The sequence below is a fragment of the Streptomyces sp. NBC_01525 genome (assembly GCF_045040405.1).
Classification (GTDB): Bacteria; Actinomycetota; Actinomycetes; order Streptomycetales; family Streptomycetaceae; genus Streptomyces; species Streptomyces benahoarensis.
The window spans coordinates 342073-396378 of the sequence record NZ_CP109397.1 but is presented as its reverse complement, the minus strand read 5'-3'; the positions used below and the strand labels follow the sequence as shown (position 1 = coordinate 396378).

Sequence of the window (54306 nt, the reverse complement as noted above, 5' to 3'; positions counted from 1 at the left end):
GGCGGTGTCGACCAGGGCGGGGTCGACCGCATCCATGAGACGGCGGAAGACCTCCCGGACCGCGCCCTTGAGGACGGCCAGGATCGCGACGGTGATGAGCAGGCCGACGATCGGGTCGGCCAGGCGCCAGCCGAGTGCGGCGCCGCCGGCGCCGAGCAGGACGGCGAGGGAGGTGAAGCCGTCGGTGCGGGCGTGCAGGCCGTCGGCGACCAGGGCCGCCGAGCCGATCCGCTTGCCGGCGGTGATGCGGTAGCGGGCCACCCACTCGTTGCCGATGAAGCCGATCAGTGCGGCGGCGGCGACCGCGGGCAGGTAGCTGATCTCCTGCGGGTTCAGCAGCCGGTCGATCGTGGTCCAGGCGGCCAGCGCGGAGGAGGCGGCGATGGTGAGCACGATGAAGATGCCGGCCAGGTCTTCGGCGCGGCCGAAGCCGTAGGTGAACCGGCGGGTCGCCGCCCTGCGTCCGAGGATGAAGGCGACGCCGAGCGGGAGCGCGGTGAGCGCGTCGGCGGCGTTGTGGATGGTGTCGCCCAGCAGTGCGACCGATCCGGACAGCACCACCACGACGGCCTGCAAAGCGGCGGTGAGGCCCAGGACGCCGAGGGATATCCACAGCGTCCTCATACCCTCGGCGGACGTTTCCATCGCCGAGTCGACCTTGTCCGCGGCCTCATGGCTGTGTGGCTTGACCAGGTGCCTGACCTGGTGCCTGAACTGCGACCACCGGCCCGAACCGTCACTGTGCTCGTGATCGTCGTGCCCGTGGTCGTGCCGGTGGGCACGCTGTGCATGACCGTGGTCACCGTGGTCGTGGCGGTGCGGCTTGTGGGGAGTGCTCTGCTCGCTCACAACGGCTCACGCCTTCCGGATCAGAGGTCGGCAAGGCAGACCGGTTGGACACCGGACGCTCACCCCATCATTATGTGCGTATGAGCGCACGCATGCACCTATCAGGTGCGCAAGGCCCGCAACAGCGAGACGAAGGCAGGCAGGCCGAGCGGTACGCCGTGGCCGCGGAGGTCCTGGGGCTGCTGGCCGACCGCACCCGCCTGACCCTCCTGGAACATCTCGCCGAGGGCGAGGCGGACGTGACGACCCTCACCGAAGCATGCGGAGTCGCCCGGCCCGCGGTCAGCCAGCACCTGGCCCGCCTCCGCCTGGCTGGCCTGGTCACCACCCGCAAGGAAGGCCGCCGGGTGATCTACGCCCTGCGGCACGGACACATCAAGCGCCTGGTCAACGAGGCCCTCCGGTCCGCCGACCACCAACTCGGCGGCCTCCCGCCCCACGACTGACAGTGTTGTTCGCTCGTAGCGCCCGGGTCAGACGGCCACCGGCACGGGTGCCGGAGCGCCGATGCGGCCGGTGCGGGCCAGCGCGAACACCGCGCCGGCACAGCCCAGCCCGGTCACCGTCAGGGCCGCCCAGGTCAGCCACAGCGCGTGGCGAGCGGCGGCGAAGTCCCACAGTGCTCCAGTGGCCAGGTTCCCCAGCGTGATGCCGAGGCCGGAGACGGTGTTGTAGAGGCCGTAGTGCGTGGCCACGAGCCGGTTGCCCGCCAAGGCCACGACCGTGTCCATCTCCAGCGGGTAGACCACCGCGCTGCCCGCCGCCAGCAGGGCCACGGCCGCCGCCAGCGCCGTCAGCTCGATGGCGGTCTGCCACGCCCCCGGGCCCGTGGGGGCGATCGCGAGCGGGGTGAAGGCCAGGCCCATCGCGGCCAGCCCGCGCACCATTGCCTGCGGACGGCTCCACCGCTCCTTCGCCCAGGCGGTCAGCCTCAGTTGCCCGGTCACCGCCACCGCGGCCGAGAGCACGAACAGGCCGCTGGTGACCTTCGTGCCGTCGGAGCCGAGCGCGGCGTCGGCGGCCATGGGCAGGGCCAGGTAGACCTGGAAGGTCAGCACGTAGGAGCCGATCATCGCGAGCGAGAACAGCAGGAACGGCCGGTTGGCCACCACCTGACGCCACTGCGCCAGCACTCCGCCCGCGCCGTCGCTGTCCTTGGCGGCCGTGGCACGCCGGGCGGGCAGAGCACGGGCCTGGAGCAGGGTGAGGGCGGCGAAGATGGCGGCCGCGACGGTGCACACCAGGCGGAAGTCGGCGGCCAGCAGGGCAAGGCCGACCAGCGGGCCCAGCAGCATCCCGGCCTGGTAATAGACGTTGAACGCGGCGAACGCGTCCACCCGCCGCTCTCCGGCTTCGACGGCGAGGTAGGCGCGTACGGCCGGGTTGAACAGGGCGCCCGCGAAGCCGGTGGCCGCTGATGCGGCAATGAGGGCCGGCAGATTGTCGACCCATCCGAGCAGGGCGAACCCGCCGGTGCGCAGGAGGCAGCCGGCCAGGATGGGGGCTTTGTAGCCGAAGCGGTCGGCGATGGTGCCGCCGATGAGGAACATGCCCTGCTGGGAGAAGTTGCGGACCCCCAGTACGAGGCCGACGGCCCAGGCGGCCAGTCCCAGCTCGCCGGCCAGGTGGGCGGCGAGGTAGGGCATGAGCATGTAGAAGGCGAGGTTGATGGCGAACTGGTTCACCATCAGCAGCCGCACCGCCGGGGTGAAGCTCCGCGTCGTGGCCAGCAGCGTCTTCACCGGGCCACCCCCATCAGCCCGCGCTCACCCGTGGTCTCCCGGTCGGCCCCTGCGAGGGGATCGAGGACCGTCGTGCAGCGGCTCCAGTGGGCAACGGCCTGCTCGCCCGGGTGTGCCAGCTCGTCGGGGGCGTCGGCCGGTTTCTGGCCGAGCAGCTGGTGGGTGCGGCACCAGTCGTCGTCGAAGACGGTGCCGACGTACCGTTGCGGGCCGTCGGGGAAGACCGCAGCGATCTTCGTCTCCGCGGGGGAGGTGGCGGCGAGGTGGCGGGCGACCAGCGCGACCGCGCCCACGCTCCACCCGCCCGTCGCGTACCGGGATTTCGCCAGGGCGCGGGCGGCCCAGACAGCCTCGCCCGCCGCGACCCAGTGGACCTCGTCGAACAGGGCGTAGTCGACGTTGTGCGGGTAGATGCTGGAGCCCAGCCCCCGCATCAGCCGTGGTGCGGCGGGTTGCCCGAAGATCGTGGAGCCGCAGGTGTCCACTCCCACGATTCGCACGGCAGGGAAGAAGCCGCGCAGCACCCGGCCGATCCCGGCCGAGTGCCCGCCGGTGCCCACGCTCACCACCAGGATGTCGATCCGCCCGAGCTGCGCGACCAGCTCGTGCGCCAGGGGCGCGTAGGCGGCCACGTTGTCGGGGTTGCGGTACTGATCCGGGCACCATGCATCCGGACGGTCGATCAGCAACTGGTCGACCCTGTCCCGGCGGGCCTGTTGCCAGCCCCCGATCGTGTGCGGCTCACTCACCAGATGCAGCTCGGCGCCGTACGCGGTCAGCAGGCCGCGCATCAGCGGCTCCATGCCGGGGTCGGTGACCACCACCACCGGATGCCCGAACGTCACCCCGGCCAGCGCCAGTCCCAGGCCGAGAGTCCCGGAGGTGGATTCCACGATCGGTGCTCCGGGCAGCAGATCGCCGCGCTCGCGGGCCCGGGCCACCATGTACAGCGCGGTCCGGTCCTTGATCCCGCCCGGATTGTGGCCTTCGAGCTTGGCCCAGAAGCCGCGCCCGGCGGCGGTGAACGGCTCGCCGACCCACAGCATCGGGGTGTCGCCGACCAGTCCGGCAGGGGTGTACGCGGCCGGAGCCCCGGGCGCCAGCAGCTGGGCAGGCGAACAGGGGACAGTGGTGTGCAAAGGGTTCATCGCGTGAGGTCTCCCACGGCCCCACCCGTTCGGCGGGCCGCGTGCTCGTGACGACTGTTCAGGACCCACGAACACCGCCACGGCAAACCACGGGTACCAGCCCTCCGGCCCCTTATGCCGTGCGGTGCATCCTGATCAGGTCCGCCACACCCCCAGCACCGACCGCACCCGTTGCTGATCGTCGTGATCCCTCGGCGCGCCTCCTGCTGGGGCTGCGCGCCCGGCAACCGCACACGCCTCCCCGTCCACCGCACCCACGGGCGCCAACACCTCTGGCGCCGCCGGCGCCCCCGGGTCCCGGGACAGCACGCTGGGGTCATCCGCCCCCGTGCAGTCGGCGAACCGCAGCCCCTGCTCCCCGACGGCCAGCACGGACACCGCGCCCGGGGCGGGTTCGGCAGACGGGACCGTAGTCGTCGCCGCAACCGGCAGTGAGTCGGATCCGGCAGCGCGTCCGAGCTCGGGCCCGTGGGCGCAGGCCAGGACGTGCACGAGGACGGCCAGCACCACAGCGACGACCGCCGTGGCCGCTGACGACCGGAAGCGACACCGCATCACGAGCACGTCATATACCGTACTCGATCAGCCACGCGAAGTGAGCGAGCCGGTCAGGCCCCGCCGGTCCGACGCCACCGCGCGGAGCGCCTCAGCTACCGCAGGCGCAGCCCGCAGGTACTGCGGCTTCTACGGTCTCGCTCTGCGCAGCGCAGCAGCCTTCGCCCTCCAGGGTGGCGCTCTTGCCCATCTGGTCGGCCTCGGCCTTGACGACGTAGACCTCCCAGGGCTCCTTGCCGGGGCCGTGGACCCAGACCTTGTCCTGGAGGGCGTAGCAGCAGGAGGTGTCGTTCTCCTCGAACGTCGCGAGACCGGCGCCCTTGAGTCGGTTGGTGGCGGCGGCGACTTCCTCGGCGGTGTCGACCTCGACGCCGAGGTGGTCCAGGCGGGTTTCCTGACCCGGCTCGCCCTCGATGAGAACGAGTTTCAGCGGCGGGGCGGTGATCGCGAAGTTGGCGTAGCCGGGGCGTTGCTTGGCGGGCTCGACCCCGAACAGCTTGGAGTAGAAGGTCACCGACGCTTCGAGGTCGGCGACGTTGAGCGCGAGCTGGGCACGGGACATGACGGTCTCCCCGATCAGGTTGCATTGATGCCTGTCGATTCAAGCTTGCGCCCTGAATTGAAAAACGTCAACATAGAGACATGTCGAAACAAGAGATGGTGGTGCTCGGACAGGACGGCGTCGATGGATGCTGCCCCGCCCTGCTGACCGCACCGCTGGACGAGGACCAGGCCGCCGATCTGGCGAAGGTGTTCAAGGCGCTGGGCGACCCGGTGCGGCTGCGGCTGCTGTCGATGATCGCCTCCCGCGCGGGCGGGGAGGTCTGTGTCTGCGACCTCACCCCGGCCTTCGCCCTGTCGCAGCCGACGATCTCCCATCACCTCAAGCTGCTCAAGCAGGCCGGGCTCATCGACTCCGAGCGGCGCGGGACATGGGTGTACTACCGGCTGCTGCCGCAGATGACCGACCGCCTCGCCGCGATCCTCACCCGCCCCGCCGGGCAGCCGCCGACCGAGAAGACGCCCGCCGGAGCCGCCTCATGAACGCCGAAGCCGCCACCACGGCGGCGCCCGCGGGGCCGGTGGCCGGGCGGCTGTCGTTCCTGGACCGGTTCCTCGCCGTGTGGATTGTGCTCGCGATGGCCGCCGGCCTCGGCCTGGGCCGCCTGGTCCCCGGCCTGGGGGACACGCTCGCGAAGGTCACCGTCACCGGCGTCTCGCTGCCGATCGCGCTCGGCCTGCTCGTGATGATGTACCCGGTCCTCGCGAAGGTCCGCTACGACCGCCTGGACACCGTCACCCGCGACCGGCGCCTGCTCATCCCGTCCCTGGTCCTCAACTGGATCGTCGGCCCGGCCCTGATGTTCGCCCTCGCCTGGGTCTTCCTGCCGGACCTGCCCGAGTACCGCACCGGCCTGATCATCGTCGGCCTCGCCCGCTGCATCGCCATGGTCATCATCTGGAACGACCTCGCCTGCGGCGACCGCGAAGCCGCCGCCGTCCTCGTCGCCCTGAACTCCGTGTTCCAGGTGATCGCCTTCGCCGCACTGGGCTGGTTCTACCTGTCCGTGCTGCCCGGCTGGCTCGGCCTGGAACAGGCCACGCTGGACGTCTCCGTGTGGGAGATCGCCCGCTCCGTCCTCATCTTCCTCGGCATTCCGCTGCTCGCCGGGTTCCTCACCCGCCGCCTGGGCGAGAAGGCCAGGGGCCGCACCTGGTACGAGACGAAGCTGATCCCGCGCATCGGACCGTTCGCCCTGTGGGGCCTGCTGTTCACCATCGTCGTGCTCTTCGCCCTCCAGGGCGACGCCATCACCTCCAAGCCCCTCGACGTCGCCCGGATCGCGCTGCCCCTGCTGGTGTACTTCGCGCTGATGTGGGCCGGGTCGATGGCCGCCGGCCGCGCGGTCGGACTCGACTACCCGAGGGCGACGACGCTGGCGTTCACCGCCGCGGGCAACAACTTCGAACTCGCCATCGCCGTCGCCGTCGCCACCTTCGGCGCCACCTCCGGCCAGGCCCTCGCGGGAGTCGTCGGACCGCTCATCGAGGTGCCGGTCTTGATTGGCTTGGTCTACGTCGCCCTGGCCGCCCGCCGCTTCTTCCCTCAGCCCACACCGACGGCCGGACCTGCCGTCTCCCCGGAAGGTTCTGCCCGTGTCTGAGGCCAAGCCGTCCGTGCTGTTCGTGTGCGTCCACAATGCCGGCCGCTCGCAGATGGCAGCCGCCTTCCTCACCCACCTCTCCGAGGGTCGCGTCGAGGTCCGCTCCGCCGGGTCCACACCGGCCGACGCCGTGAACCCGGCCGCCGTACAAGCGATGGCGGAGGTCGGCATCGACATGTCCGCCGAGACGCCGAAGGTGCTGACGGTGGAGGCCGTGCAGGCGTCCGATGTGGTGATCACCATGGGATGCGGTGACACCTGCCCCGTCTTCCCCGGCAAGAGGTACCTCGACTGGAAGCTCGACGACCCCGCCGGGCAGGGCGTCGAAGCGGTCCGCCCGATTCGCGACGAGATCGAACAGCGCATCCGCGTGCTGCTCACCGAAGTCCGGCCCCACTGACACTTCCCGCGGCGGATGGACTGACGTTGCCGTGGCAGACGACAGTTACCGCTGGTGCCGGCGGTATCGGCCTTGAGTTCCTGGGCATGCAGCCTGAGGATGCTAGGCGCATGTCCTTGAACGCGAAGCGGGCCCCGGCGTGATGCCGGGGCCCGCTTCGCGTGGTGGGTGGTCAGCTACAGCAGTCACAGTCGGGGCGGCAGCCGCAGACGTCCGCTTCGGTATCGGTCGACGACGGAGCCAGAGCGGCAGGCGTGGGCACGCAGCAGCCCTTGCCCTGCCAGGCGTCGCGGCCTTCCTTGAGCGCGATGGCGGCGATGACGAGCGCGGCGATGGGGTCGGCCCAGGACCACCCCAGGGTGGCGTTGAGGACCAGGCCCACCAGGAGGACGGCGGACAGGTAGGTGCACAGCAGGGTCTGCTTGGAGTCGGCGACCGCGGAGGCGGAGCCGAGTTCGCGGCCCGCGCGGCGCTGGGCGGCGGACAGGAACGGCATGATCGCCAGGGAGAGGGCGGCGATGACGATGCCGGGGGCGGAGCGGTCGGCCTCGCCGGCGCCCATCAGGGCGCGGCCGGCGTCGAAGGCGACGTAGGCGGCGAGGGCCAAGAAGGAGACGGCGATGATCCGCAGGGTGCGCTGCTCGCGGGCTTCGCGTACGGCATGGTCGCGGGCGGAGAACTGCCAGGCGACCGCGGCGGCGGAGGAGACCTCGATGACGGAGTCGAGGGCGAAGCCGATCAGGGCGGTGGAGGAGGCGAGGGTGCCGGCGGTGATGGCGACGATCGCCTCGATGACGTTATAGGTGATCGTGGCCGCGACCAGCAGGCGTATCCGCCGGGTGATGGCGTCGCGGCGGGCCGGGGAGGGCCCGAGGGATATCGCGGTCATGGTCAGCAGCAGCCCTTCTCGTCGGCGTCGACACAGGTCCGGTCGGTCTCCAGGAAAACGTGGATCGTTGTGGCCCCCCCGGAACTGGCGTGGGACACCGCGCCCCATCTCTCTCGGATGCCTCTCTGTGTCCGTGGCCCCACAGCGCAGAGCGCGAGAGCATGGCGCTGAGGTCATCTGTGGGCAATCGGCCCACACCCCGCTCGACACGGGAGGTGCGGCTCCCGTGCGGGGCGCTCGCCGAGGTGAGGAGCACGGCATGGTCAAGGCGATTTCGCATCCACTGTTCGCCCGTATTTACCCGAAGATCAACGCCTATGCGGAGGCGCACGGTTCGGTCGAGCACCGCCAGGAGCTGCTGGCAGGCGTACGCGGCCGGGTGGTGGAGATCGGTGCGGGCACGGGGGCGAATTTCCGGCACTATCCGCCGGAGGTGGAGCGGGTCATCGCGGTGGAGCCGGAGCCTCGACTGCGTGCCCTCGCGGAACGGGCTGCCGCTGATGCGGCGGCGCCTGTGGAAGTGCTGGCTGGCCAGGCGGAGCGGTTGCCGGTCGAGGACGGCAGCGTCGACGTGGCCGTGGTGTCGCTGGTGCTGTGCACGATCGTCGATGTGCCCGGCGCGCTCGCGGAGGTATCGCGGGTGCTCCGGCCGACCGGCGAGCTGCGCTTTTACGAGCATGTGCGAGCGCAGAAGCCCCACGCCTTCCAGCGGCAGCGGCTGTTGAACCCGCTGTGGCGGATGCTGGGTGGGGGCTGCAACCTCACGAGGGACACCGAGCGCGCCATCGCGGAGGCGGGTTTCACCGTCGAGAGAGTGCGGCACTTCGCGTTCCTGCCGGGCGGGCGGCCCAATCCCGCTTCCCCGTCGATCATCGGGATCGCCCGCCCGTCGGCCGCCGGCGAGCGGTAGCGGCGGGCGGACGGGCCGACGATCTCCATGCCGTCGCAGCCGTTACGGCAGTCACTCTTCTTCATGTGGTGCTGGGGCATCTGCCACTGGAAGCGGATGCCATGGCGCCGTGGCGGTTGGTGCAACAAGGGGTCCGGCCAAGGTGCCTGCAAAACCCACATTGAGATGATCTTGAAGCCCTGATGCGCTGTCAGCCGGCCTGGAGGGCTGCGAAGTCGGCGTGGGCCTGGACAACGGCTTCGGGGTACGCCTGGCGCTTCTCGTGCTCGGCGAGCGCCCGGTAGATGCTGGCCAGGCCCGGGTTCTGGCCCTTGCGCTTGCCGGTGGGGATGATCAGGTCGGGGCGGATCTGCTCGACGGACTCGCCGGCTGCCCGGCGCCGCAGCACGGTGTGCAGCATGTCGTCGGTGATGACGGGGGGTCGGCCGCCGTACTTGCCCTTGCGGGCAGCGGCGTCGAGTCCTTCGAGGGTGGCTTCGCGGATGCTTTCGCGCTCGGTTTTGGCCATCGCGGCGAAGAACCCGAACAGTATCCGCCCGGGACCGCTGGGGTCGTAGATCCCGGGCAGCGGGCCAGCCAGCATCTCCAGGACCAGGCCGTGGGCGGTCAGGTGGTCGGCCAGCGTGGTGAGTTCGGCTGCGTCGCGGCCGAGCCGCTTCATCTCGTAGACGGTGAACAGCACGCGGCAGTGCGGGGCGTGGGCCCTAATCTCGCGGGCGAGGGTGAGCGCGGCCTCGAACTGGGGCCGGACGCGGATGCGGGTGCTGATCTTCTCGGAGAAGATCTTGTCGCGCGGGATGCCGTGCGCGCTGAGCGCGTCCAGCTGCGACTGCAGCTCCTGGGTGAGGTGGCTGCAGCGGGCGTACCCGATGCGGATGTCCGCGCCCGGGGTGTCCGTCTCGGGCGCGGCCGGCGGCGGGGTGCCGGGCCGCCAGGGCTGTCCGGGGCCGCGGTCGGCCGGGGCCGGCACTCGCAGCAGCTTGGCGAGCCGGGCCACCCTCTTGAACCGGCCGGTGTGGTAGATCCCGGCGACGGCGCCCGAGCGGGACCGGCAGGGCGAGCCGGGCTGGACGCCGCAGCGCGGGCAGTCGTGGCGCTCGACGTCGTCGGCATCGCTTCCGGAGGTGTTCTGAGGGTCCGTCACACCCGAAAACCTCTCGTAAACGTTTCCCGGAACAGGGGCCCGTCGCCACTTGAGTGAGAACGGGTTCCGGGAACCGATCGGGCCTCCGGGACGGCCTCTGCACCCCTTCCCGATCTTCCTCCCGGAAAGAGTCGTTTGCGAGAGCAGTCCTGGACACTTAGTCCAATGTGGACGTACAGTCCAGAGTGTGGAGACTCCCGAAGAAAGCACAGATCACCGGGTCCGGATGTGGGCGCCCGTGGGCCAGGCCGTCGCGCTGCTGCTCGGCCCGTATGCCGAGGTGGTGCTGCACGACCCTGACACCGACCGGATCCTGGCGATCTGGAATCCGATGGGCTCCCGCGGTCCAGGGGACCCTTCGCTGCTGGGCGAGCTGGACGCGCTGGACCCGTCCGCGCGGGACGTGTTCGGTCCGTACGAGAAGACGCTCGCGGACGGCCGGCGGCTGTCGTCGGTCAGCGCCGTCCTGCGCGAGCCGGACGGGAAGGCTGCCGCGGTGCTGTGCGTCAATCTCGACCGCACGCCGCTGGAGCAGGCCGCAGCTGTGCTGTCCGCGTTCGGAGCCCCGACGACGCCCCGGCCGGAGCCGCTGTTCGAGCAGGACTGGAACGAGAGCGTCCAGCACATCGTCGGCGCGTACGTGCGCGAGTGCGGCCGCCCCATCGAGCGGATGACCCGCGCCGACCGCCTGGCCGTCCTCGCCCGCCTGGACGAGGCCAAGGTCTTCGCCGTGCGCCGCGCCACCCCCGTCGTCGCCGCCGCCCTGCGCGTCTCCCGATCCACCCTCTACGGCCTGCTGGCCGAACTCCGAACCCCCAGCACCAAGGACAACACCCCATGACCCGCCTGCCCGACTTCCGCCTGGAAACCTACTTCTCCCGGTGGGAGTTCACCGCGCGCCACCACCTGACCGCCTCCGACGTCCAGACCATGACCCTCGGCGAGCTGCTCGCCCTGGCCGACGACCAGGATCGCGCCGCGTTCGAGAACCTGTCGCTGGGCTACACCGAGACCTACGGCGACCCGGCCCTGCGCGAGGCAATCTCCGGTATGTACGAGCGGGCGGACGCGGCCGACGTGATCTGCTTCGCCGGCGCCGAGGAAGCCCTCTACCTGGCGATGAACGTCCTGCTGGGCGCGGGCGACCACGCCGTGGTGGTGACCCCGAACTACCAGGCGGCCGAGACCGTGCCGCTCGCCCTGTGCGAGGTCACCGGCGTTGCCCTCGACCTCGACCGGGACTGGGCCCTGGACCTCGATGCGGTGAGGGCGGCGATCCGCCCGAACACCCGGGTCGTCTCGGTGAACTTCCCGAACAACCCCACCGGCAAGGTCATCAGCGCCGCCGACTTCACCGAGCTGGCGCGGCTGTGCGACGAGCGCGGCATCCACCTGTTCAGCGACGAGGTCTACCGCGGCCTGGAACGCGATGCGGCCCGCACCCTGCCGCAGGCCGCCGACCTGTCCGAGCGCGCCCTGTCGCTGAACGTCACCTCCAAGTCGCTCGGCCTGCCGGGCCTGCGGATCGGCTGGATCACCTGCCGCGACCGCGAGCTGCTCTCCCGCCTGGAGCGGGCCAAGCACTACACCACCATCTGCAACTCCGCCCCCAGCGAGGTCCTGGCCCGCATCGCGCTCAAGGCCCGCGCCACGATCCTGGACCGCAACCGGGCACTCATCGCCCACAACCTGCCGCTCTTCGACGCCTTCTTCGCCGAGCACCCCGACCTCTTCGAGTGGCGGGCCCCGGACGGCGGCTGCGTCGCCTACCCCCGCTACCTCGGCCCCGACGGCGTGGAGGAGTTCTGCACCCGCCTGGTTGAGGAAGCCGGCGTCCTGCTGCTGCCCGCCAGCATCTACCGCTCCGAGCTCACCCCCACCCCCGCCGACCGTTTTCGCATCGGCGTCGGCCGCGCCAACCCCGAAGAGGGCCTGGCCGCCTTCGCCCAGTGGCTGCGAGCAGGCCGATGACCCCACCCGTCCTCGACACCACCGCGATCAAGCGCGCCACCACCCCGGAGCTGGTCTTCACCGCCGTCCGCGACGCGATGATCGCCCACGCCCACGGCCGCACCACCGTGCCGCCGCCGCTGCACCTGCAGTTCCCCGACGCCGACGGCGACTGCCATGTCAAGGCCGGCTGGGTCACCGACACGCCCGACTTCACCGTCAAGATCGCCACCGGCTTCTACCGCAACACCGCCGCCGGCCTACCCACCAACCACGGCCTGGTCTGCGTCGTCAGCGCCCAAACCGGCCAGATCCGCGCGATCCTCGACGACCAGGGCCTACTCACCGCCTGGCGCACCGCCGCAGCCGGCGCCCTGGCAACCCACGCCATGGCCCGACCCGACGCCGTCACCCTGGCCGTGTTCGGCACCGGCGAACAGGCCCGCCTCCAAGTCGAATGGCTGGCCAAGCTCCGCCCGATCGACACGGTGCTCGTCCACGGCCGCACCCAGGACAAGACCAGGTCGCTGTGCGAGGCATTCAACGCCCTCGGGCTTCCCGCCCGGCCCGCCTCGGCCGACGAGGCAGCCGCAGCCGACATGGTCGTCACCACCACACCGGCCACGGCCCCGGTCCTGCACGCCGGTGACGTCCGCGCGGGCGCGCACGTCACCGGCATCGGCACCGACATGCCCCACAAGAACGAACTGCCGCCGGCGCTCTTCGCCCGCGCGGCACTGATCGCCACCGACGACCACCAGCAGTGCCTGGACCACGGCGACTTCGGCCACGCCGTGCGCGCCGGATCCACCACCGACATCAGCGACACACCCGTGGGCCTCCTGCTCGAAAGGCCCGTCGAGCGGCCGGACGGTGCGATCACGGTCGCCGACCTCACCGGAGTCGGCGCACTCGACGCGGCACTCGCCTCGGCCGTCCTGGCCGAGCTGGCCCCGTAGGCGCCTGAGATCGCCTGAGCGGGGCAGCGGACGGACAGTCCGCGCCTCGCTCAGGCGACTGCCGCCTCATCGTCGCCGAGCACGGTGAAGTCGACGTCCAGGTGCGGCTCGTACGCCTCCGGCGCCAAGTCGAGCTCGTGGGTGGAGTACTCGCCGAACCGCATGATCTTCTCGGTCAGGTAGGGCGAGACCTCCGCCAGGTCCTCCGGCTCGACCTTCCAACCCTCGGCCTGCAGCTCGCGCACCGCCTGGGCGATGTCCAGGGTGTTGTGGAAGATCAGGCAGTTGCTGAGCAGGGCGTTGAACTTTGACCGCCTTCTCCTGCTCGACGGGGTCGTTGTCGGTGATGGCGCCCCGGTTGCCGAAACGCACCCACTCGGAGAACCCGTTGTACGCCTCGACCTTGTTGGTCGCGGCCGTCACCCGACGCGGCAGCTCCGGAGGTGACCGCGTCCCGGTCGACCAGGACCTCGATGGTGCGGACGTTGCGCTCGAAGTAACCCGCGTCGTTGTAGGCCCTGGCCAGCGTGTTCGGGGTGATCTTGGCGTAGTGCTGGGTGGCCTCGGGACTCCGGTGACCGAGCCAGGCTTGCAGCTCGAAAAGCGTCATCGATTCCTTGGCGTTGTAGAGCTGGCTGGCGATCGTGGAGCGGGCCCGGTGGCTGGTGATGTTGCCCCGGATGTCGGCGGTCGGGACGCCGGCCTTGCGGCAGAGCGATGGGATGACCGCGGTGTTGATGTAGGTCTTCGCGAGACGTTTGGCCCGGTGCGCGAAGAGGAAGGGCCTTGACCCTTGATCCTGGACACACGAGAGACTGGATCCTGAGGATCTGAGAATGGACATCTCGTGGTCATGAAGAACTATCCGCCGCAGTTCAAGGCGGACGCGGTCGCGCTGTACCAGTCGCGGCCCGAGGCGACGATCCGGCAGGTCGCCGCCGATCTGGGGACCAACCCCGAGACCCTGCGGAACTGGGTCCGAGCGGCCGGCGCGAGCCGGCCCCGGGGACGCCGGGCGGAGGTGCCGGCCGAGCCGCCGACTCCGCTGGAGGCGGAGAACGCCGCTCTGCGGAAGAAGGTCCGCGAGCTGGAGGAAGAGCGCGAGATCCTGCGGAAGGCGGCCAAGTATTTCGCCGGGGAGACGCGCCGGTAGTCGCGCCAGGAGAAGCTCTTGCGCCCGTCGCGCCGGCCGTCGTCCCGGCGTGGCCGGTAGATCAGCCGGGAGTGGTGGCCGGGTTTGTAGCAGGTCAGCGCGGCGATGGATACCCGTCTGCGGGAACGGCCGCGGACTCGCACCACCGGGGTCCGGCCGCGCTGTGACCAGGTCTTCGCCTGCGGCGGCGTCATGGAGAATCCGGCCTCGTCCTCGAAGACCAGCCAGGCTCCACGGGCTGCCGCGAGACTTCCGCGCAGGGCCACACCTCCCGGGCCCACCCGGCCACCGCCTCGTCGTCCCGCTCGATCGCGCGTCGGGCCGGGAGCTCGCAGGACCAGCCGTTGCGGACCAGGAGCTTGCGTACGCCCTGGATCGTGTACGTCAGGTGGAAGCGCCGGCCGATCACCGTCTTCACGCGGCTCAGGGTCCAGCGTTGGTCCTCCCAGCCGTGCGCGGCCGGCCCCCTGGCCAGCTCCGCTTCCAGTTGTGCGAACTGCTTCCGGCTCAGCCGCGGAAGCGACGCAGGCCCCTGCGACCGCAGAGCTCGCGGACCACCGTCGTTCCACGTCCGCCGCCACCTCTGCACCGACCGGACGCTGACCCGCAGGTCCTTGGCGATCACCGAGCTCGCCTCGCCCTGGGCGAACCTCTCGGCCGCCTTGAGCCGTAACTCCTCACGAAACTGCTGCCGTTCGGCGGTCAGCCCGCCCCCTTGTGGATACCGCATGCCTCCGGTGATACCGCACGGATGGCGAGCCGTCAGCCCCTACGACTCCACGAGTTCAACCTCAGTAAGCAGCGACTTCGGCGCGGTTCGCGATAGGGCTGCCGGCCGTCACCTGGAACGCCTCGGCTCCTCGCAGGTGCTGCTTTATGTGCTCGGTCAGGCCGTGACGCTCATCCGGCCCGATCTGGTCGGCGGTCGTGTCGGTCACCATCTCCAGCGTGACGTGGAGGTGCGAGGTGAGGAGGCTGGTGGGGTAGGGGCGCATCGCGTTGTGGCACGCGACCTGTAGGCCCTCAATTGGAATGTCCCGTTCCGTGATGGCGGCCTGCGTGTTTCCAGTGTGTCTCATCCAGGGGCCACGGCAACGTGTCTCACGATCTTGTCCCTTTGCCGGCGTCCGCCTCGACGCAGGTGTGGCGGCGGGTTCCTCGGCAAGGGACTCGACGGGGCCTGGGAAGTCCACTGCGCAATGTGCCATCACCTCGATGAGCTCGCCAAGGCGGACGACTTCGACCCGGAGACGGTCCTTCCGCCTTCGCGTGAACCACCTTCTGCTGCCGGGCTGGTGACGTCTGCGGAGGCCGGGGCCGACTTGCTCGTCGGGGTGATGGGGGAAAATCGGCGGGCCGTGTCGGCGCGATCGGCCGGCGACGCACAAGAAGGACAAGGTGGGGCGGGATGAGCGAGCACGGCCGACGGCAGCGTCACCGTACGGTGGACCGGGTCGTGTGGATCCTGGAGGCCGCCGCGCGTGCCCCGGGCGGGGTGACCGTGGCCGAGTTGGCGCGGACGGTCGGGGCGCCGGCGAGTTCGGTGCAGGATCTGGTCAACGGCCTTGTCGCGACGGGTTTTCTGCTGGAACAGCACCGGCGCTTCCGGCTCGGGCCCGCCCCGCACGTCCTCAACCTCATCGCCGGCCGGGTCGTCCCGCAGATCAGCCAGGCCGAGCTCAACGAACTGAGCCGCGTCGCGGGTACCCCGGTGCTGCTCACGGTGCGGGTCGGGCTCGACGCCGTGCACCTCGCGCGCGGCGGCGAGGACGAGCTTCCCCGCCTCGTGCCGCTCGCCGACGAGCACATGGCCCGGCCGCTCCTGCGTACCGCCGCGGGCCGTCTGCTGCTGGCCTTCACCGACGAGGCGGAGCGCCGTGGGCTGCTCGAGGAGCTCGCCCGCCACGACCAAGAGGCGGTCGCCGAGTTCCGCCGCGCTCTTCCCGCGATCCGCGCGTCGCGGATCAGCCGCAGCGAGGGCCTGGCCGACCCCGAGGTCAGCGCGCTCGCGATCCCCGTCACTGACGGCCCCGTCGTCACGGGAGCCCTCGCTCTGATGCACCGGCGTCGTGGCCGCACGGAACGGCTGAGTCTGGACCGGGCGGCGGCCCGGCTCCTCGCGCACATCCAGGAGGGGCGGACGTGACGTCCGCATCCGTTCACGGATATCCGTGAATGCGGGCGCTCGTGCAGTGCGGGGAACGAGCATCCCGGCATGACTTCGAACACGCTGACCACGACCGAGCCGACGCCTCCGTCGTCCACCGGCGAGATGGTCTCCCGGCTGCTGCACACCCTCGGCGACCTCGATCCGGCCCGGGGAGCCGAGGACATCACCGTCGTCGGGGCCGATCCCCTGGTGCCCTCGGTACACCGCCTCGCCGATGCCATGTCTGCCGCGATCGGTGTCTTCGGGCGGCAGACGGCGGAGGTCGGTGAACAGCGCGGTCACCCGCACCAGAGGGTTCAAGTGCAGGCCGGGGCCGCGATCGACCAGCTCATGGCGACGTATCACACGACGCTCTCGGGGCGCCCGCTCGGTGCTCTCCTCGACGATCCGACACTGCTCGGCAACAACGACTTCTACCGGGCGCGCGACGGCCGGTGGATCTTCATCATCACCACCTATCCGCATCTGCGGGACGCGGTCCACTCCGTGCTGAGGTGCGGGCTCGACAAGGTGGGGATCGCGCAGGCCGCGGCCTGCTGGGATGCCTTCACGCTGGAGGAGGCCATCTGCGCGCGGGGCGGCGTCGCCTGCGTGGTGCGCAGCCGGGACGAGTGGCTCGCGCACCCCGCGGGGCGCTATGCCGCGCTGCGCCCGGTCGTCGAGATCGAACGCGTCGGTGACGGACCGGTCCGGCCTCTGGAGCCGATCGGTGAGGCCGATGAGGCGCTTGCGGGCGTACGGGTGCTCGACCTCACCCATGTGATCGCAGGTCCCGTCGCGGCGCGGCTCCTCGCCCAGTTCGGCGCCGACGTGCTGCACCTGTCGCGTCCCGACCGCTCCGACCCGATCCCGATGATCGCGATGACCGGCGGCGGCAAGCGCAACGCCTACTGCGACCTGCGCGACGATCACGACCGTGCGGCCTTCCACGACGTGCTCCAGGACACGGACGTCTTCGTGCACGCGTACCGGGGACTTGCCCGGCACGGGGCGTCGACCGAGGAACTCGTCCGGCGCCGCCCCGGACTCATCACCCTCGAATACCACGCCTGGGGCGCCGACGGCCCCTGGGGCGAACGCGGTGGGTTCGACCAACTCGCATGCTCGGCAACCGGATTCGCCGTCGAGGAGTGGACCGACCGACCGTCGCTGCCCCCGACGTACCTGCTCAATGACTACCTCGCCGCCTACCTCGGGGCTGCCGCCGTCGCAACGGTCCTGCGCCGCCGTGCGGCGGAGGGCGGCTCATGGCGGATCCGCGTGACCTTGGCCGGGGTGTGTCACTGGGTGCAGGAACTCGGTCTGCTGGCACGGGAGGACGTACTCGACCTGCCCTGCCCCGGACGCACGCCGCTCGCCGCGCTGTCGACCACCGGGACCGACTTCGGCCCGCTCACCGAACCGGCGACACCGTTCGCGTACAGCGGGCGCACGGTCCCCCAGCCCGGCCGGCGTACCCCGCTCGGGTCTGCCGCGCTCCAGTGGCGCTAGGGGGTGTCTCCCCGATCTTCGTGGGCCCGCGCCTTCCCCAAGCTCTCGGCTTCGCTCGAGCAGGGGAGACCCCATCGGCACGGCACCACGTGTCCGCCGCCGCCCGCACCGCACCACCGTTCGCCCGCCCCACCCCCCCCAGGAGGCACCGGAAGATGTCCGATGAACCGAGCGGCCCGTCCGGCCGCGGACTCCTCGCCGGAGTCCGCGTCATCGAACTGGCCAGCGTGATCATGGCCCCGTACGCCGCACAGCAACTCGGCGACCTGGGCGCGGATGTGATCAAGGTCGAGCCGCCCACGGGCGACATGACGCGCCACTACCCGCCGCGGCGCCACCCCGGCATGGGCGGCCCGGCACTCAACCTGAACCGCAACAAACGCAGCGCCGCCATCGACCTCAAGGCCCCGCACGGCCGCGACGCCCTGCTCGCCCTGCTGCGCACCGCCGACGTCTTCATCACCAACCTGCGCCCGCAGGCCCTGGAGAAGCTCCGCCTCGGCTACGACGACGTCGCGGCCGCCAATCCCGGCCTGATCTACGCAGGCGCCCAGGGCTTCCGCAGTGACAGCCGCTACGGCACCCACGCCGCCTACGACGACATCATCCAGGCGGCCAGCGGCCTGGTCTGGCTCAACCACCAGGTCTGCGGCCAACCGCACTACGTTCCCACGGTCCTTGCCGACAAGATCTGCGGCATGCAGATCGCCCAGTCGGTACTGGCCGCGCTGCACCATCGGGAGCACGGCGGCACCGGACAGCACATCGAGGTGCCGATGGCCGACACCATGCTCGCCTTCAACCTGGTCGAGCACCTGGGAGCGGCCGCCCTGGAGGCCGACGGAGAGTTCGGCTCGGCACGCTCGCTCAGCCCGCAGCGCCGTGCCCTGCGCACCGCCGACGGCTGGATGTGCATCCTGCCCCACAGCGACCGCAACTGGCGGGACTTCACCGCCTTCGTCAACCGCCCCGAACTGGCCGCCGACCCACGCTTTGCCACCGGCCCCGACCGGGCCCGCAACGCCGACGCGTTCTATCCGCTGCTCGCGGAGCTGACACCGCAGCACACCAGCGCCGAGTGGCAGGAGTTCTGCGACCGGGCGGGCATCGCCGCCGCCCCCGTGCTCGACCTGGAGTCCGCCGCCACCACCGCCTACGCCCAAGAGGGCGGCCTGCTGCACGAGGCCGAACACCCCACCGAGGGCCGCTACCGGGTCATCGGCCGCCCGGTCCGCTACTCGGCCGACCCGGAGCCGGAGCTACGGCCCTGCCCGGCCATCGGCCAGCACACCGACGAAGTGCTCCGCGAAGCCGGCTTCGACCCCTCCCTGCTGCACCCCACGCACTGACCGAATTCCGTAACGAAAAGAAGCGCATCCATTGATTCACCAACCCGGGAGCGAATGAACCATGTCGCCTTCGACGCTTTCACCGATCGCATTCCCCGATGTCGCCCTGCCCGAATCGGCCCGCCGACTCCGCACCGAAGTCCGCGCCTTTGTCGACGAGGAGCGCGCCCGCGGCACCGTGCTCGGCCGCCCCGACTCTTGGCTGGCCGGCTGGGACCCCGACTTCAGCCGCCGCCTCGCCCAGCGCGGCTGGGTCGGCATGGCCCTGCCCACCGAGTACGGCGGCGCCGGCCGCGGCTTCCTGGAGCGCTACGTGGTGATCGAAGAGCTGCTCGCCGCCGGCGCCCCGGTCAGCGCCCACTGGGTCTCCGACCGGCAGGCCGGCCCGTCCATCCTCCAGCACGGCACCGAGGAGCAGCGCCGCTTCTTCCTGCCGAGGATCGCCGCCGGGCAGTGCTTCTTCTCCATCGGCATGAGCGAGAAGAGCAGCGGATCCGACCTCGCCTCGGTCGCCACCCGCGCCGAACGCACCGCCGGTGGCTGGCGGTTGACCGGCACCAAGATGTGGACCGGCGGCGCCCACGTCAACGACTACGCCATCGTGCTGGCCCGCACCGACGATGCCGAGGACAAGCACGCCGGCCTCAGCCAGTTCATCGTCGACCTGCGCGCCCCCGGCGTACGCATCGAGCCGATCCACCTGATGAGCGGCGAGCACCGCTTCAACGCCTTGCACCTCGAAGGCGTCGACGTCCCCGACGGCATGCTGCTCGGGCAGCGGGGCGACGGCTGGAAGCAGGTCACCTGCGAACTCGCCTTCGAACGCAGCGGCCCGGAACGCTACCTGTCCACCTTCCCCCTGCTGGTCTCCCTGCTCCGCGAACTCGAACAGCGCCCGGCCACGGCCGAGCAGCTCACCCAGGTCGGCATCCTGACGGCCCGTCTGCACAGCGTCCGCCGGCTCTCCCTCAGCGTGGCCGCGGCCCTGGACGCCGGAGCCTCGCCCGACACGCAGGCCGCCCTGGTCAAGGACCTCGGCACCCAGCTGGAGGTCGCGCTGGTCGACACCGTCCGCAGCATCCTGCCGACCCCGGCCGACCCGCACGCCACCCCCGGCAGCCACTCCGAACTGCTCGCCTTCGCCCTGCTGCACAGCCCCGGCTACACCCTGCGCGGCGGCACCAACGAAATCCTTCGCGGCATCATCACTCGTGGTCTGGAGCAGCGCTGATGAGCACCCACACGGCAGCACCAACGAGCACCCACACGATCGACACCGGCGCCTCCGTCATCCCCGCCGACACTTACGACACCACCGCTTTCTACGCCGACCCGGACGCCATCGCCGTCGTCACCAACACCACCGCCGCCGACGCCGTGGCCCTCCCGGCCCCGGACGCCTCCACCGCCGAACTCCTCGCCGCCGCCCAGGAGGCGGGACGCCGGGCCGTCCCCGCCCCCTTCGCCGAAACCGCCCTGGTCGCCCGCCCGCTGCTGCGCCGCGTCGGCCTCCCCGTCCCCGACGGCCCGCTCAGCTACGCCGTCGCCCCCGACCTGACGATCCGCTACGCCCGCCCGAGTGCCTTCGCAGTCGGCTCGGCCGGCTGCTCGGGCGACGACGACACCCTGCTGGTCACCGGCACCCTGCGCCGCGTCCCCTGGGCTCGAGCCGCCCGTGCCGTGGTCGTCCTGGCGACCGCCCCCTTCGGACCCGTCCTGTTCACCCTCACCCCGGACCAGGCCGTTCTCACCCCCGGTGGCAACCTCGCCGAGGAACCCCGCGACAACCTGTACCTCAACGCCCTTGAGATCCCCGCCGCACAGGTCCGCCGGACCCTTCCGCAGTTGCTGGAGGAAGCGGAGCTCCGCGCGGCCCTGGCCCGGTCGGCTCTGATCGCCGGAGCAGGCGAAGGCTGCGTCGAGCTGACGGTCGCCCACACCACCGCCCGCACCCAGTTCGGCCACCCGCTCAGCCGCTTCCAAGCCGTCAAGCAAGAGGAAGCACGCCTGATCGAGGAGGTCGCCCTGGTACGCGCCGCCGTCCAGGCAGCTGCCACGCCGCTGGACACCGGCGACCCGGCCACGCGGTTCACCGTCGCCGCCGCAAAGACCCAGGCGTCCGCCTCCGCCGTGGAGATCGCCCGCATCGCTCACCAACTTCACGGCGCCATCGGCATCACCCGGCTCCACCCGCTCCACCTCGCCACCACTCGGCTGTGGTCCTGGCGGGACGAAGACGGCGACGAAACCTACTGGGCGCGCCACCTGGCCCGGTCCGTCAAAGCCACCGCCCTCTGGCCCGCCCTCACCGCCGAGCCCTGATCCCTCGTCCCATCGCCTCCGCCGCCGACCGGCCCGACCTGGTCGGTGGCGGAGCAGCGCGGTATCCGTACGGCGAGACGTCCCGATCCCCAGTAGCCCCCGGAAGATAGGGTTCCGTCCATGGAGTTCCAGGTCCTCGGCCCCGTGTCGGTCAGCGGGAGCGACGGGCCGTTGCCGCTCGGGCCCGCCAAGCGGCGCAGCCTGCTCGCGATGCTGTTGCTGCGGGCCAATGTCGCGGTCTCCGTCGACACACTCACCGAGGCGCTGTGGGACGACGCCCCGCCGGGTCCTCGCCGACGAGCTCGGCGTCGGTCCGGGCGCCGAGCTGACCGCCGACGCCGCGCAGCTGTTCACCGCGCTCGGCCATCACCCGGGCACGCACGTCGACCGGTTCAGCGCCGCCGCGCTCGCCGGCACGACCCCGCCGGATGCGGCCCGCGCCCTCGACCGCCTGGTCACCGCGCACCTGCTCACCGAGACCGCCCCCGGCCGCTACGTCCTGCATGATCTGGTCCGGCTCTACGCGCGTGGCCAGAGCCACGACCCGGCCGCCCGCACCGCGACCCGGCTGCGCCTGTACGACCACTGCGTGGCGACCGCGCTGTCCGCGTCCGAGGCCGCGGAACCTGGCGGGGAGCCCGCCTTCCTACAGCCCGATGACTTTCAACAGCCGCCCGCCGTACGGGACTTCACCAGCCGCGAGGAGGCGCTCGGCTGGTTCGCCGCCGAGCGCGACGACCTCGCCCTGATCGCCGCTGCGGCCCGCGCCGAGGACCGGCCCGAGCGGGCCTGGCGGATCGCCGTGACCCAGTGGCCGCTCGTGGTCCGGCGGGTCCTCGCCGACTGGGCGCCCACCCTGGAGGCCGCCCTCGCCGACGCCCGCGCCTGCGCCGACCCCTATGCAGAGGCCCGCGTCCTGACCCTGCTCGGCTGGGTGCTCGCCGAGGAGGGCCGCACCGCCGAGGCCGTCCGGCACCTGCGCGTCGCGCCCGAACTCGCGGCCCGCGCAGGCGACGTACTCGGCGAGGCCACCGCCCTGGTCAACCTCGCCGCGGCCCTCCCCGACGACGAACCCGGCGCCGCCGAAACGGCCTGCACCCGAGCCTCGCCCTCGCCACCGAGGCCGACGACGCGCACACCCGGATGCTCGCGCTCCAGCACCTGGCCCGCATCCACCTCGGCGCGGGCCGCCACCGGCAGGCGTACGAGTCGGCCGAGGTGGCGCTCGGCCTCGGCCCCGAGCACGAGGCGGTCGCCCGGCGCGTGCTCCTGCGTACCTGGCAGGGCGAGGCGCCGGCCGGGCTCGGCGACACCACGGCCGGGCGGCGCCGCCTCGCGCAGGCCGCGCTTGAGGCCGAGCAGACCGGCTACGACGCGGGCGCCGTCACCGCGCTCGACGCCCTGCTGCACATCGCCGACCAGGACGCACTGCCCGAACTGCGGCGCCGGCACGCGGCGGCACACGCCAGGATCCGGGAGCGTTAGCCGGGCGTTAGCGCCGCCGCCGCGCTCGTTAGTGATCTGCCAGCGCGCCGCGACACCCTCTCTCGTGTAAGGGGAAACGACCTCGTGCAGGATCGCGACCCACGAACGAGAACCGGGGGAACCAGCCATGCGCACCACCACCCGTCCCGCCCTGCTCGCCGTCGGCGCCGTCGCGACGCTCGCCCTGTCCCTGACCGCCTGCAACGACGGCAGCGGCACGCAGGACAGCGGCGCCGCCGACACCAGCGCATCATCAGCCGCCCCGTCGGGTTCCGCCTCCGCCTCGGCCTCGGCCTCGGCGTCGTCCGGGGGCGGGACGAGCACGAGCGGTGGAGGCAGCTCGTCCTCCGGCACTGGCGGGGGCGGCGTCACCGCGGCCTGCACGGCCAAGAACACCTCGGTGACGTTCCTCCAGTCCTCGGGCCACGCCAGTGACGCGCAGGCCGCCGACGCCACCCTCAAGATCACCAACAGCTCGGGTGCCCCCTGCACCATCGTCGGCCCGACGACCGTGGTCGCCGACGACGACCAGGGCAAGGCGAGCCCGGTCTCGGGGGACAACTCCGAGGACGGCTCGGACGCGGTCGACGTCCCGGCGGGCGCCGCGGTGGTGGCGGACGTGCTGTACAACGACGTGAACAGCGAGGGCACCGAGTCGGCCCGCTACACCTGCCCGGTGCAGGCGTCCCACGTCAAGGTCGCGCTGCCCAAGGACGTGGGCACCACGGTGAACGTGATGAAGGCGGACGGCTCGCCGGGCGGCGTCTTCAGCGTCTGCGGCACCGACTTCAAGGTCGGAGCCTTCGCGGCACGGTAAAGCTTGGCGCGGCCCCGTGCGTTCGCACAATCTTGGTCATTGACGGCGTGGATCAGGAGCAGGTTCAGGTACTGCCGTCGGCGGTGTGAACGGTTGAGCTGCCCCAGGGCCAGCAGCGGAGTGAAAACGCGATCTTATGCGTGGCGGAATCATGCTCCGCTGCTTCCTGTAAGCGGTCGCGATTTTGGGTCAGGCCGCGATTTTCCCCACTTCGGCCCGTTTGAAATTTTCGATTCTCCCCATCCTGAATCTCCGTAATTACAGTACCTGGCCTTTCTCGGTCTCGCCGCCGCCCTCTGCTGCTACAAACGACTCGTCCGACTCACCACATAGGACATGGTCTAAAGGACCTTGGCCAGGAAGGCCTTGATGCGGTCGTTGTTGTTGGCCGGCGAGAAGAACTCCTCGGGCGGCAGGTCCGCGGCGATCCGGCCGCCGTCGATGAATACGACGCGGTCAGCAACCTTCCGGGCGAATCCCATCTCGTGTGTGACCACGACCATGGTCATGCCGTCCTTGGCCAGACCGCTCATGACCTCGAGGACGTCGTGGACTACCTCAGGATCCAGCGCGGACGTGGGTTCATCAAAGAGCATCAGCTGCGGGTCCATGGCCACAGCCCGTGCGATGGCGACGCGCTGCTTCTGGCCTCCAGAGAGCCGGTTGGGGAAGACGTCCGCCCGGTGGCTCATGCCGACCCGTCCGAGCAAGGCGCGGCCGCGCTTCTCGGCCTCCTCGCGGCTGCGCCCGAGCACATTCATCTGCGGCAGCACGACGTTGCGCAGCGCGGTCATGTGCGGGAACAGGTTGAACTGCTGAAAGACCATACCCATACGGGCACGCAGCTGGTTGAGGTTGGACTGCGTCGCACTGAGCTCGTCGCCGGCGAAGACGACACGCCCCGTAGTCGGCGTCTCAAGCAGGTTCAGGCAGCGCAGGAAGGTCGACTTGCCGCCGCCGCTGGGGCCGATGACGGCGACGACCTGGCCCGGCTCGACGGTGAAGTCGATGCCGCGCAGCACCTCGTGGTCGCCATACGCCTTGGTGATGCCGTGGGTTTCCAGGAGTGCCATCAGACATACACCGCCATCTTCTTCTCGATCGCCTGGGTCGCGGATCCGATGAGGTTGGTCAGGACGTAGTAGAGGAGGCCGATGAACAGGTAGACGGTCAGCGCGTCGAACGTGCGGGAGATGATCGTCTGGCCGACGAGGAAGAGTTCACCGATGGTGATGAAGGAGACCAGTGCGGAGTTCTTGGTCAGCGACACGAACTCGTTGCCCAGCGGGGGCAGCATTCGCAGGAACGCCTGGGGGACGACGACATAGCGCATGGCCGCGCCGTGGGACATGCCGCAGGAACGGGCGGCCTCGATCTGGCCGCGGTCCACCGCCTGCACGGCGCCGCGGAAGATCTCGGTGACGTAGGAGCCGCTGTAGAGGCCGAGGGCGAACACGCCGGCGACCATGGGCGGCAGTTGCAGTCCGAGCTGGGGCAGGCCGAAGTAGATGAAGAACAGCTGGACGACGAACGGGGTGCCGCGGATCACGGAGACGTAGGCGTTGCCCAGCCAGCGCACCGGAAGGATCTTGCTGAGCTTGGCGAGGCCGCCGAGCATGCCGAGGGTCAGGCTGAGGCAGAGCGACAGCAGAATGACCATGATGCTGACCAGAAGGCCGTGCCAGATCTGATCCCAGGAGTCCACGATCGTCGCGGGGTTGAGGAGCGGGTGGTCCTTCTGGGCCTTGGCGCCACCCTTGGCAGCGAACCACTTGCCGGTCAGCTTCGCGTACGAGCCATCGGTCTTCATGTCCTTGAGCGCGGAGTCGAACGCGGTGGTCACCGCGGAATCCGACTTCGGGAACGCGTATCCGTAGTTCTCGCCGGTCAACCGCTTGCCGACCTGCTTCAGGCCGCCTTGCTGGGCGATGAAGTATCGACCGCCTGGCGCGCCGGTGACGACGGCGTCGGCCTGGCCGAGCTTCACGGAGGAGAACATCTGCTCGTTGGTCTGCACGGTCACGAGCTGGGCGTGGGGCTGGTGCTCCTTGAGCCACTCCACAGACTTGGTGCCGACCTGCACCGCGACCTTCTTACCGGCCAGGTCGTTCAGCGTGTGCACCGAGTTGTTGTGGTCGGAGACAAACATCGCAAGGCCGCCGGGGTAGTAGACATCCGTGAAGTCCACGACCTTGGCCCGCTCGTCACTGATGTAGATCGCCGAGGCGCCGACGTCAATCTGGTGGGCCTGCAGCGCCGGGACGATGTTGCCGAACGGCATCTGCGTGAACGTGACCTTCCTGATGCCCACGCGCTTGGCCAGTTCCCGGACCAACTCGACGTCGAAGCCGATCTTGCCGCCCTTGGCGTCGGTGAACTCGAAGGGCGGGAACGTCGCGTCGGTACCCACTCGCAGGGTCGCCTGGCCGGAGCGGAGACGGTCGAGCTTCTGGGTACCCTCCTTCTGAGCCTCCTTGCCCCCCTGATCGGCGGCGGCGGGCGAGGCGCCGACCAGCAGAAGAACGGACGAGAGGAGCCCGGCCAGGACGGCCACGACCCTTCGTCCTATGGGTGCTCTTACCATGTTCAACTCCATTGGACCTGTATGCGGGACGGATCTACGGGTGCTGCGACTCTTCCGGTTTGCCGCGAGCCAGGTGGGCGCGCGGGCGTTCGGGACGTGCTGGTCTCTGTTGTGGCCGGTCCGTACGCGGCGCCCGGTGGGCTGCCGCCGGGATGTGGGACTGCTGGGTCAGCCGGCGGCGACGGCGTCCGGACCGGTGGGGGCGGTGGCGCGGCTCCGGGCGCGGTGGGAGCCGACCGTGAGGGTGTGGACGAGCCGGGCGGCGAGCCCGGCGGTGCGGTAGTCAATGTCGTAGGCCGGGTTCAGTTCGACGACGTCCACCAGCGTGAGTTTCGGGCTGGCGGCGACCACCTTGCAGATCTCGACGATGACGGTCGGTGGTACGCCGACCGAGGCGGGCGCACTGACGCCGGGGGCGGACGCGGCGGGTAGCACATCGAGGTCAATGCTCAGGTGCAGGACGTCGACAGAGTCGACGAAGTGCGCCACGAAGGCGAGCACGTCGGAAAGATGGCGCTCCTGGCACTCTTCGTCCGTCCGGTACACCACGTTCAGGGCATTCGCGGCGTCGAAGAGGGCGGCGGTGTTGCTCGGCTCGCTGATGCCCACCACCGCGTACGTGAAGGGCGCGCCGCGGTCGGCCTCGAGGCCGGCAATCTGCCGGAAGGGGGTGCCGGAGGTGGCGCGCGATGCCTCGCGCAGATCGAAGTGCGCGTCGAGGTTGAGGATCCCGAGCCGCCGCCCGTCTAGGGCACCGCTGTTGGCGAGCCCCTGGTAGGAGCCGTACGCGGTCTCGTGACCGCCGCCCAGCACCAGTGGGGTATGTCCGGCGCGGACCAGGGAGGAGACGGCGGCGGCGAGCCGGTCGTGGCCGTCCTCCAGATCGTCTCCCACGACCATGACGTCACCCGCGTCGTGGACGACGATACCGGCGTCCAGGGCCTTGGAGGCCAGGGCCCGGCGGATCTCCCCTGGGCCGTCGGCAGCGCCCTGGCGGCCTCCGTTGCGGCGCACCCCTTCATCGCTGCGGAAGCCGATCACGGCCGCGCCTGGGGTGGTGGCTTCGTCCGCGTTGACCGCGGAATGCCAGCGTCTGTGCGCCGGGCCGATACCGTCGATACGGCCGGCCCAAGCGGGGCGGGCGGTCACGTCGGGGGTTGCGACCGTGGCTGACACGTTGGCGGAAGTCGTCTCCATGGCGGATCCGTTGGCTGAGGGCGCAACCGTGGCGGTGCTGGGGTGTGTGTTCATGGTGTGCAGTCCGAACTCATGACGGTGATGTGATGCCGGGCAGGACGCTGGATCGCGTCAGCCGGTGGCGTGCGGCGCGGGCACGCAGCGGGAACCGGCGCGGGGTGTGGGCAGGTCGGGCGTCATGACTGGAGTTCGTCGAAGCGACTGATGTCCTGAGCCGCGGCGTGGGTAAGGGTGAGCAGCGTCTGATGGTTGCGGCGCACCCGGAATTCGGGCGCCATGGTGCTGACGGTTCCGGTCACCTGGCCGAGCCGGTCGAAGACGGGCACGCTGACGCCCCAGACGCCCTCGTCGACGGCCCCGGTGCTCACGGCGTACCCGCGGTCGCGGACGCGTTTGAGTTCCAGTTGGAGCGCCGCGACGCGTTCGGCGGTGAGCCGGTGGGCCTCGCTGACCGCGGCGACGCGCTCGTCGGGGAGGTGGGCGAGTATCGCCTGCGCGCTGGCTCCGAAGGTCAGCGGCTTGGTCAGGCCCGGGGAGAAGCTGCACTTGATCACCCGCGACCCCTCGGCGGCCTCGACGCACAGCACGTGATGGCCACTGGGGACGAGGAGGGCAGCCAGCTCCTGGGTGTCGGCGGCCAGCCGGGTCAGTCGGCGCTTCACCTCGCCGCCGCTGAGCGTCTCGCGACGGTAGTTCTCGGCCATCTGTACGGCGAGAGAGCCGGCGCAGTACCGGCCGCGGGTGCGGGTGGGACTGACGAGGCCGAGCTGCACGAGATGGTTCAAGTGCCGGTAGACCGCGCTGATGGGAATCGCGGTACACCGAGATAGATCCTGGGCGGTCACCGTCGTCTGCTCGGCGAGCGCGACCAAGATCGCACCGGTGCGGTGGCCCGGTCCCTGAGCGGTCTTTCTCGATGTCACCTGCCGAACATTAGTGCTGTGTTTCAGCCACGCAAGGGCCGTCCACCCACTGGGCGGGAATTTCCCTGTCGATCAGTGGGAAGTACCCGCACCCTCATGGGGCTTGTACCCCATTTCATCTTAATTTGCGTCTAAGTATCAGAGATCAAAACGCGCCAACCTCGGCGACGATATGCATTCAGGACCTGAACAGGCCGAATTTGAACCGGTTTCGGGTCGCCACCCGCCTCTTCCGCGAACTGATTGCTGGAGGCCGCCGCGCTGACCGAACGCGGGCCTTCACCGCGCAGGAGAGCCGCCTGCTCCCGGCGCCGTCACGGGTCCGGGGTGACCGGCGCGCAGCGGCTTCGTTGAGCACGACATCGCGTGCATGAACATCCGACCCCCGCGGATACGCGAGCGAGCCCGGACCAACTGGTCCGGGCTCGCTCGCGGGCTGTTCGGGGCAAAGCTTGCCGGGAGGGGCACTAGAGATCGAACTCCAGGCGTTCGATGTCCATGAAGCGGACCTCCTCCAGGCTCCCGGCACGGCGGCCGCCGTCCTGGAAGTACACCTCCTTGAGCGCTTCGGCAGCGATCTCCCGCAGGCGGTCGTCGCTGGCGCCCTGTTCCTGGGCCTCGAAGAGGCGGGCGGCGTGATGCGGCGGCAGGGCGACGGTCAGGTGCCGGATCCGGTCCTCATCCGTCGACCCGATCGGCGCGACGTAGCCGAGCCGGGCCCGGGTGTCGATGACGATGCCGCCGGTGCTCGCCGCCTTCTCCCTGGCCTTCGCCCGGATCTGCGGCTGCCACCGCCTCTTGACCTCGGTCTCCAGCCGCGCGGCGAGGTCGGGGCGGGGCTTCTTGATCTGGTCCTTCACGTACCGCTCGACGGTGCGCTGGGGGATCCGCAGCATCTGGGCGACTGCCTTGGTGCCCTTGTACTGCTTGACCAGGTACCGCATCTGCGCGCCCGCGCTCTTGGGCGTCGGGTGGGTGAACGCCTTCTGTACCGCCTTGTCGAGGCCGTCCCCGAACGTGCTCATCGCCTGCTACTCCCCGTTGTCCTGGTCGGTGACGGTGCCATCCTTGATGTACCGGGCGAGGTTGAGCTCCGGGGCCTTGAACTGCTCCCTCACGCCCTCGCCCCACAGCACGCTCTGCGTTCCCTCGTGCTTCACCAGGCCCGGGTTGACCCCGAGCTTGAATCCGCCCGGCAGCGGCTTGCCCTCCCGGTGCGGCAGGAAGTCCAGCGGCGATTCGCCGTCGGCCGCGTGGACGACGCAGTCGGAGAGAATCGCGACCGGGTACTGCCCGGTGAACGCCGCGTGCTTGACGATCTTGCGGTGCAGGTTGATCCGGGTGCGGGAGATGACCGCCGCGCGGATGTCCGGCCGCCAGGTCAAACGGGACAGCGCCCGCCACGGGCTCGCCGGGCCGCCAGCCCTCGCCCCTGGGCCGCTCACGCAGCTTCCCCAGCCCGCCCTTCACCGTCGCCTTGACGGCGGACACCACGATCGCCAGCTCCGGGTCACGGCCGCGGTAGCCGTCCATCGCCGCCAGGAAGCCCTTTGGCGACAGGGCCTTAGGCCCTGCACGTCGAACCGCACGACCTTCGTGAACCCTTCCGACGCCATGACGAGGTCGTCATCGTCCAGGGCGATGTGGCGCCGCTGCTGGGGGTGTGTTCCACAATGGGCGTGATGACGACGAGGGCCCCGCCGTCCCGCAGCAGGCCGCCAAACCGGCGATCGTCGGGACCATTCAGGTGCTCGCATCCGACTGTGCTTGGCGGTGGAGTCGTAGTGGACGCGGGCTGCCCGGGCCCGTTCTCTTTTTCCCTCACAGGAAGCGCTCTATGCCTACACGATCGCTGCTCTCCCCCTCGGCTGTGCCTGACTCCGCCAGCGCTGTACGCGCCTGCTTTCTCAACGAAAGGGATGCCGCCGCGTACCTCGGCATATCACCGCACACACTTTATGTCTGGCGGCACCGACGGCAGGGGCCGCCGAGCTTCCGCACGGGCCCTCGTGGTCGCGTCATGTATCGGCGGACAGCTCTCGACGCCTGGATCCATGAGCAGGAACGCGCAGACTCTCGCTCTGACCCTGCTTTGAACCCATTGGGTGCGCCTCCGCAGCGACGTACGAACCCCGGTGCTTGACATATCGAATGTTGTTGGGCGCGCCGTTCGCATCCTCTTGAAAGGAAACCAGTTCGGCCGGCTATATCGAGGATCGTTGGCTCAAAAAGAAGAAGGATCCGGTCACCGGGAGAAGAGGGAAGACCGCTCGCCACGGTAAGGGCAAGCGGTACAAGGTCGCCGGCATACCTGGGGTGCGAGACCGATCCTTTGATGTGCTGGAGGACGCCAAGGCGTGGCTGCGCCGGGCAGCTACGGACGAGGAGCGAGGCGAGTTCGTAGACCCGCGCGACGGGTCCATCACGCTGGCCGACTACATCGCGACGCACTGGGCGCCGGGGCGAGGAGGTGCTCCGAAAACCCAGGACAGTCAGGAGCGTAGAACGCGTCTTCATATAGTCCCGCACCTGGGCCGGCTTCCGCTCAGGAGCATCGCCGCAACGGATCTGCGCGCGTTCATAACCAAGTTGGAGTCGACAGTCTCGTCAGTCGACTACCAGCGCGGCATCCTGTCCGAGCTTTCCTCCATCCTGGAAGCGGCCGTCGACGACAAGCGCCTCGCGCGCAATCCTATGCACGCGAAATCTGTGCGGTGGCCCAAGTCCCCACGGGAGCGGCGCGACGCGTGGCCGATGGGCACGGCACTGCGAGTCCGCGATGCCATCAACGAGCGGAACAGGATCGCCGTCGTAGTCGGCCTGGGATGCGGACTCCGCCAGGGCGAGGTGTTCGGGATGAGCCCGGAGGACATCGACTATGAACGCGGCATGCTTCACGTTCGGCGCCAAGTGCAGGCGATTCACGGAAGGCTGTACTTCGCCCTGCCGAAGGGGAAGAAGATCCGCACGGTGGATCTGCCCCCTCGGTAGCCGAGGAACTGAAGCGTCACATCGAAGCGTTCCCGCCGGTAGAGGTGGAGCTGCCGTGGGGGAAGCTAGAGGGGGAGAGGAAGAAGTTCTCCCTGCTGCTCACCACGCGCTTCGGTAACGCTTTCGCGGTGAACACATGGAACACCTACATCTGGAAGCCTGCCTTGGCCAAGGCAGGCGTCATCCCGCCACGTACCGAGGGAGCGAAAGCCTGGCAGTGGGCGGCGGCCCCGAAGGACGGTTTCCACGTGCTTCGGCACACCTACGCCTCGATCATGCTGGAATCCGGAGAGTCCGTCGTGACCCTTGTTCGGTGGCTCGGACACTCCTCGCCGGCGATCACCCTCGGTTACTATGCTCACTTTATGCCGGAAGCTGGCAGCAAGGGGCGCGGCATCATCGACGGTCTGCTTGGGGAGCGGGGAAACCGGCTCGCTGGCCGAAACTCCCCAGATTCTCCCCAGCGCTGTTGACCGGTGATTCCTGCCTCTACGCCCCGGAGAGGTCGTCCGTGGATTATAAGGTTGAGAAGATGGGTGGCCTGGGAAAGTGCTGGAAGAGGTCGTAGCGACCCGCTATATCACGCCCTTGCGTGAGGGTGGCTCGCTCCCCGGGATCGTCGAAGCCGACGACCTCGGCACGTATGTCATGAAATTCACCGGTGCGGGGCAGGGTCGGAAGACGCTGATCGCGGAGATCATCTGTGGGCAGTTGGCGCGGCGGCTGGGGTTGCGGGTGCCGGAGCTGGTGCGGATGCAGCTCGACCCGGTGATCGGCCTGAGCGAGCCCGACCAGGAGGTCCAGGAGCTGCTCAAGGCGAGCGGCGGGCTCAACCTCGGGATGGACTACCTGCCCGGGTCCCTCGGCTTCGACCCGCTCGCGTTCGAGGTGGGCGCGCACGAGGCGGGCCGCGTGGTGTGGTTCGACGCGCTGATCAACAACGTCGACCGGTCCTGGCGGAACCCGAACCTCCTGGTCTGGCACGGCAAGCTGTGGCTGATCGACCACGGCGCCACGATGATCTGGCACCACAACTGGCCCGGCGCGGAGAAGGGCGCGGTCAAACCGTACGACGCGACCGACCATGTGCTGGCCACCTTTGCGCCCGATCTCGCCGCGGCCGCCGCGGAGTTCGCGCCGCAGATCACTGAGGACCTGCTCACCGAGGTCGCCGCGGACGTCCCCGACGAGTGGCTGGTCGACGAGCCCGGCTTCGCGTCGCCGGACGAGGTGCGCGCCGCGTACGTCCGGGCGCTGCTGGCCCGCGCCGAGGTGATCGGCGACCACATCACCCTGAGGGAACGCACCTCGGACGGACCGTCCCGGGCGCCGGAGTGGCTGACCGGCAAGCCCCCGCGGAGGGCAGTGAAGTGAGCGGACTGCACAACGGGCGCGATGTCTTCGAGTACGCGCTCCTCAAGGTGGTACCCCGCGTCGAACGCGGCGAGATGATCAACGCCGGGGTGGTCGTCTACTGCCACGCCCGCCACTTCGTCGAGGCCCGTACCCATCTGGACGAGGCGCGGCTGCTCGCCCTCGACCCGGCCGCCGATGTGGAGGGCGTACGCGCCGCCCTGGGCGCCGTCGAGGGCGTCTGCCGCGGTGGCGCGCAGGCGGGCCAGGCGGCGGGGGACGACGCCGGGCGCCGCTTCCGGTGGCTCATCGCGCCGCGCAGCACCGTCGTCCAGCCGGGCCCGGTGCACACCGGTCTGACCTGCGATCCCACCGGTGAGGCCGGGCGGTTGCTGGAGCTGCTGGTGCGCTGAGCCGCGAGAGGGGCGGAGCGGGAAGCCGGAGCGGGGCCACGGGCCGCGCTCCGGCTTCCCGCATGCCGGGGGCGGCCGCGCGCGGGTGAGCTGTGTAACGGCGCGGCGATGGGCGTTGACAGGGGGTGGCCGGGCTTCTAGCGTCACCGGTGCTGGAGATACTAAGCGGTTGCTCACTACGGGCACGGTGTGGCACACCGCTTGTCGAGGTTGGTTTCGAGGCTAGGGAGAACCCGCATGTCCACCACCGAGCAGCGCGTCGCCATCGTGACGGGCGCGGCCCGCGGCATCGGCGCCGCCACCGCCGTCCGGCTGGCCGCCGAGGGCCGCGCCGTCGCCGTACTCGACCTCGACGAGGCGGCCTGCAAGGACACCGTCGACACCATCACCGCGACTGGTGGCCGGGCCCTCGCCGTGGGCTGCGACGTCTCGGACGCCGGACAGGTCGAGGCGGCGGTGGAGCGGGTCGCCGCCGAACTGGGCGCGCCCACCGTCCTCGTCAACAACGCCGGTGTCCTCCGCGACAACCTGCTGTTCAAGATGAGCGACACCGACTGGGACACCGTCATGAACGTCCACCTGCGGGGCGCGTTCCTGATGGCGCGCGCCTGCCAGAAGCACATGGTGGACGCCGGGTTCGGCCGCGTCGTCAACCTCTCCTCCAGCTCCGCGCTCGGCAACCGCGGCCAGGCCAACTACTCCGCCGCCAAGGCCGGTCTCCAGGGCTTCACCAAGACCCTCGCCATCGAGCTCGGCAAGTTCGGCATCACCGCCAACGCCGTCGCCCCCGGCTTCATCGCCACCGACATGACCGCCGCCACCGCCGAACGCGTCGGTATGGGCTTCGAGGAGTTCCAGGCGGCGGCAGCCACCCAGATCCCGGTGCGGCGCGTCGGCGAACCGGCGGACATCGCCAACGCCATCGCTTTCTTCACCGGCGACGCGGCCGGTTTCGTCTCCGGCCAGGTCATGTACGTCGCCGGCGGCCCGCTCAACTGACCGCACCACCCCACCGGGAGAACCACACATGACCGAGCAGCACAGCGCGCTCCCCGCCCTCTCCGGCAAGGTGGCACTGGTCACCGGCGCCAGCCGCGGCATCGGCTACGGCATCGCCGAGGCGCTGGTGGCCCGCGGGGACCGGGTCGTCATCACCGGCCGCAACGAGGACGCCCTCAAGGAGGCCGTCGAGCGGCTCGGTGCGGAGCGCGTGATCGGCGTCGCGGGCAAGGCGCACGACGAGGCCCATCAGGCCGTCGCCGTCGAGCGGGCGATGGAGACCTTCGGCCGCATCGATTACCTCGTCAACAACGCCGGTACGAACCCGGTCTTCGGCCCGATCGCCGACCTCGACCTCGGCGTCGCCCGCAAGGTCTTCGAGACCAACGTGATCTCCGCACTCGGCTTCGCGCAGCGCACCTGGCACGCCTGGCAGAAGGAGAACGGCGGCGCGATCGTCAACATCGCCTCCATGGCCGGTATCGGCGCCTCGCCGTTCATCGGCGCGTACGGCATGAGCAAGGCGGCGATGGTCAACCTCTCGCTGCAGCTCGCGCACGAATTCGCGCCCGTGGTCCGGGTCAACTCCATCGCGCCCGCGGTGATCAAGACGAAGTTCGCCGCGGCGCTCTACGAGAACCGCGAGGAGGAGGTCGTGGCCTCCTACCCCATGGGACGGCTGGGCGTGCCGGAGGACATCGGGGGCGCCGCCGCGTTCCTGCTCTCCGACGCGTCGGGCTGGATCACCGGCCAGACCCTCGTCGTCGACGGCGGGCTCCTCCTCAACGCCGGGGTGTGAACGCCGGGGTGTAGTCGGAGGGACGGCCGGGACATCCGGCCACCTCAGCGGCGGGGCGCCGGTCACTGCGGGCCGGCGCCCCGCCCTTTTCCCTGTTCACACGGCCGGGGCGACGGTCCCGGGGCGCCGTTCGCCGTGGGCCGGTGACCGCGCATTGCCGCGTTGTCAGTGGTCGCCGGTAGGTTCTGGAGTGCGAGATACGGAACGCACACCGGAGGTTGTTCACGTGGTCACCGACACGCTGCCCGAGTCCTGGCGCGGCGCCCTCGGCGAAGAGCTGGCGAAGCCCTACGTCAAGGAGCTGGCCGACTTTGTGGCGCAGGAGCGGGCCCAGGGGCCGGTCTACCCGCCGCGCGACGAGGTCTTCGCGGCGCTGGAGGCCACGCCGTACGACCAGGTGAAGGTCCTCGTCCTCGGCCAGGACCCGTACCACGGCGCCGGGCAGGGCCACGGCCTGTGCTTCTCGGTGCGGCCCGGCGTCAAGACCCCGCCGTCGCTGCGGAATATCTACAAGGAGATGAAGGAGGAGCTGGGCCACCCCGTGCCGGACAACGGCTATCTGATGCCGTGGGCGAGCCAGGGCGTCCTGCTGCTCAACGCCGTGCTCACCGTCCGCGAGGGCGAGGCCAATTCCCACAAGGGCAAGGGCTGGGAGAAGATCACCGACGCCGTGATCCGCGCCGTCGACGCCCGCCCCGACCCGGCGGTCTTCGTCCTGTGGGGCAATTACGCGAAGAAGAAGCTGCCGCTGATCGACCAGGACCGCCATGCGGTGGTGCAGGGCGCGCACCCCTCGCCGCTGTCCGCCAAGAAGTTCTTCGGCTCCCGCCCGTTCACCCAGATCAACGAGGCGGTCGCCGCCCAGGGCCACGCCCCGATCGACTGGCGCATCCCCGACCTGGGCTGAGCGGGGCCCGGTGCCCTGGCATCCGGCGCGCCCCTGTGCGGCTCCCGTGGGCGTCCGGGCGTGGCGCCCACACCGCGCGGGGGCGGCGCCCGGCGGTTAGCGTCGGGAAGCAGCGGCGGGTGGCGAGGCCGCGGCGGACCGATGTGGGAGCGAGCGTGACGGAGCGGCAGCAGGAGCGGACGGCCGAGGGCGGCGTCCCGACCCGGATCGGCCAGGCGGTCATGCTGCACCGCGCCGGAGACCGGGAAGAGGCCCGCAACCGCCTCGCCGCCCTCTGGCACGAACTCGGCCCGTCCGCCGACCCCCTCCACCGCTGCACCCTCGCCCACTACCTCGCCGCCACCCAGGACACGCCCCGGGATCGCCTCGCCTGGGACCTCACGGCGTTGGAGGCGGCGGAGGGGTTTGTCACGGGTGGGCGGCCTCGGACGCAGGGGAGCGGCGGGGGCGAGCCGTGCGCCGGACCGTACGGCGACGGGGGTGGGCCGGAGGGGGAGCGGCGCGCCGACCGTACCGACCGCACCGACCGCGCCGACCGTGCCGACCGCGCCGACCGTGCCGACGGCTCGGGTGAGGCCGCCGGGCCGTCCGGTGCGGGTGCCCGGGGCAGGCCGGACGGCCTGAGCGGTGACGAGAGCCCGAGCGGGGGCGACGGCCCGCGCAGCGACGAGAGTCAGGGCCGGGGCGTTGGCCCAAGCAGGCATGAGAGCCCGGGCGAGGATGACGGACCCGGCTGCGACGACGCCCCGGACGGGGACAACGCCCCGGGCAAAGACGACGAGCCCCGGGCCGTCAGCGCCGACAGCCCGTTGGCCGGGCTCCGGGCGCTTTTCCCCGCGCTGCATCTGAGCCTGGTCGCCGACTACGCCGCGCTCGGCCGCCCCAGGGACGCCCAGGCCCACCTGTTGCGCGCCCGGACCTGGGCCGCCGCCCTGCCCGACGGTGCCCACCGCCAGACCCTGTACGCCGACATCGACCGCCTCGGGGCACGGCTGGACGACGGCCCGGGCCGGAGCTGACCGGGCCCTCGCCGCAGCCGGGCCCGACCAGGGTGTGCCCGGCCTTCACCACGCCCGGCCGCGGCGTCAGCCGTACGCCTGCCGGCAGATCCGCAGCGCCGCGCCGTCCCGTTGCCAGCGGCCGTACTTCCGTCCCAGGGCGCACAGTTCCGCCCCGGCCGGCAGGCTGTCGCCGAGGCGCGGCAGCCGGGAGGGCGTGGAGGGCGCGGGCGCGCGCTCCCGGGTGGGTGCGCCCGCGGGCGGGGGCAACGGCCGTACGCCGCCGCCCGTGCCGCCGCGTGCCCCGCCGCCGTGGTGCGGGGACCTGCCGGGCGGCGGTACGGCCCGGCGGGCGGCGTCGGACTGCCGGGGCGCCGGTTGCGTGGTCACCGGCCCGATCCGGCCCTGCGGGGGCAGCGGCGCGGCCGGATCGGGCCGACCGGTGGGAGCGGGCGGCGTGGGGTGATGGCCTGTGGGGGCCGGCCGGGAAGGGAGCGTCACGCAGCCGGTGGTGGTCGCCGCGACCACCACCGAGAGGACCACGAGAGCGGACAAACGGTGCATCCTTGCAGCTTTTCCCGGCCCGTACGGGCGTGGGAAGTCCCCGCAGGGGTGATCGCGCGCGCCCCGGGGCGACGCGCGGAGCCGCAGGCCCGCCGGAACCGCCGCCGGGCCGGGCTCGCTTTCGCCCCTTCGCGGACCGGGCCCGCCCCCGCATCTGGGCCGGAGCGCTCCGCCCTTCGCCGGACCGCCCCAGCCTCCCGCCCGCCACCGCCGGGCCGGGCCGCAGCTCCGGGCCGGGCCGCTCCCGCCCCCAGCCTTCGGCTTCCCGCCCCCTTCCGTAAACTCCCCTCACAGACGGCCAGGCGAAGGGCGGGCCGTCCGGCATCGGGAGTGCATGTGAAGGTCGGCTGCATAGGGCTCGGAGACATCGCCCGGAAGGCATATCTGCCGGTCCTCGCCGCCCGGCCCGGCGTGGAACTGCATCTTCAGACCCGCACCCCGGCCACCCTCCGGCAGGTCGCCGACGCCCATCGGATTCCCGTCGCGCAGCGCCACGCCGATCTGGACGCGCTCCTCGCCGCGGGGCTCGACGCCGCGTTCGTGCACGCCCCGACCGCCGCGCACCCGGAGATCGTCGCCCGGCTCCTCGACGCCGGGGTGCCGACCTATGTCGACAAACCGCTCGCGTACGAACTGGCCGACTCCCGCCGTCTCGTCCACCTCGCCGAGGAGCGCGGCGTCGGCCTCGCCGTCGGCTTCAACCGCCGCCACGCCCCCGGGTACGCCGACTGCCGCGCGCACCCCCGCGAGCTGATCCTGCTGCAGAAGAACCGCGTCGGGATGCCCGAGGACCCGCGGACCCTGGTGCTCGACGACTTCATCCACGTCGTCGACACGCTGCGCTTCCTGGCCCCGGGCGAGGTCGAGCACATCGACGTCCGCGCCCGGATCCGTGACGGGCTGATGGAACACGTCGTCCTGCAGCTCTCCGGCGACGGATTCACGGCCATCGGCACCATGAACCGGCGCAGCGGGTCGGCCGAGGAAGTCCTCGATGTCTCCGGTGGCGACGCCCGCCGTCAGGTCGTCAACCTCGGTGACGTCATCGACCACCACGGCGATCCGGCGGTGCGGCGCCGCGGCGACTGGGTGCCGGTCGCCCGCCAGCGCGGGATCGAACAGGCCGCGCTGACCTTCCTCGACGCCGTACGGGCCGGGGAGCGCCCCTCCGCGCTGGACGCGCTGCGCACCCATGAGCTGTGCGAACGGGTCGTCACCGACGCGCTCGCGCGGACCACCGGAGCCTGACCCGCCGCGCCGCCACCGGTGCGCCCGCCACGAGCAGCGCCGCCACGGCCGCGTACACCGGCCAGTCGCCCAGCCGGGTGTACGGGCTGGTGCCGTGTGCGAGCGGCACGTCGTAGACGGCCGCGGCGCTGCGGTCGGTGGACAGCCGCTCGCCGACCGGTTCGCCCCGGGGGCCGTAGACCGCGCTGACGCCGGTGAGCGTCGCGTGCACCATCGGGCGCCAGGTCTCGGCGGCCCGCAGCGCACCGAGCGAGGCGTGCTGGGCCGGGGCCCAGCTGTCCTGGAACGATGAGGTCGACGACTGCGCGACCAGCATCCGCGCGCCGTCGGCGGCCAGGCTCCGGCTCATGTCCGGGAACGCCGTCTCGAAGCAGACCAGCGGCCCGATCCGCAGGCCGTGCGCGGCGGGTACGGGCATCACCACCTGGTGGGTGCCGCGCATCCGGTCGGTGGCCGCCGCCTTGCCCACATGGGTCGCCCAGCCCAGCAGCGGCCGGGCCGGAATCGCCTCACCGAACGGCACCAGCCGCATCTTGGCGTACCGGTCGCCGGTCGGCCCGCCCGGCCCCACCAGCACCGCGCTCTTGTAGACGCCGGGCCGCCCGGCGCGCGGCGCGTCCACCCCGACCAGCAGGTCGGCGCCGGTGCTCCGGGACAGCGCGGCGAGCCGCCCGGCCAGCCCCGGATCGTCCGCCGGATCGCGGGTCAGACTGCTCTCGCCCCAGACCACGAGGCGTACCCCCCGGCCCGCCAGCTGCCGGGTCAGCGCCTCGCTCCGCGCCAGACGTGCGCCGGGGCCGCCGTCCGCGCCCGGCTGGACGATCGCGATCCGCGCGGTACCGCCGGGCCGCGGCACGGGCGCGGCGTACCGGACGGCGGTCACCGTCAGCGCGCAGACCAGCAGCGCGGCGACGGCGACCGGGCGGGCCCGGCGGAGCGAGATCAGCTGTGCCAGTGCGGTGTTTACCCAGACGATCAGCAGGCTGACCAGCCAGATTCCGCCCAGGGAGGCGAGCCGCAGGGCGGGCGGCACCTGCCACTGACCGGCGCCGAGCAGCCCCCACGGACCGCCCAACTGTTCCCAGGACCTGACCACTTCGACCATCAGCCAGCCGGACGGCACCAGCGCCAGGGCGGCCAGGCACCGGCGCGGGCGCGGCGAGCCGCCCAGCAGCGTCCGCACCAGCGGCCCCCACGGCGCCCACAACGCGCCCAGCAGCGCCGCCAGCACCACCAGGAACACATGGAGGCTCGGCAGCAGCCAGTGGTGCACCGTCACCATGAACCCGATGCCGCCGAGCCACCCCTCCAGCGCCGCCCGCCGGTTCGTCGGCGCGGTTCGCAGGAGCAACAGCCACGGTACGAGGGAGACGTACGCGGTCCACCACAGGGACGGGGCGGGGAAGGCGAGGGCCGGGAGCGCGCCGCAGAGCAGCGCGGCGACGGCCCGCAGCCACCGGGACCGGGGGCGGCGCGCGGCCGCCGCGTCGGTCGGCGCGGTGGTGGTGGCACCGGGTGTGGCCATGCGTTTTCCCTCCGGCGCTGCCGTCCGGGCCCGTTCCGGTTGCGGGCGACGCGGCCAGTTTGCGCGCTTCGGCCCGGCACGGACAGGGGGCGGCCGCGACTCCCCCCGATCCGGGGGCCCGCGGACGGCTGAGCGGCCGAACGCCGCGCCCCCGAACCACGAACGCCGCGTCCCCGAACCACGAACGCCGCGTCCCCGAACCACGAACGCCGCGTCCCCGAACCACGAACGCCGCGTCCCCGAACCACGAACGCCGCGTCCCCGAACCACGAACGCCGCGCCCCGGACACCGGGCGCGGCGCTCCTCCGTCGGCCGGTCCGCTCAGCCCACCAGGGAGGATGCCCCGGCGGACCCCGTGGCCTCCGGCCCGCCGGAGCCGTCCGCGAACTGTGTGCGGTACAGCTCGGCGTAGCGGCCGTCCGCGGCGAGCAGCGTCTCGTGCGTGCCCCGCTCGACGATGCGTCCGCCCTCGACCACCAGGATCTCGTCGGCGGCGCGGACCGTCGAGAGGCGGTGCGCGATGACCACGGAGGTGCGGCCCGCCAGCGCCTCGGTGAGGGCTTCCTGTACCGCCGCCTCCGAGCTGTTGTCCAGATGCGCGGTGGCCTCGTCCAGGATCACCACGCGTGGCCGGGCGAGCAGCAGCCGGGCGATGGTCAGGCGCTGGCGTTCGCCGCCGGAGAGGCGGTAGCCGCGCTCGCCGACGACGGTGTCCAGACCGTCCGGCAGCGACCGGATCAGCTCCGCCAGCCGGGCCCGGCGCAGCGCGTCCCACAGCTCGTCGTCGGTGGCGCCATCCCGGGCGAGCAGCAGGTTCTCCCGGATCGAGTCGTGGAAGAGATGGCCGTCCTGGGTGACCATGCCGAGCGTGTCGCGCAGCGATTCCGCGGTCAGGTCCCGGACGTCGACCCCGCCGATCCGCACCGCCCCGGCGTCGGCGTCGTACAGCCGCGGCAGGAGGTGCGCAATGGTCGACTTCCCGGCGCCGGAGGAGCCGACGAGGGCGACCATCCGGCCCGGTTCGGCGCGGAAGGAGATGCCGTGCAGCACGCGTTCGCCGCCCCGGGTGTCGAGGGCGGCGACCTCCTCCAGGGAGGCCAGCGACACCTTGTCGGCGGACGGGTAGGCGAAGCGTACGGCGTCGAACTCGACGGACACCGGGCCCTCGGGGACCGCGCGGGCGTCCGGCTTCTGCGCGATCAGCGGCTTCAGGTCGAGCACCTCGAAGACCCGCTCGAAGCTGACCAGCGCGCTCATCACCTCGATGTGCGCACCGGACAGCGCGGTCAGCGGGGCGTAGAGGCGGGTCAGCAGCAGCGCGAGGGAGACGACCGCGCCGGGCTCCAGGCTGCCGCGCAGCGCCAGGAAACCACCGAGCCCGTAGACGACGGCCAGTGCCAGAGCGGAGACGAGGGTCAGGGCGGTGACGAAGTACGTCTGGACCATCGCGGTGCGCACGCCGATGTCACGGACCCGGGCAGCCCGCGCGCCGAACTCCGCGGACTCCCGGGACGGCCGCCCCAGGAGCTTGACGAGGGTGGCGCCGGGCGCGGAGAACCGCTCCGTCATCCGGGTGCCCATCGCCGCGTTGTGGTCGGCGCCCTCGCGGCGCAGCGCGGCCAGCCGCCGCCCCACCCGGCGGGCGGGCAGCACGAACACCGGCAGCAGCACCAGCGCGATCAGCGTGATCTGCCAGGACAGGCCAAGCATCACCACGAGGGTCAGCAGCAGGGTCACGAGATTGCTGACGACGCCGGAGAGGGTGTCGCTGAACGCCCGCTGCGCGCCGATCACGTCGTTGTTGAGACGGCTGACGAGGGCGCCGGTACGGGTCCGGGTGAAGAAGGCGACCGGCATCCGCTGGACGTGGTCGTACACGGTGGTGCGCAGGTCCAGGATCAGCCCCTCGCCGATGCTCGCCGACAGCCACCGGGTGAGCAGCCCCAGGCCCGCCTCGGCGAGCGCGATCACCGCGATCACCGCGGCGATGCCGAGGACGAGGCCGGTGGACCCGTGGTGCACGATCGCGTCGACGACCCGCCCGGCCAGCAGCGGCGTCACCACCGCCCCCGCCGCGATGACGGTGCTCAGCACGAGGAACCACACCAGGCGGCGGCGGTGCGGCCGGGCGAAGGCGGCGATCCGGCGCAGTGTGGCGCGCGAGAGGCGCCGGGTGCCCTCCTGCGCGTACACCGTGCCGTGCAGCGCGTGCCAGGCGGTCACTTCCATGTCCATCGCGGTCTCCCTCATCGGTATGTCAGAGCGCCGCGGTGTGGCGGCGACAGAACGGAAACCTAGAACCTCAAGCTTTGTTGAGGTCAAGGGGTGGCGAGCGGTCGTCGCCCGCAGGAAGGCCCCGCCCCGGCCCCCGGTGCGGTGCGGCCGGATCGCGCCAACCTCGTCCGACCGGGCATGGGCCGGGACTTGACGCCGTGTCGAACGGGTAGTCCGTAGACACCCGCGGCGCATCCGTACACCCGCCACACGCGGCGCGCGGTTCACTCCGGCGCCCGGCGCCGCGGCGACAGCGAGCGCCACCGGCGGCCGGAACCGCCCGGTCCGCGGTGGCACCCCCCACATCCTCCGCACGCCTTCGCCGCCTGCGGGTGGCGAAAACGCGCGCCCCGGCACGGAAGAGGGACGGGCGATGAACGACGACCACACCCCCACCTGGCCGTACCTCGGCCGGACCGACACGACGGACGGCGTCACCGTCGTCGTACTCCACGGCGAACTGGACCTCCTGGCCGCCCGCGCACTCGCCGCGACGCTGGACGACCTGACCGGCACCCGCCGCCCCGACCTGGTCCTGGACCTGCGGGCGGTGACCTTCATCGACTGCTCCGGCCTGTCGCTGCTGTGCCGCGCCCGCCACCGGGTGCGGTACGCGTCCGGCAGGCTGCGGCTGACCGGGCTCACCCCGGGCGACGCGGTGAGCCGTCTGCTCGAACTGACCGGTCTGGCTGATGCCTTCGACCTCCTGGATACGGCGGCGCCGGGACGGTAGCGCCCCGGCGGCCCGGTGGTGAGCGCGGTGCGTGCCGGGGTTCCCGGGGCGCGGCGGACTACGCTTCCTTGCCATGTCCGTTCACACAGTGAAAATCGACGCCCTCCAGGGCGGCCCCGCCGATCTGGCCCAGTACCGCGGCAAGGCCGTACTCCTCGTCAATGTCGCCTCCAAGTGCGGCCTCACCCCGCAGTACGCCGCACTGGAGCGGCTGCACGCCCAGTACGCGCCGCGCGGCTTCACCGTCCTCGGCGTGCCCTGCAACCAGTTCATGGGCCAGGAACCCGGCACCGCCGAGGAGATCGCGCAGTTCTGCTCGGCGACGTACGGCGTCACCTTCCCGATGACCGAGAAGATCGATGTCAACGGCGCCGCGCGGCACGCCCTTTACACGCAGCTGACCGCCGCGCCGGACGCGGAGGGGTACACCGGGGACATCCGCTGGAACTTCGAGAAGTTCCTGATCGCCCCGGAGGGTTCGGTCGTGGCGCGCTTCGCCCCGCAGACCGCCCCGGACGCCCCGGAGGTCGTCGCCGCCGTCGAGGCGCAGCTGTCCGCATGACGGCTGGGCGCGCGCCTGCCCAAGCGGGCGCGCACCGCTGACGGACCGGCGGGCGCCCCGGGAACCTCCCGCCGGGGCGCCACGTACGGGAGAGTCACCGCCGCGACGCTCCTCGGCGCGCGGCAGGGGGTGGCGCGGTCCCGGAGTGTCAATCCTCGCCACGCCTGCCGCCGGGCGCCTTCGGCGGTGGGTCGTGGCGGCGGGAGCGGGGGATGACGCGTTCCTCGGCCGCGGCGGTGGGCGGGCGCCGGTCCCCGGGCTGCGGCGGGGTGTCGGCCGCGGGCCAGGTGACCGGGAGCGGCGCACCGGACCGCCACTCCCGCAGCAGTTGGTCGAAGATCGGCGTGGCCTCCTCCCGGCGCCCGGCCTGCGGCGTCGGGGCCACGGGTGACGACGGGGGGAGAGCGCGGCGCCGGAAGGGGGGACCGGCGTTCTGCTTGGCGTCCATGACCGGACTCAACCAGTCGACCCGCCCCCGGGTTGCGGGCGCGCCGCCCGGATCACCCCAGATGCGCCTGGGCCGGGTGACGGCCAGAAGATACGTTCCCGCGCGCGCCGCGGTTGACATGCTCCCGCACCGGGCAGGCGGCCCACTGGCGCCACGTACGGCGAACGGTCCGGTGATGCATCCCGGACGGTGGAGCGGAGCGCGGCCACGGGCGCCGGACAGGCCCGGGCGGCCGACGGGAAGCGGGACGACGGGAGAGGGGCGTACATGCTGTCAAGGCGATCTTCGGCCGGTCCGCCCCCGAGTGACCGGTGGTGGGGGAGGGGCGATTCCTCCGGCGTGCGGGTGTGTGTCCCCCCGCAGGATCCGGAACGTGTCGTGAACATGCCCAATGCGTCGGATGTCCTCCGTCGGAAAGGTGTCCGGATCGGCCCCTGCCCGCCCACGGGCGGCCGGAAGTCGTCTACAGTTGCAGAAGTCTGCAATTCAACAGTTGGTGCGGTTGTCGGCGGACCGTGAGTGGAGGCATGCGTGGGCGGATGGGCCGGAGCGGCAGGGGAGCGGACCCGGGATCCCCGGCACCCCGCGGCGCGGGCACCGCACCGTCCACACCCCACGCGACGCCCCGCCGCGGCGGGAGCGCGCGCATGAACGACGCCGGGATACCGCTCTACGAGGCGAAGGCCGCCTTCTTCCGGGTGCTCGGCCACCCGGTGCGCATCCGCGTGCTGGAGCTGCTGCAGGAGGGCCCGTTGCCGGTGCGGAAGCTGCGCGGTGCGATCGGCGTCGAGCCGGCCGCGCTCTCCCAGCAGCTAGCGGTGTTGCGCCGCTCCGGCATCGTCACCGCCACCCGCACGGGCACCACGGTCGTCTACGAGCTGGCCGGCGGCGATGTGGCCGGTCTGCTGGGGGCCGCCCGCCGGACCCTCCCCGTGGTACTGACCGGCCGCGGCGAACTCCTCGCCGAGCTGCGCCGGGCGGACGCCGGACGGGCGCCGGCCGAGCTGCCCCGCGTCCAGGAGGCGTCATGAGCGGAACGGGAGTGGGCGGAGCGGCTGTGGGCGGAGCAGGGATGAGCGGGACGCGGCGCCGGGCGCGCGCCGTCGGCTCGGCGCCGCAGGGCGTGGCCGGGGGATCCGCACGGTGGCCCGCCCGGGTGCCGCGCCGGGCGCAGGCGGCGTGCCACCGCGACCGGGGCAGGCCGCCCGGCGGCCTCGCCGGGTGAGCGCCGTGCCCGGCGCCGCACGGCGGAAGGGGCCGCCGCCGTGGCGCGCGGTCCACTCGCGCACCTGCCTGCCGGTCACCGGCGCCCCGGACTCCCGGCGTCCGTGCACCGGCCCGCACCACCATCCGTACGACGACGGCGCGGTCGCCTCCCGGGGGCCGCGCCCCTGCCCGTGGCGCCCGGCCGGCGGGCGGACCGCGCCGCGGTGCGGGGTGCGTCGGCGTGCCGTGCCGACCGGGCGGCGCACCGGCCGTCCGATCGGCCGCCCCCTGGTCCGGCCGTCGGCGCCGCCCCGGGTTCTCGCGCTGATCTCCCGGCGCAAGTCGCACCCCACGACCCGCCAGATCCTGCTCTACATAGCCGTGGGCCACCTCGTGGCGGGCTTCCTGATGCTACTCGTCTACCTGGGACGGCACGCGGGCACCTGACGCCCGCCAACTGTCGTGCGCCACAGGCGCGTTACCTCGCGGGACCGGAAGCGGCGCCCTCGTCCGAGCGACGGGGCGCCGCTTCCGTCCACCCGCTGCGCGACGCCGCCGAGCTGGACGGCGACCTCTGGTCGGTCCCCCCTACCGGCGGAAGTGTGCCTCTTGGCTCGCCCCCCGACGATGTACGGAGACTGCGGCGCGCGGACCTCTCCGCCTGGACGGTGGCCGATCTGCCGCTCCTGTGTCATCGGCGAACCCACGCCCCGGCCGACGCCCCGGAGGCGGTCGACCGGTATGGAGCGATGCCCCGGGCGACGGGCAACTCGTCATCCTCACCCGCCCCTGAGACGCCTCTCGCGAAAGCCGCACACCCCAGCAAAAGGCGCTTACCGTCCCACTACACATAAAGGAGACATAAGCGCAGAATGGAGATGTGTGGTTCCCTGCCACGCGATCCGGCCAGGCTTGCGGACGAAGGAGGCGAGTCGCATGGCCGACGTCTCACACAGCAGGGGAGGCCTCGCAGGTCACCCCGATGTTTCGGAGATGCAGGCCCGGTACGAGCGGGTGCTCGGCGGGCATGACGTGGCTCTCGTGGACGGACCGGTGTTCCTCGTCGGCCTGTTCTGCGCGGTCTCGCCGTGGATCGTGCACTTCACCGCGTCCCAGCCGACGCTGATGACCCACAACCTCATCATGGGCATCGCCATCGCGGCGCTGGGCCTCGGCTTCACGGCCCGGCCCGCCCGGATGTACGGACTGAGCTGGGCGATGTGCGCGATGGGCGTCTGGATGATCATCGCGCCCTGGATCGTCGGCAGCGGCCCGGACCGGGGTGTGATCTGGACCAACGCCGTGATCGGCGGTCTGACGTGCCTGCTGGGGCTGGTCTGCGTCGCGGTGTCCGGCAGAGGCCGCCACCGCACCTGACCCCGCGCGCACGGCCGATGACCGTGCGGACGGCCCGACGGCCGGCGCCCCTCGCGGGCACCGGCCGTTGTCGTGTGCGGAACCCGTCAGCCGCGGGTGCGGACGGTGCCCCCCGGGGCGGCCGGGGACTCCTCGGCGGCGGCCGGTTCCGGGCTCGGCGCGGCGGGCGCGGGCACCGCCCCCGCCGGGGCCGGGGTGCGGCCCAGCAGCCGGGCCGTGCGGCGCGCCACCGGCTCCGTCCAGCGGGCGGCCAGCGGCCCGAGGATCACCAGGATCAGGACGTACGCGGTGGCCAGCGGGCCGATGCGGGGCTCCACGCCGACCGCAAGACCGGCGATGACGATCGAGAACTCGCCGCGGGCCACCAGCGTGCCGCCGGTCCGCCAGCGGCCCGCCGTCCGCACCCCGGCGCGGCGGGCCGCGAACCACCCGGTGGCGATCTTGGTACCGGCGGTGATCACGGCCAGGATCAGCGCCGGGACGAGCACCGGCGGGATCGCCGCCGGATCGGTGTTGAGGCCGAAGAAGACGAAGAACACCGCGGCGAACAGGTCGCGCATCGGCGCCAGCAGATGGTGCGCGCCCTCGGCCACCTCTCCGGAGAGCGCGATCCCGACGAGGAACGCGCCGACCGCCGCCGACACCTGAAGCTGCTGCGCGACCCCGGCGACCAGCACCGTCAGACCGAGCACCACCAGCAGCAGCATCTCCGGGTTGTCGGAGGAGACCGCCCGGCTGATCAGTCTGCCGTGCCGCAGCGCCACGTACAGGACCGCGCCGACCGTGCCGAGCGAGATCAGCAGGGTCAGGCTGCCGCCCGCCAGGCTCAGACCGGCCAGCAGCGCGGTGAGCAGCGGCAGGTAGACGGCCATCGCCAGGTCCTCGATGACGAGGACGCCGAGGATCACCGGCGTCTCGCGGTTGCCCAGCCGGCCGAGGTCGCCGAGCACCTTGGCGATCACACCCGACGACGAGATCCAGGTGACACCACCCAGCGCCACCGCCGCCACCGGCCCCCATCCCAGGACCAGCGCGGCCACCGCGCCCGGCACGGCGTTCAGCACGAAGTCGACGATCCCGGAGGGATATTGCGTCTTGAGGTTGGTGACCAGCTCCGAGGCGCTGTACTCCAGGCCCAGCAGGAGCAGCAGCAGGATGACGCCGATCTCGGCGCCGGTGGAGACGAATTCCTCACTGGCGTTGAGCGGCAGCAGCCCACCGTGGCCGAAGGCGAGTCCGGCGAGCAGGTAGAGCGGAATCGGTGAGAATCCCACCCGCCCCGCGAGCCGGCCGAGTATGCCCAGGCCGAGGATGATGGCCCCGAGTTCGATGAGCAGCGCGGTGGTGTCGTGCACGGGCGGTTACCCTCCGGTGATCAATGCGGCGACGGCGTCCACGCCTTCCCGGGTGCCGACCACGACGAGGGTGTCGCCGATCGCGAAACGGAAGTCCGGGGTGGGCGAGGGCACGGCGTCGGTACGGCGCAGAACGGCGACGATGGACGCGCCGGTGCGGGTGCGGGCCGCGGTGGCCCCCAGAGTCCGCCCGGCGTACGGGGATCGTTTGGTGACCGGGATGTGCTCGGTGACCAGGTCGATCTCCGGATGCTGGTGGAGATGGGCGACGGGGTCGGGGAAGAGGAGCTTGGACAGTGTGCTCGCCTCCTGGGGGGCGAGTGCCACGGAGTCCTGGCAGCTGTCCTCGTCCTGCGGGTCGTGGAAGGCGAGAATGCGGCGGCCGTCCTGGTGGGCGACGACCGAGACGTGTCGTCCGCCGTCCGTGTCGAGGTCGTAGCGGGTGCCGACCCCGGGTAGGGCGGTCTTGCCGACGTGGGCCGATGGCTCCATGGAGGTGCTCCCTGCGGGGGTGCGTACAGCGTGCGGGCGTGCGAGGCCCCTGGCCGGACGGACCGGTACGACCGGCCGTCACTGGTCAGGCATTGTGCAGCACCCGGCGCCGGTGACCGGGGCCGGGCGGAGCGGGCCCCGAAGGAGGTGACGTGGTGTCAGCCGACGCGGGACATATCGGGAATGCCGCTGCGCGCGCAGGGAGCGAGGCGGGGCCTGCGGTGCGGGATGAAGCCGTGGGCGTGGGCGGAGGTCCGCCGGACCCGGCGCGGCCGGACCGCGGCGCGGACGGGAGTGCGCGGGCGGCCGCCGGAGGCGGTGTGCGCGGCGGCGGGAACAACGACGGACGAGGCGGTGGTCGGCATGTCCGTCCCTCCCGTCGTCCCGGGCGTACGGCCGTCGACCGCGGAACGGGTGACGACCGCACAACAGTGCGTTGTCGGCCCCGGCAGTTTAACCCAGCGGTAATTGGCCGGATTTGGATGGGAAAGCGGTGGGGGAGTGGGGTGGCGGCGCCGACGGACGGCCCCCGCGGGTGCCGTCCGTCGGGTACGGAAATCCGTCCCGCACCCGCCCGCGGAGGCGCGCCGTCTGATGGAGTGGGGGGCGTCACCGACCGTCCGCGGCCCGCGGGCGCCGTACCGCTGGAAGGACCGACGAGAGATGCCGTTCACCACCCCGCAGCGCACCGGAGGCGTCCGATGACCGTCGCCGACGACTCCGTACTGCGCCGCACCGAGGGCCGCGCCGGATACCTCACCCTCAACCGGCCCCGGGCGCTCAACTCCCTCACCCACGGGATGGTGCGGCAGCTGTCGGCCGCGCTCGACGACTGGCGGGAGGACCCCGGCGTCGCCACCGTGGTGCTCTCCGGGGCGGGGGAGCGCGGGCTGTGCGCGGGCGGCGACATCCGCGCCGTCCACGACGACGCCCGCGACGGCGACGGCGCCGCCGCCCGCGCCTTCTGGCGCGACGAGTACCGCCTCAACGCACAGATCGCCCGCTACCCCAAGCCGTTCGTCGCGTTCATGGACGGCATCGTGATGGGCGGCGGCGTCGGCGTCTCCGCGCACGGCGCCGTCCGTATCGTCACCGAACGCTCCCGCGTCGCCATGCCGGAGACGGCCATCGGCTTCGTGCCCGACGTCGGCGGACTCCATCTGCTGGCCGCCGCCCCCGGCGAACTCGGCACCCATCTCGCCCTCACCGGCTCCTCGATGACCGCCGGTGACGCCCTGTTGTGCGGTCTCGCCGACCACTGTGTGCCCGCCGCCCGCCTCCCGGAGCTCGCCGCCGATCTCGCCACCGGCGACGTGGCGGAGACCGTGGCCCGGTACGCCGAGCCCGCGCCCGCCGCCGAACTCGCCGCCCACCGAGGCTGGATCGACGCCTGCTACGCCGCCGGCACCGTCGAGGAGATCGTCGACCGGCTGGAGCGCAGCGGGGAGCCGGAGGCGAAGAGCGCCGCGCAGTCCCTGCTGGAACTCTCGCCGACCTCCCTGAAGGTCACCCTCGCCGCACTGCGCAGGGTGCGCCGCCTCGGCTCGCTGGAACGCGTCCTCGACCAGGACTACCGCATCGCCTCCGCGGCACTCGCCTCGCCCGACCTGGTGGAGGGCATCCGTGCCCGCATCGTCGACAAGGACCGCGCGCCCCGCTGGTCACCGGCGCGCCTGAAGGACGTCACCGACGGCGAGGTCGCCCGGCACTTCCGCTCGCTGGGCCCCGACGAACTCGGCCTCGCGGACGGCTGACCCCCGCTCAGCCACCGGCGTCGGCCCCGTCACCGCACAGCGCGTACAGCAGCTCGTACGCCGCACCCGTCAGGCGGCAGGCGCGGCCGCGCCGGGTGGCGACGGCGGCCACGCCCGTGGCGGTGGCCGGATAAGTGGGCTTTGTGGGCGTGTCGGGTTCCCGGGGCGGGGGAGGGTGACGGCCCGTCAGGCCCTCTCGGTCCCTCGGCGGCCCGGACGCCGGTCGCAAAGAAGCAGACCACCACGGGTGGCGTGGTGGCCTGCTTCTCGGGAAGGGTGGCGGCCGTCGGTCCGGTGAAGCGATCGGGGCCAATCGGGTGAGTGCGTGTCAAAACCGTCTGTGACGGCTCCTCGACGCCCATCTGCCCTACCCCGCACTCCTGTTGGACGACCACGGGGACATCGTCGACGCCAATGCCGCCGTCGATCAGCTGCTGGCCGGTTGCGCGCCGGAGCTGCTGGAGCCGCCGGTCAATGTGGTCCGGGTCTGTCTCCATCCCGGCGGGCTGGCCCGCCGGATCGGCAATCTCGCGGAGTGGGGCGGCCATCTGCTGCATCAGGTGAGCCACCGCGCCGAGCGCACCCACGACCGGCGCCACCGCGAGCTGGCTGCGGAGATCGCCGGATACCTCGGCGGAACCGATACGGTCACCCCTCCTACGGGGCCGGTCATCGCCCTCGAAATCGGCGTCGACGGCAGCACACTCCGCTTCTTCAGCACCTCCGCCACCCTCAGTACCGCCACCGATGCCGCCCTGGAGGGGCTGCATCTGGAAACCTTCCTGCCCGCTGACGACGGGACGCGGCGCCGGTTCGATCGACGGTAGGCCGGGTGGAGAGTACGGCGGGCCCCGAACGGTCCCGGGCGGACGGCCCGGAGGCGCCCGCCCCGCGGGGCCTGGCGGAATCTCCGAGGCATCTCGCATCTGCCCTGGGCGTTCACCCGAAGGGATTGCAGATGCGGGAGAATCCCGCATATCTTTCCGCATATGCAGTCCTACACCATCGGCCGGGCCGCGCGGCTACTGGGCGTCAGCCCGGACACCGCGCGCCGCTGGGCCGACGCCGGGCGGATCGCCACTCATCGCGACGAGAGCGGCCGCCGAATGATCGACGGTGGGGACCTCGCCGCCTTCGCCGTCGAGAACGGCCGCGGCGACGCCGCCGAGGAGGGGTCCTACACCTCCGCGCGTAATGCCTTCCCCGGCATCGTCACCGCCGTCACCCTCGGCGATGTGGCGGCCCAGGTGGAGATCCAGGCCGGTCCGCACCGCCTGGTCTCCCTGCTCACCCGGGAAGCCGTCGAGGAACTCGGCCTGGAGGTCGGCACGGAGGCCACCGCCCGGGTCAAGGCCACCAGCGTCCACATCGACCGCGCCTGAGCCACGCCCGGCGGTGCCGCGCCGCGCCGCACAGCCCGTCCCCGTCCGCCCGGGGCGACCCGGAACCGCCCCGCTTCGAAGGAGCCCTTCATGCCGCCTGCCGTGACCCGGCGCCGCGCCGCCGCCGCGCTCGTGACCGCCGCCCTGCTCGTCCCGCTCGCCGCCTGCGGCAACGACAAGGAGAAGGACACCAAGGGCGGCGCCGCCGGGACCGATCTGACGGTGCTCGCCGCCGCCTCCCTCACCGATGTTTTCACGACGGCGGGCGCCGCGTACGAGCACGCCCACCCCGGCACCAAGGTGCACTTCTCCTTCGCCGGTTCGCAGGAACTGGCCGCCCAGGTCCGCCAGGGCGCTCCCGCCGACGCGCTGGTCACCGCCGACACCAAGACCATGGACGGGCTCCGCGCCGACACCGGCAAGCCGACCGTCATCGCCAGGAACCGCCTGGTCATCGCCGTCGGCAAGGGCAACCCGAAGAAGATCCACGACCTGAAGGACCTCACCGGCTCCGGCGTGAAGGTGGTGCTCGCCGCCGCCGAGGTGCCCGTGGGGCGGTACAGCGAGCAGGTGCTCGACAAGCAGCATCTGACGGTCAAGCCGGTCTCCCAGGAGCCCAACGTCCGCGCCGTGCTCAGCAAGGTCGAACTCGGCGAGGCGGACGCCGGGATCGTCTACCGGACGGATGCGGCCACCGCACCCGGCAAGGTCGACGCCATCACCCTCCCCGACGCGCAGAACGCCGTCGCCGACTACCCCGCCGCCACCCTCAAAGCCTCCCGGCACACCGTGGCCGCCGCCGCGTTCGTGACGTGGCTCGGCACCCCCGAGGCCCAGCAGATCCTCCGCAAGGCCGGGTTCCAGCAGCCCTGACCGACGCCGCGCGCCGGGGCCGCGGCAGTCCCGGCGCGGGGCGCGGCCGTTCGCGTGGCACGGTGGCGGACGAGGTCTGGCCCGTATGCCGTACGGCCGGGCCCGGTCCGCTTGCCGTACGGCCGGCGCCCCGGCCCGCGCGCCCGCATCCGTACGGCCGCGGCCCGGACCGCCCCAGGCCCCGAGAGCCCCGCCACCGTCCACCGACCCCCACGACCCGCCATGTCACAGGAGCCGCCATGACACCCCGCCGCCCTCCGCGGTCCCGGCGGCCCGGGGCCCGTACGCCCGTCGCCCTCGCGGTGCCCGCGCTGCTGGCCGTGGCGTTCCTGCTGATGCCGCTCGTGGGCATCCTCGCCCGTACCTCCTGGAGCGAGCTGGGCACCCACCTCACCAGCCCCGGCGTCACCGAGGCGCTGCGACTGTCGTTGCTGGTCTCCTTCTGGGCGCTGGGCCTGTCCCTGCTGCTCGGGGTGCCGCTCGCCTGGCTGCTGGCGCGCGTCGCGTTCCCCGGGAAGGCGCTGGTGCGTTCGCTGGTGCTGCTGCCGATGGTGCTGCCGCCGACCGTCGGCGGCGTCGCGCTGCTCCTCGGCTTCGGCCGCCGCGGTGTGCTCGGCCCGTGGCTGGAGGACACCTTCGGGCTCACCCTGCCGTTCCACACCTCCGGCGCCGTCGTCGCCGCCACCTTCGTCGCCATGCCGTTCCTGGTCATCAGCCTCGAAGGCGCCCTCGCCGGACTCCGCCCCGCCTATGAGGAGACCGCGGCCTCCCTCGGCGCCTCACCGGTACGGGTCTTCGTCACCGTCACCCTCCCGATGATCGCGCCGGGTCTCGCCGCGGGCGCCGCCCTGACGTGGGCCCGGGCCCTCGGGGAGTTCGGCGCCACCATCACTTTCGCCGGGAACCTGCCCGGTACCACCCAGACGCTGCCGCTCCAGGTGTATCTGCTGCTCCAGGACTCCCCGGAGGCCGCCACCTCGGTCTCCCTGCTGCTGCTCGCCCTCGCCATGGCCGTCCTGGTGGCCCTGCGCGGCCGCTGGGCCGGGACGCCCGCCCGCCGCGCACCCCGCCGCCCCGCCCCCGCCGACCGGCCGGGCGCCACCGCCACCCCCGACGGCCGTACGCACCCGAGCCACGGCACCGGCGACGGCACCGGCCACGACGCCCCCGGCCCGGTCCCGGAGGACCGGCACGCCCTCCACGCCGACGTCACCGGCTTCACCACCCTCACCCTCGACGCCGCACCCGGCACCACCCTCGCCGTCGTCGGCCCCAACGGCGCGGGCAAGACCACCCTGCTGCGGGCCCTGCTCGGCCTCACCCCGCGCGCCCGCGCCGGCCTGCGGCTCGGCGACCGCGACGTCACCGCGCTGCCCCCGCACCGCCGCGGCGTCGCCTGGGTCCCCCAGGACGGCGCGCTCTTCCCGCACCTGAGCGCCCTGAGCAACACCGCGTACGGGCTGCGCGCCCACGGCGTGCCGCGTGCCACGGCCCGCCGCGCGGCCCAGGAGTGGCTGGACCGGCTCGGCGTCGGCCCGCTGGCCCACCGCCGCCCCGGTCAGCTCTCCGGCGGCCAGGCCCAACGCGTCGCCCTGGCCCGGGCGCTGGCGGCCCGCCCCCGGCTGCTGCTCCTCGACGAACCGCTCGCCGCCCTCGACCAGACCACCCGCGCCCACGTCCGCCACACCCTCCGCCGCCACCTCGCGGGCTTCGGCGGCGTCTGTCTGATCGTCACCCACGACCCGGTCGAGGCGGTGTCGCTCGCCGACCGGGTGCTGGTCCTCGACGGCGGCCGGGCCCTCCAGGACGCGCCGCCCGCCGAGGTCACCCGCAGCCCGCGCTCCCCGTGG

56 protein-coding genes and 6 pseudogenes (2 of these 62 cut by a window edge) are annotated in these 54306 nt (G+C 71.9%); 36 read left to right on the top strand and 26 right to left on the bottom strand.

Translation table 11 applies throughout. The features are described from left to right. Positions 1-849, bottom strand: partial view of a cation diffusion facilitator family transporter gene (locus OG422_RS01785; protein ID WP_405738869.1) — the 5' portion only. Its footprint begins 270 nt before the window's first position; only the first 849 of its 1119 coding nucleotides appear in the window; the start codon lies at positions 847-849; its stop codon lies off the left edge, out of view. A gap of 80 nt (positions 850-929) precedes the next feature. Here OG422_RS01785 and OG422_RS01780 point away from each other — a divergent pair, with 80 nt between their 5' ends. Next, positions 930-1295: a metalloregulator ArsR/SmtB family transcription factor gene (locus OG422_RS01780; protein ID WP_143942234.1), complete on the top strand. Its 366-nt coding sequence runs from the start codon at positions 930-932 to the stop codon at positions 1293-1295. A 27-nt stretch (positions 1296-1322) separates the two neighbouring features. On the opposite strand, the gene OG422_RS01775 is transcribed toward OG422_RS01780, so the two are convergent. The 3 genes from OG422_RS01775 to OG422_RS01765 form a co-directional block, all read right to left on the bottom strand. After that, entirely contained in the window at positions 1323-2537 is a 1215-nt protein-coding gene (locus OG422_RS01775; protein WP_405747596.1) for an MFS transporter, read from the bottom strand. A gap of 50 nt (positions 2538-2587) precedes the next feature. Beyond that, positions 2588-3739, bottom strand: coding sequence for a PLP-dependent cysteine synthase family protein (locus OG422_RS01770; RefSeq protein WP_405738864.1), 1152 nt, complete (start codon positions 3737-3739; stop codon positions 2588-2590). Positions 3740-4385: 646 nt separating this feature from the next. Continuing rightward, complete coding sequence (locus tag OG422_RS01765) at positions 4386-4856, bottom strand: ArsI/CadI family heavy metal resistance metalloenzyme (protein WP_405738861.1); 471 nt, start codon at positions 4854-4856, stop codon at positions 4386-4388. Between the two features lie 80 nt (positions 4857-4936). Here OG422_RS01765 and OG422_RS01760 point away from each other — a divergent pair, with 80 nt between their 5' ends. Genes OG422_RS01760 through OG422_RS01750 form a run of 3 tightly spaced genes read left to right on the top strand, consistent with a single transcriptional unit; the run spans position 4937 to position 6859 of the window. After that, positions 4937-5338 (top strand): ArsR/SmtB family transcription factor, encoded by a 402-nt coding sequence (locus OG422_RS01760; protein WP_405738858.1) that lies wholly within the window; start codon positions 4937-4939, stop codon positions 5336-5338. Then, positions 5335-6459 (top strand): ACR3 family arsenite efflux transporter, encoded by a 1125-nt coding sequence (gene arsB / locus OG422_RS01755; RefSeq protein WP_405738855.1) that lies wholly within the window; start codon positions 5335-5337, stop codon positions 6457-6459. Before OG422_RS01760 ends, arsB begins: the two co-directional genes overlap by 4 nt. Next, positions 6452-6859 (top strand): arsenate reductase ArsC, encoded by a 408-nt coding sequence (locus OG422_RS01750; protein ID WP_405738853.1) that lies wholly within the window; start codon positions 6452-6454, stop codon positions 6857-6859. Before arsB ends, OG422_RS01750 begins: the two co-directional genes overlap by 8 nt. A gap of 172 nt (positions 6860-7031) precedes the next feature. Here OG422_RS01750 and OG422_RS01745 read toward each other — a convergent pair whose 3' ends face one another. Beyond that, positions 7032-7748 carry a cation transporter gene (locus tag OG422_RS01745; RefSeq protein ID WP_405738850.1) on the bottom strand — a complete coding sequence of 239 codons (717 nt, stop codon included), beginning with the start codon at positions 7746-7748 and terminating at the stop codon, positions 7032-7034. Positions 7749-8007: 259 nt separating this feature from the next. Between OG422_RS01745 and OG422_RS01740 the strand changes: the two genes are divergently transcribed. After that, complete coding sequence (locus OG422_RS01740) at positions 8008-8658, top strand: class I SAM-dependent methyltransferase (RefSeq protein WP_405738847.1); 651 nt, start codon at positions 8008-8010, stop codon at positions 8656-8658. Between the two features lie 190 nt (positions 8659-8848). Here OG422_RS01740 and OG422_RS01735 read toward each other — a convergent pair whose 3' ends face one another. Further along, the gene (locus tag OG422_RS01735; RefSeq protein WP_405738844.1) at positions 8849-9802 is read right to left on the bottom strand and encodes a recombinase family protein; all 954 of its coding nucleotides are present in this window, start codon (positions 9800-9802) and stop codon (positions 8849-8851) included. Positions 9803-9989: 187 nt separating this feature from the next. Here OG422_RS01735 and OG422_RS01730 point away from each other — a divergent pair, with 187 nt between their 5' ends. The 3 genes from OG422_RS01730 to OG422_RS01720 are packed head-to-tail and all read left to right on the top strand — an operon-like array spanning position 9990 to position 12711. Beyond that, on the top strand, positions 9990-10643 hold the full coding sequence (locus OG422_RS01730; RefSeq protein ID WP_405738841.1) for a transcriptional regulator: 654 nt from the start codon (positions 9990-9992) through the stop codon (positions 10641-10643). After that, entirely contained in the window at positions 10640-11773 is a 1134-nt protein-coding gene (locus OG422_RS01725) for an aminotransferase class I/II-fold pyridoxal phosphate-dependent enzyme (protein ID WP_405738838.1), read from the top strand. Before OG422_RS01730 ends, OG422_RS01725 begins: the two co-directional genes overlap by 4 nt. Beyond that, entirely contained in the window at positions 11770-12711 is a 942-nt protein-coding gene (locus OG422_RS01720) for an ornithine cyclodeaminase family protein (protein WP_405738835.1), read from the top strand. Before OG422_RS01725 ends, OG422_RS01720 begins: the two co-directional genes overlap by 4 nt. Before the next feature lie 50 nt (positions 12712-12761). Here OG422_RS01720 and OG422_RS01715 read toward each other — a convergent pair whose 3' ends face one another. Together OG422_RS01715 and OG422_RS01710 are read right to left on the bottom strand one after the other, a co-directional pair. Then, the gene (locus OG422_RS01715) at positions 12762-12989 is read right to left on the bottom strand and encodes a Tn3 family transposase (protein WP_405747594.1); all 228 of its coding nucleotides are present in this window, start codon (positions 12987-12989) and stop codon (positions 12762-12764) included. Positions 12990-13306: 317 nt separating this feature from the next. Beyond that, a pseudogene (locus OG422_RS01710) lies at positions 13307-13555 on the bottom strand (hypothetical protein); the annotation flags it as partial. 3 nt (positions 13556-13558) lie between these two features. Between OG422_RS01710 and OG422_RS01705 the strand changes: the two are divergent. Beyond that, positions 13559-13849, top strand: a pseudogene (locus tag OG422_RS01705) (transposase); the annotation flags it as partial. Here OG422_RS01705 and OG422_RS01700 read toward each other — a convergent pair. The 3 genes and pseudogenes from OG422_RS01700 to OG422_RS01690 form a co-directional block, all read right to left on the bottom strand. Next, positions 13837-14058 (bottom strand): annotated as a pseudogene (locus OG422_RS01700) (IS630 family transposase); the annotation flags it as partial. The pseudogenes OG422_RS01705 and OG422_RS01700 sit on opposite strands and share 13 nt — an antisense overlap. Further along, positions 14055-14594 (bottom strand): winged helix-turn-helix domain-containing protein, encoded by a 540-nt coding sequence (locus OG422_RS01695; protein WP_405738832.1) that lies wholly within the window; start codon positions 14592-14594, stop codon positions 14055-14057. The pseudogene OG422_RS01700 and the gene OG422_RS01695, both read right to left, overlap by 4 nt. Before the next feature lie 61 nt (positions 14595-14655). Further along, a complete protein-coding gene (locus OG422_RS01690) occupies positions 14656-14943 on the bottom strand; it encodes a hypothetical protein (protein WP_405738829.1) in 288 nt (95 codons plus the stop codon). A gap of 329 nt (positions 14944-15272) precedes the next feature. Here OG422_RS01690 and OG422_RS01685 point away from each other — a divergent pair, with 329 nt between their 5' ends. The 5 genes from OG422_RS01685 (at position 15273) to OG422_RS01665 (ending at position 21196) form a co-directional block, all read left to right on the top strand. Next, entirely contained in the window at positions 15273-16010 is a 738-nt protein-coding gene (locus OG422_RS01685; protein ID WP_405738826.1) for a helix-turn-helix domain-containing protein, read from the top strand. 69 nt (positions 16011-16079) lie between these two features. Beyond that, positions 16080-17525 (top strand): CoA transferase, encoded by a 1446-nt coding sequence (locus OG422_RS01680; protein WP_405738823.1) that lies wholly within the window; start codon positions 16080-16082, stop codon positions 17523-17525. A gap of 155 nt (positions 17526-17680) precedes the next feature. Continuing rightward, positions 17681-18874 carry a CaiB/BaiF CoA transferase family protein gene (locus OG422_RS01675; protein ID WP_405738820.1) on the top strand — a complete coding sequence of 398 codons (1194 nt, stop codon included), beginning with the start codon at positions 17681-17683 and terminating at the stop codon, positions 18872-18874. Between the two features lie 61 nt (positions 18875-18935). Continuing rightward, complete coding sequence (locus OG422_RS01670) at positions 18936-20105, top strand: acyl-CoA dehydrogenase family protein (RefSeq protein ID WP_405738817.1); 1170 nt, start codon at positions 18936-18938, stop codon at positions 20103-20105. Then, on the top strand, positions 20105-21196 hold the full coding sequence (locus OG422_RS01665; protein ID WP_405738814.1) for an acyl-CoA dehydrogenase family protein: 1092 nt from the start codon (positions 20105-20107) through the stop codon (positions 21194-21196). The genes OG422_RS01670 and OG422_RS01665 overlap by 1 nt, the downstream gene beginning before the upstream one ends. Positions 21197-21449: 253 nt before the next feature. Here OG422_RS01665 and OG422_RS01660 read toward each other — a convergent pair whose 3' ends face one another. Together OG422_RS01660 and OG422_RS01655 are read right to left on the bottom strand one after the other, a co-directional pair. After that, positions 21450-21701 (bottom strand): hypothetical protein, encoded by a 252-nt coding sequence (locus tag OG422_RS01660; protein WP_405738811.1) that lies wholly within the window; start codon positions 21699-21701, stop codon positions 21450-21452. Positions 21702-21842: 141 nt separating this feature from the next. Next, positions 21843-22172: a hypothetical protein gene (locus OG422_RS01655; RefSeq protein ID WP_405738808.1), complete on the bottom strand. Its 330-nt coding sequence runs from the start codon at positions 22170-22172 to the stop codon at positions 21843-21845. 167 nt (positions 22173-22339) lie between these two features. Between OG422_RS01655 and OG422_RS01650 the strand changes: the two genes are divergently transcribed. After that, complete coding sequence (locus tag OG422_RS01650; protein ID WP_405738805.1) at positions 22340-22681, top strand: hypothetical protein; 342 nt, start codon at positions 22340-22342, stop codon at positions 22679-22681. Between the two features lie 127 nt (positions 22682-22808). Next, positions 22809-23498 carry a DUF4232 domain-containing protein gene (locus tag OG422_RS01645; RefSeq protein ID WP_405738802.1) on the top strand — a complete coding sequence of 230 codons (690 nt, stop codon included), beginning with the start codon at positions 22809-22811 and terminating at the stop codon, positions 23496-23498. Positions 23499-23839: 341 nt separating this feature from the next. Here OG422_RS01645 and OG422_RS01640 read toward each other — a convergent pair whose 3' ends face one another. The 6 genes and pseudogenes from OG422_RS01640 to OG422_RS01615 all read right to left on the bottom strand — a co-directional run. Continuing rightward, on the bottom strand, positions 23840-24571 hold the full coding sequence (locus OG422_RS01640) for an amino acid ABC transporter ATP-binding protein (protein WP_405738799.1): 732 nt from the start codon (positions 24569-24571) through the stop codon (positions 23840-23842). Next, positions 24571-26082, bottom strand: a complete 1512-nt coding sequence (locus OG422_RS01635) for an ABC transporter substrate-binding protein/permease (protein ID WP_405738796.1) — start codon at positions 26080-26082, stop codon at positions 24571-24573. Before OG422_RS01635 ends, OG422_RS01640 begins: the two co-directional genes overlap by 1 nt. A gap of 168 nt (positions 26083-26250) precedes the next feature. Further along, the gene (gene hutG / locus OG422_RS01630) at positions 26251-27279 is read right to left on the bottom strand and encodes a formimidoylglutamase (RefSeq protein ID WP_405738793.1); all 1029 of its coding nucleotides are present in this window, start codon (positions 27277-27279) and stop codon (positions 26251-26253) included. Between the two features lie 176 nt (positions 27280-27455). Then, a complete protein-coding gene (locus tag OG422_RS01625; protein ID WP_384594456.1) occupies positions 27456-28202 on the bottom strand; it encodes an IclR family transcriptional regulator in 747 nt (248 codons plus the stop codon). A 467-nt stretch (positions 28203-28669) separates the two neighbouring features. Further along, the gene (tpg, locus tag OG422_RS01620) at positions 28670-29227 is read right to left on the bottom strand and encodes a telomere-protecting terminal protein Tpg (RefSeq protein WP_405738789.1); all 558 of its coding nucleotides are present in this window, start codon (positions 29225-29227) and stop codon (positions 28670-28672) included. Between the two features lie 6 nt (positions 29228-29233). Further along, positions 29234-29762 (bottom strand): annotated as a pseudogene (locus OG422_RS01615) (transcriptional regulator); the annotation flags it as partial. 277 nt (positions 29763-30039) lie between these two features. Between OG422_RS01615 and OG422_RS01610 the strand changes: the two are divergent. The 9 genes and pseudogenes from OG422_RS01610 to OG422_RS01570 all read left to right on the top strand — a co-directional run. Then, on the top strand, positions 30040-30345 hold the full coding sequence (locus OG422_RS01610) for a helix-turn-helix transcriptional regulator (RefSeq protein WP_405738786.1): 306 nt from the start codon (positions 30040-30042) through the stop codon (positions 30343-30345). 173 nt (positions 30346-30518) lie between these two features. Next, positions 30519-31193, top strand: a complete 675-nt coding sequence (locus OG422_RS01605; RefSeq protein ID WP_405738783.1) for a tyrosine-type recombinase/integrase — start codon at positions 30519-30521, stop codon at positions 31191-31193. A 128-nt stretch (positions 31194-31321) separates the two neighbouring features. Continuing rightward, the gene (locus OG422_RS01600; protein ID WP_405738780.1) at positions 31322-31666 is read left to right on the top strand and encodes a tyrosine-type recombinase/integrase; all 345 of its coding nucleotides are present in this window, start codon (positions 31322-31324) and stop codon (positions 31664-31666) included. A 76-nt stretch (positions 31667-31742) separates the two neighbouring features. Continuing rightward, positions 31743-32567, top strand: a complete 825-nt coding sequence (locus OG422_RS01595) for a HipA family kinase (protein WP_405738777.1) — start codon at positions 31743-31745, stop codon at positions 32565-32567. Further along, complete coding sequence (locus OG422_RS01590) at positions 32564-32959, top strand: DUF3037 domain-containing protein (protein ID WP_405738774.1); 396 nt, start codon at positions 32564-32566, stop codon at positions 32957-32959. The genes OG422_RS01595 and OG422_RS01590 overlap by 4 nt, the downstream gene beginning before the upstream one ends. Before the next feature lie 237 nt (positions 32960-33196). After that, the gene (gene fabG / locus OG422_RS01585) at positions 33197-33958 is read left to right on the top strand and encodes a 3-oxoacyl-ACP reductase FabG (protein WP_405738771.1); all 762 of its coding nucleotides are present in this window, start codon (positions 33197-33199) and stop codon (positions 33956-33958) included. A gap of 28 nt (positions 33959-33986) precedes the next feature. Next, positions 33987-34757 carry an SDR family oxidoreductase gene (locus OG422_RS01580; RefSeq protein WP_405738768.1) on the top strand — a complete coding sequence of 257 codons (771 nt, stop codon included), beginning with the start codon at positions 33987-33989 and terminating at the stop codon, positions 34755-34757. A 226-nt stretch (positions 34758-34983) separates the two neighbouring features. Then, positions 34984-35664: a uracil-DNA glycosylase gene (locus tag OG422_RS01575; RefSeq protein WP_143943966.1), complete on the top strand. Its 681-nt coding sequence runs from the start codon at positions 34984-34986 to the stop codon at positions 35662-35664. Positions 35665-35885: 221 nt separating this feature from the next. Further along, positions 35886-36065 (top strand): annotated as a pseudogene (locus OG422_RS01570) (hypothetical protein); the annotation flags it as partial. A gap of 684 nt (positions 36066-36749) precedes the next feature. Here the strand turns inward: OG422_RS01570 and OG422_RS01565 are convergent. Further along, positions 36750-37217, bottom strand: a complete 468-nt coding sequence (locus OG422_RS01565) for a hypothetical protein (RefSeq protein ID WP_405738765.1) — start codon at positions 37215-37217, stop codon at positions 36750-36752. Positions 37218-37562: 345 nt separating this feature from the next. On the opposite strand from OG422_RS01565, the gene OG422_RS01560 reads away from it, so the two are divergent. Then, complete coding sequence (locus OG422_RS01560) at positions 37563-38474, top strand: Gfo/Idh/MocA family protein (protein ID WP_405738763.1); 912 nt, start codon at positions 37563-37565, stop codon at positions 38472-38474. Here OG422_RS01560 and lnt read toward each other — a convergent pair. Together lnt and OG422_RS01550 are read right to left on the bottom strand one after the other, a co-directional pair. Beyond that, positions 38440-39999: an apolipoprotein N-acyltransferase gene (gene lnt / locus OG422_RS01555; protein WP_405738760.1), complete on the bottom strand. Its 1560-nt coding sequence runs from the start codon at positions 39997-39999 to the stop codon at positions 38440-38442. The genes OG422_RS01560 and lnt overlap by 35 nt on opposite strands. 322 nt (positions 40000-40321) lie before the next feature. Then, positions 40322-42235: an ABC transporter ATP-binding protein gene (locus OG422_RS01550; RefSeq protein WP_143942175.1), complete on the bottom strand. Its 1914-nt coding sequence runs from the start codon at positions 42233-42235 to the stop codon at positions 40322-40324. A gap of 412 nt (positions 42236-42647) precedes the next feature. On the opposite strand from OG422_RS01550, the gene OG422_RS01545 reads away from it, so the two are divergent. Next, a complete protein-coding gene (locus OG422_RS01545; RefSeq protein ID WP_143942176.1) occupies positions 42648-43007 on the top strand; it encodes an STAS domain-containing protein in 360 nt (119 codons plus the stop codon). A 73-nt stretch (positions 43008-43080) separates the two neighbouring features. After that, entirely contained in the window at positions 43081-43569 is a 489-nt protein-coding gene (locus tag OG422_RS01540) for a glutathione peroxidase (RefSeq protein ID WP_143942177.1), read from the top strand. 148 nt (positions 43570-43717) lie between these two features. Here the strand turns inward: OG422_RS01540 and OG422_RS01535 are convergent, their stop codons facing one another. After that, complete coding sequence (locus OG422_RS01535; protein ID WP_405738755.1) at positions 43718-44017, bottom strand: hypothetical protein; 300 nt, start codon at positions 44015-44017, stop codon at positions 43718-43720. Between the two features lie 647 nt (positions 44018-44664). On the opposite strand from OG422_RS01535, the gene OG422_RS01530 reads away from it, so the two are divergent. From OG422_RS01530 to OG422_RS01520, 3 genes are all read left to right on the top strand, one after another. Beyond that, a complete protein-coding gene (locus OG422_RS01530; RefSeq protein ID WP_143942179.1) occupies positions 44665-45048 on the top strand; it encodes a helix-turn-helix transcriptional regulator in 384 nt (127 codons plus the stop codon). A 190-nt stretch (positions 45049-45238) separates the two neighbouring features. Then, the gene (locus tag OG422_RS01525; protein WP_251076663.1) at positions 45239-45670 is read left to right on the top strand and encodes a DUF6126 family protein; all 432 of its coding nucleotides are present in this window, start codon (positions 45239-45241) and stop codon (positions 45668-45670) included. Positions 45671-46159: 489 nt separating this feature from the next. Further along, a complete protein-coding gene (locus OG422_RS01520) occupies positions 46160-46600 on the top strand; it encodes an SPW repeat protein (RefSeq protein ID WP_405738752.1) in 441 nt (146 codons plus the stop codon). Between the two features lie 86 nt (positions 46601-46686). Here OG422_RS01520 and OG422_RS01515 read toward each other — a convergent pair whose 3' ends face one another. From OG422_RS01515 to OG422_RS01505, 3 genes are all read right to left on the bottom strand, one after another. Further along, a complete protein-coding gene (locus OG422_RS01515) occupies positions 46687-47955 on the bottom strand; it encodes a cation:proton antiporter (protein ID WP_405738749.1) in 1269 nt (422 codons plus the stop codon). Between the two features lie 6 nt (positions 47956-47961). Then, positions 47962-48447, bottom strand: a complete 486-nt coding sequence (locus tag OG422_RS01510; RefSeq protein ID WP_143942182.1) for a cation:proton antiporter regulatory subunit — start codon at positions 48445-48447, stop codon at positions 47962-47964. A gap of 158 nt (positions 48448-48605) precedes the next feature. Further along, positions 48606-48812 carry a hypothetical protein gene (locus tag OG422_RS01505; RefSeq protein WP_143942183.1) on the bottom strand — a complete coding sequence of 69 codons (207 nt, stop codon included), beginning with the start codon at positions 48810-48812 and terminating at the stop codon, positions 48606-48608. A 336-nt stretch (positions 48813-49148) separates the two neighbouring features. Here OG422_RS01505 and OG422_RS01500 point away from each other — a divergent pair, with 336 nt between their 5' ends. From OG422_RS01500 to OG422_RS01480, 5 genes and pseudogenes are all read left to right on the top strand, one after another. Then, positions 49149-50201 carry an enoyl-CoA hydratase/isomerase family protein gene (locus OG422_RS01500; protein WP_405738744.1) on the top strand — a complete coding sequence of 351 codons (1053 nt, stop codon included), beginning with the start codon at positions 49149-49151 and terminating at the stop codon, positions 50199-50201. A 356-nt stretch (positions 50202-50557) separates the two neighbouring features. Continuing rightward, positions 50558-51028 (top strand): annotated as a pseudogene (locus OG422_RS01495) (XRE family transcriptional regulator); the annotation flags it as partial. Positions 51029-51190: 162 nt separating this feature from the next. Then, the gene (locus OG422_RS01490; RefSeq protein WP_143942185.1) at positions 51191-51583 is read left to right on the top strand and encodes a molybdopterin-binding protein; all 393 of its coding nucleotides are present in this window, start codon (positions 51191-51193) and stop codon (positions 51581-51583) included. Positions 51584-51673: 90 nt separating this feature from the next. Continuing rightward, positions 51674-52456 (top strand): molybdate ABC transporter substrate-binding protein, encoded by a 783-nt coding sequence (gene modA / locus OG422_RS01485; RefSeq protein ID WP_405738741.1) that lies wholly within the window; start codon positions 51674-51676, stop codon positions 52454-52456. A 239-nt stretch (positions 52457-52695) separates the two neighbouring features. After that, positions 52696-54306, top strand: partial view of an ABC transporter permease gene (locus OG422_RS01480; RefSeq protein WP_405738738.1) — the 5' portion only. It continues 372 nt past the right edge of the window; 1611 of the gene's 1983 nt are visible here — the first part of the coding sequence; it begins with the start codon at positions 52696-52698; its stop codon lies beyond the right edge, outside the window.

What these genes read in the sequence shown, in the direction of transcription:
- OG422_RS01725 (WP_405738838.1), top strand. Translation starts at nt 10,640, where the DNA reads ATGACCCGCCTGCCCGACTTCCGCCTGGAAACCTACTTCTCCCGGTGG.
- OG422_RS01510 (WP_143942182.1), bottom strand. Translation starts at nt 48,447, where the DNA reads ATGGAGCCATCGGCCCACGTCGGCAAGACCGCCCTACCCGGGGTCGGC.
- OG422_RS01685 (WP_405738826.1), top strand. Translation starts at nt 15,273, where the DNA reads ATGAGCGAGCACGGCCGACGGCAGCGTCACCGTACGGTGGACCGGGTC.
- OG422_RS01665 (WP_405738814.1), top strand. Translation starts at nt 20,105, where the DNA reads ATGAGCACCCACACGGCAGCACCAACGAGCACCCACACGATCGACACC.
- OG422_RS01675 (WP_405738820.1), top strand. Translation starts at nt 17,681, where the DNA reads ATGTCCGATGAACCGAGCGGCCCGTCCGGCCGCGGACTCCTCGCCGGA.
- OG422_RS01505 (WP_143942183.1), bottom strand. Translation starts at nt 48,812, where the DNA reads ATGCCGACCACCGCCTCGTCCGTCGTTGTTCCCGCCGCCGCGCACACC.
- OG422_RS01610 (WP_405738786.1), top strand. Translation starts at nt 30,040, where the DNA reads ATGCCTACACGATCGCTGCTCTCCCCCTCGGCTGTGCCTGACTCCGCC.
- fabG (WP_405738771.1), top strand. Translation starts at nt 33,197, where the DNA reads ATGTCCACCACCGAGCAGCGCGTCGCCATCGTGACGGGCGCGGCCCGC.
- tpg (WP_405738789.1), bottom strand. Translation starts at nt 29,227, where the DNA reads ATGAGCACGTTCGGGGACGGCCTCGACAAGGCGGTACAGAAGGCGTTC.
- OG422_RS01640 (WP_405738799.1), bottom strand. Translation starts at nt 24,571, where the DNA reads ATGGCACTCCTGGAAACCCACGGCATCACCAAGGCGTATGGCGACCAC.
- OG422_RS01770 (WP_405738864.1), bottom strand. Translation starts at nt 3,739, where the DNA reads ATGAACCCTTTGCACACCACTGTCCCCTGTTCGCCTGCCCAGCTGCTG.
- OG422_RS01650 (WP_405738805.1), top strand. Translation starts at nt 22,340, where the DNA reads ATGCTCGCGCTCCAGCACCTGGCCCGCATCCACCTCGGCGCGGGCCGC.
- OG422_RS01720 (WP_405738835.1), top strand. Translation starts at nt 11,770, where the DNA reads ATGACCCCACCCGTCCTCGACACCACCGCGATCAAGCGCGCCACCACC.
- OG422_RS01535 (WP_405738755.1), bottom strand. Translation starts at nt 44,017, where the DNA reads ATGGACGCCAAGCAGAACGCCGGTCCCCCCTTCCGGCGCCGCGCTCTC.
- modA (WP_405738741.1), top strand. Translation starts at nt 51,674, where the DNA reads ATGCCGCCTGCCGTGACCCGGCGCCGCGCCGCCGCCGCGCTCGTGACC.
- OG422_RS01740 (WP_405738847.1), top strand. Translation starts at nt 8,008, where the DNA reads ATGGTCAAGGCGATTTCGCATCCACTGTTCGCCCGTATTTACCCGAAG.
- arsB (WP_405738855.1), top strand. Translation starts at nt 5,335, where the DNA reads ATGAACGCCGAAGCCGCCACCACGGCGGCGCCCGCGGGGCCGGTGGCC.
- OG422_RS01580 (WP_405738768.1), top strand. Translation starts at nt 33,987, where the DNA reads ATGACCGAGCAGCACAGCGCGCTCCCCGCCCTCTCCGGCAAGGTGGCA.
- OG422_RS01660 (WP_405738811.1), bottom strand. Translation starts at nt 21,701, where the DNA reads ATGCAGGACGTAGCGGCCGGGGGCGGTCTCGGTGAGCAGGTGCGCGGT.
- OG422_RS01490 (WP_143942185.1), top strand. Translation starts at nt 51,191, where the DNA reads ATGCAGTCCTACACCATCGGCCGGGCCGCGCGGCTACTGGGCGTCAGC.
- OG422_RS01530 (WP_143942179.1), top strand. Translation starts at nt 44,665, where the DNA reads ATGAACGACGCCGGGATACCGCTCTACGAGGCGAAGGCCGCCTTCTTC.
- OG422_RS01680 (WP_405738823.1), top strand. Translation starts at nt 16,080, where the DNA reads ATGACTTCGAACACGCTGACCACGACCGAGCCGACGCCTCCGTCGTCC.
- OG422_RS01550 (WP_143942175.1), bottom strand. Translation starts at nt 42,235, where the DNA reads ATGGACATGGAAGTGACCGCCTGGCACGCGCTGCACGGCACGGTGTAC.
- OG422_RS01775 (WP_405747596.1), bottom strand. Translation starts at nt 2,537, where the DNA reads ATGGTGAACCAGTTCGCCATCAACCTCGCCTTCTACATGCTCATGCCC.
- OG422_RS01765 (WP_405738861.1), bottom strand. Translation starts at nt 4,856, where the DNA reads ATGTCCCGTGCCCAGCTCGCGCTCAACGTCGCCGACCTCGAAGCGTCG.
- OG422_RS01635 (WP_405738796.1), bottom strand. Translation starts at nt 26,082, where the DNA reads ATGGTAAGAGCACCCATAGGACGAAGGGTCGTGGCCGTCCTGGCCGGG.
- OG422_RS01520 (WP_405738752.1), top strand. Translation starts at nt 46,160, where the DNA reads ATGGCCGACGTCTCACACAGCAGGGGAGGCCTCGCAGGTCACCCCGAT.
- OG422_RS01500 (WP_405738744.1), top strand. Translation starts at nt 49,149, where the DNA reads ATGACCGTCGCCGACGACTCCGTACTGCGCCGCACCGAGGGCCGCGCC.
- OG422_RS01540 (WP_143942177.1), top strand. Translation starts at nt 43,081, where the DNA reads ATGTCCGTTCACACAGTGAAAATCGACGCCCTCCAGGGCGGCCCCGCC.
- OG422_RS01780 (WP_143942234.1), top strand. Translation starts at nt 930, where the DNA reads ATGAGCGCACGCATGCACCTATCAGGTGCGCAAGGCCCGCAACAGCGA.
- OG422_RS01745 (WP_405738850.1), bottom strand. Translation starts at nt 7,748, where the DNA reads ATGACCGCGATATCCCTCGGGCCCTCCCCGGCCCGCCGCGACGCCATC.
- OG422_RS01545 (WP_143942176.1), top strand. Translation starts at nt 42,648, where the DNA reads ATGAACGACGACCACACCCCCACCTGGCCGTACCTCGGCCGGACCGAC.
- OG422_RS01695 (WP_405738832.1), bottom strand. Translation starts at nt 14,594, where the DNA reads ATGCGGTATCCACAAGGGGGCGGGCTGACCGCCGAACGGCAGCAGTTT.
- lnt (WP_405738760.1), bottom strand. Translation starts at nt 39,999, where the DNA reads ATGGCCACACCCGGTGCCACCACCACCGCGCCGACCGACGCGGCGGCC.
- OG422_RS01670 (WP_405738817.1), top strand. Translation starts at nt 18,936, where the DNA reads ATGTCGCCTTCGACGCTTTCACCGATCGCATTCCCCGATGTCGCCCTG.
- hutG (WP_405738793.1), bottom strand. Translation starts at nt 27,279, where the DNA reads ATGGAGACGACTTCCGCCAACGTGTCAGCCACGGTCGCAACCCCCGAC.
- OG422_RS01645 (WP_405738802.1), top strand. Translation starts at nt 22,809, where the DNA reads ATGCGCACCACCACCCGTCCCGCCCTGCTCGCCGTCGGCGCCGTCGCG.
- OG422_RS01690 (WP_405738829.1), bottom strand. Translation starts at nt 14,943, where the DNA reads ATGAGACACACTGGAAACACGCAGGCCGCCATCACGGAACGGGACATT.
- OG422_RS01760 (WP_405738858.1), top strand. Translation starts at nt 4,937, where the DNA reads ATGTCGAAACAAGAGATGGTGGTGCTCGGACAGGACGGCGTCGATGGA.